Here is a 53,200-nt window from a genome sequence, read left to right as displayed (position 1 = left end):
CCTCCGGAGGCAGAGGTCAGAGGTTCGAATCCTCTCGGGTGCGCTGTATTATTTTTACGGGGTAGTTACAATTCTGACCCGAATAGCTGAGGTTTGTGCGCAGTCCCTGCGGCCTAAAGATGTAATAGGGCGCTTTGGTGGGGAAGAATTTGTGGTGGCGTGGCCGTATACCAGCCCGGGAGATGCGCAAGCCGTAGCGCAAACCAAAGAGGATGACCTTGACGCCCTGATAACACGCGCGGCCGACATGCTTTACAAAGGCAAACGTGACGGCAGGAACCGGGTGGTGATGTAATTACGCTTCCCACGACAGCTCCTGCCGGTTTGTCAGCATTCGATAATGTTAACCGCCAGCCCGCCGCGGGCGGTCTCTTTATATTTGGTCTTCATATCGTTGCCGGTGTCCCACATGGTTTTAATGACCTTATCCAGTGACACCTTATGATCGCCGCTACCGCGCAGGGCTAATCGCGCTGCGTTGATGGCTTTGATCGCGCCCATGGCATTACGCTCAATGCAGGGCACCTGAACCAGCCCGCCAACCGGGTCACAGGTCAGGCCCAGGTTGTGTTCCATGCCAATTTCAGCGGCGTTTTCAACGTTACTGACGCTTCCACCCATTAACTCAGCGAGGGCGCCGGCTGCCATCGAGCAGGCAACGCCCACCTCGCCCTGGCAGCCCACTTCGGCACCGGAGATCGAGGCGTTTTTCTTATACAAAATGCCGATTGCTGCCGAGGTAAGCAGAAACCGCACGACGGTTTCTTCATCCAGCGGTTCAATATATTTGTCGGCGTACTTCATCACCGCCGGAATAATACCTGCTGCGCCGTTAGTGGGCGCGGTGACCACGCGACCGCCAGCGGCATTTTCTTCGTTAACTGCCAGGGCGAACAGATCCACCCAGTCCATCGCCTGCATAGGGTCAGTAGAGCGCTCGTTCTTCAGGCGCTGATAGAGCCCGGGGGCGCGGCGACGCACTTTCAGGCCGCCCGGCAGTATGCCTTCGGTGCGGATCCCGCGGGCAATACACTCGTCCATGGTTTTCCACAAATGCATCAGGCGTTCGCGGATTTCTTCTTCACTGCGGAACACCTTTTCATTGGCCAGCATCAGCGAGCTGATGCGCATGCCATGTTCCGAACAGTGAGTCAACAGGTCGGCAGCGCTGTCAAACGGGTAGGGAATGGGCTTACTGGACTGCTCAATGGCTTCTTCCAGGCTTTCTTCAAAGTCCGCGTCGCGCACGATGAAACCACCACCGATGGAGTAATAAAGATCTTTATAGATTACTTCATCGCCGCTGTAGAGACGCAGTTCCATGGCGTTGGCGTGCCGCGGCTTGGTCTTGCGGCGGTGGAATACGATTGCGCCTTCACGCGGGAAGTCTATTTCGTGCTTGCCCAGTAAGGCGAGCTTCTGGGTGCTGTCGACTTCTTTCAGGAAGTCGTCCACTTTGGTGGTATCGACAGACTCCGGCTTTTCACCTGCCAGGCCAAGAATAACAGCCTTACCGGTGCCATGGCCTTTGCCGGTCTGGCCAAGCGAGCCGAATAGCTCGACTATCAGGCTGTCAGCCTTATCAAGCCCGACTTCTTTCTCTGCGGCTTGCAGAAAATCATAGGCCGCACGCATCGGGCCCACCGTATGTGAGCTGGATGGGCCAATACCTACTTTGTAGAGATCAAAAACGCTAATCATAATTCCTCTTTAGTTTAGTGACCGGAACAGCGGGCGGTGCTCGGGATAGAGATGATCGGCTAATTCACGCAGGATTCCTGCGGTGGCGCCCCAGATGTTGCGGTGCTGGTACGGTATAAAGTATACCTGATCGTACAGAAAACGCTGTAGCCGGTAGACAAAATGTTCGCGCTGCTGCATGACGTGGTGCATCGGCACGGTAAATATCTCGGCAACTTCCCGCTCCTGCGGCACCAGCGGCGTGCTGGGGTTAACCAGCGCTACATAGGGCCGCACCATAAAATTACTTATTACAGGGTAATCCTGTAACTGACCCACCAACTGAACATCGGCCGGATCCAGGCCGATTTCTTCATGGGCTTCGCGCAGTGCTGTTTGGTAAAGGTTTTTATCAGCGGGCTCCTGGCGACCGCCGGGAAAGCTAATCTGATTGGCATGATGGCGGAGCTTCGCCGCGCGCAGCGTAAGAATAACATGGAGTTCGCCATCGCGCTCCCACAGCGCAATCAACACGGCAGCAGGGCGCAGGCGCTTTGGTGCCGGGCGTTTTACCACCGGAGCGTTATGCAGAAAAAAGCGATGTAAAAACTCGTCACGGGTCATGGTTAGTGCTCCGCCAGCACTGGCAAAATCCGGGCTACCTTATCAAGCGTTTCCTGGTATTCGTCCGCGCACTCTGAGTCGGCGACTATGCCGCCACCGGCCCAGCAGTATATTTGATTTTGTGCCGCCACCAGGGTCCGGATGGCTATATTGGTATCTGCCTGCCCGTGCTGAGAAAAGTAACCCAGGCTGCCGCAGTAAAAGCTGCGCCGGTGGGGTTCAAGTTCTTCAATAATCTCCATGGCTCGGATTTTTGGGGCGCCGGTAATAGAACCGCCCGGGAAACAGGCAGCAAGAAGCTCCACAGCCTGATTCGAATCGGCAAGCTGACCGATTACGGTGCTGACTAAATGATGCACGGCGGGGTAGGTCTCCACGGCAAATAATCTGGGTACTTTCACACTGCCGGGCAGACAGAGCCGGCTGAGGTCATTGCGCAGTAAATCAACAATCATGACGTTTTCAGCGCGATCTTTTTCAGAGGTGGCCAGTTCCTGCGCCAGTTGCTGATCGCGCTCGGGATCGTCATGGCGTGGGCGGGTACCCTTAATCGGCTTGGTTTCAACCTTGCCGTGCGGATCCACCGCCAGAAATCGCTCGGGAGAGTGCGACATAATGGCACCATCCTCCAGCCGCATGAAGCCCGAGAAGGGCGCATTGTTGCGTTCACGCAACCGCAGGTAGGCCTGCCAGGGGTCGCCGCTGAACTCAGCGGTAAAGCGCTGCGCCAGATTGATCTGGTAGCAGTCTCCGGCCAGCAAATAATCCTGTATTTTCTGAAACCTGTCAGCGTAATCAGTGGCTGATAAATTGCTTTGCCAGACTGAAGTTAGCAGGAATTCGCCGGCGCTCGAAGCTTCAGCTTCAGCCAACCAGAAGGCCTGTAGTTCATCAATGTGGTGCTGTGGCGCGAGCAACCAGGTGGTCCGGTCTGAGCGACGCTGAATCAGTGCCTGGGTATAAATGCCTACGGCCAGCTCGGGCAGCGGAATATCGGCCCTGGCTAATTCGGGAAGATCTTCCAGTGCCCGCCCGGCATCGTAGCTGAAGGCGCCAGCGAGCCCGCCCTGAAATGGCAGATCGGCCGGACCGTCATAGGCCGGAACCTGCTCCATTGCTCGGGCAAGCTGTTGCGGCCACCGCGCGGTATCTGTGAGCATCGCTACCGGCTGGCGAAAAATAAAATCATATTCACCGGCATGATCATCACAACTATCCAGCAGCAGAGCGCCGGGTTCGGCTGCGCAGCGGGCGAACAAAGTGGCCAGACGCGCAGTTAATGGCAAAACGACAGCGGTTAACGACACGGATAATCCTTTTAGCTATCAAGACCTAAAGCATACCATATCTGGTCAGGGGCGATGCAAAACGGTATCATACGCGCACTTTTTGATTCAGGTTACCCGAGGTTCTCATGGCATTGATCCGGCAGGCGGATTTCATCGACAGTATCGAAGATTCTCTCCAGTACATATCCTATTATCACCCCCTCGATTTTGTGCAGGCGCTGGAACAGGCTTACCACAGAGAGCAAAGCGAAGCGGCCAAAAATGCCATCGCACAGGTGCTGACCAATTCGCGCATGTCTGCTCAGGGACACCGGCCAATCTGCCAGGATACCGGTATTGTCACCTGCTTCGTCAAAGTGGGCATGGGCGTACAGTGGGATAAAACCGATATGACGGTGCAGCAGATGGTTGATGAAGGCACCCGTCGTGCTTATCTGAATCCGGAAAACCCGCTGAGGGCCTCGATCGTTGCCGATCCTGCGGGCTCGCGCAAAAACACGGGTGACAATACCCCGGCGGTTGTTCATATTGATATGGTGCCGGGTGACAACGTTGAAGTCATGATTGCTGCCAAGGGCGGTGGTTCGGAAAATAAATCCAAGATGGTGATGCTGAACCCGAGCGACTCGATTGCCGACTGGGTTGTTGAAACCATGCCAAAACTTGGCGCTGGCTGGTGTCCGCCGGGCATGATTGGCCTGGGCATTGGCGGCACTGCTGAGAAATCAGCGGTACTGGCAAAAGAATCCCTGATGGATCCCGTGGACATCCAGGAACTGCTTGACCGCGGCCCGCAAAATGCGGAAGAAGAGCTACGGCTGGAAATTTACGAGCGGGTGAACAAGCTCGGCATTGGTGCCCAGGGGCTGGGCGGCGTGACCACAGTGATGGACGTGAAGATTAAATCGGTGCCGACCCATGCGGCCTCCAAGCCGGTGACGCTGATCCCGAACTGTGCCGCAACCCGGCATGCGCATTTTGTGCTGGATGGCTCGGGCCCTGCTGATCTGCAGCCGCCAAAACTGGAAGACTGGCCGGATATTACCTTTGAGCTGGGTGATGACGCGCGGCGGGTGAATCTTGATGAAGTCACCCAGGCTGATATCGAAAGCTGGAAAACCGGCGAAACCGTGCTACTGTCAGGAAAATTACTGACCGGCCGTGATGCGGCCCATAAGCGTATTAAAGACATGCTGGATCGCGGTGAGCCATTACCGGTGGATTTCACCAATAAATTTATCTACTACGTGGGCCCGGTTGATCCGGTAGGCGATGAAGTTGTTGGTCCGGCAGGCCCGACTACCGCTACGCGGATGGATAAATTTACCGATATGATGCTGGATAAAACCGGTATTCTGGGCATGATTGGTAAAGCGGAGCGGGGCCCGGCCACGGTCGAAAGCATCAGACAGCATAAAGCGGTGTATCTGATGGCGGTTGGCGGCGCGGCTTACCTGGTTGCTAAAGCAATCAAGAAAGCGCGGGTCGTTGCCTTCGAAGATCTGGGAATGGAAGCTATTTACGAATTTGAAGTGGAAGACATGCCCGTTACCGTTGCGGTAGACAGCACGGGTGAAAACGCTCATGAAACAGGCCCGGCTATCTGGCGCCTGAAACTGGAAACTGCTGATGCTTGAAATTGAACTGTGGCAACTGATAACCGGTGCCGGGCTAATCCTTGGGATTGGCATGCTGCTCGGCTATGTTATTGCCAGCGCGCCGCGCAAGGCATTGCTCAGCCAGACGCAACAGCTGGAGCAGCGGCTACTGCTGACGGAACAGAATTATCAGCAGGTGTTGCAGCAGCGTGGCGAATTGCAGGCCGAATTGCAGGGCTCGCGGGTACGGCTGGAAGAAAGCCTCAAGCACGCTGATGAAAAGCAGAAGTTGCTGGAAGCGAGCGAAGAGCGCCTGAAGAAAGAATTCGAGCGGCTGGCGCAGCATATCTTTGAGCAAAAGTCCCAGCGCCTGCAGGACAGCAGCAAGCAGACGCTGGAAACCACGCTGGCGCCGTTCCGGCAACAGCTGGATGCCTTCAAGAAGCAGGTTGATCAGCAATATACTGAAGAAACCAAACAGCGGGCGTCGTTGAGTACTGAGTTATCCAGCCTTAAAGAACTCAATAAACAGATGGCCGCTGAAGCGGAAGCGCTGACCCGGGCCCTCAAAGGCGACACCAAAACTCAGGGTAACTGGGGTGAAGTTGTACTGGAGCGGATCCTGAAGCAGTCCGGTCTGCGTGAGGGCAATGAGTATGAAACCCAGAGCCATCACCGCGATGAAGAAGGTAAATCGTTTAAGCCCGACGTGATCGTGCACCTGCCCAACGACAAAGACGTGGTCATCGATTCCAAGGTGTCACTGGTGGCTTATGAGCGCTACTTCAACAGTGACGATGATAACGATCGCCACAGCGCCCTGAATGAGCATGTCACATCGCTGCGCAATCATATTAAAGGCCTGGGCAAGAAGAACTATCAGCAGCTCGATAGTGTCCGGACGCTGGACTACGTACTAATGTTTATCCCTATCGAACCGGCCTTCTTGCTGGCGGTTGATCGTGATCCGGAATTAATCCGGCTGGCGCTGGATAACAATATTATGCTGGTGAGCCCGACCAACCTGCTGGTGGCGCTGCGTACCGTGAATAATATCTGGCAGTATGAATATCAGAATCAGAATGCCCAGCGTATCGCCAGTGATGCGACCAAGCTTTATGACAAGTTTGTCAATTTCACTGAAGACTTACAGCGGGTAGGCAATGCCCTTGATACCGCCCGCAAGAACTACGACGGTGCGATGAATAAACTCTCTACCGGCCGCGGCAACCTGGTCGGCCGGGTTGAGAATTTCCGTAAGCTTGGGGTGCAGAGTTCGAAAAAAATCGACCAGCAGTTGTTACAGCAGGCCGATGATGAGGATGACAGCGCGGACTAAGTAAAGCTCTGGCCGGTTAACCGGCCAGCGTACCCCAGAGGTCATATTCATCAGCGTGTTCAATGCGCACTTCAACAAACTGACCAGGCTGCAGGCCGGTTTCACCGTTCAGATAAACCAGACCATCGATTTCCGGTGCATCAGCTGAACTACGGCCAATCGCGCCTTCCTCGTCAACTTCATCGATCAACACCGTCATGGTGCGGCCGATTTTCTGCTGCAGCCGCTCGGCACTGATTTCCTGCTGCAGTTGCATGAAGCGCTCATAGCGTTCCTGCTTGATTTCCTCAGGCACAGGATCAGGTAATTCGTTGGCTTTAGCACCTTCTACATCGGAGTAGGTGAAGCAACCAACGCGATCCAGGCGGGCCTCACGCAAAAACTGTAGCAGTTCTTCAAACTCTTCTTCAGTCTCGCCCGGGAAGCCAACAATAAAGGTGCTGCGGATGGTGAGATCCGGGCAAATCTTCCGCCAGTTCTGGATGCGCTCAAGAGTACGCTCAGCAGAGCCCGGACGTTTCATCAGCTTCAGAATACGCTTATTGGCGTGCTGCAGCGGGATATCCAGATACGGCAGGATCTTACCCGCGGCCATCAGTGGGATGACTTCATCAACTGACGGATACGGATACACATAATGCAAACGAACCCAGACGCCTAATTCGCCCAGTGCCGCGCACAGTTCAAGCATGCGGGTTTTGACCGGCTGGCCGTCCCAGAAACCTGTTTTGTGTTTTACATCAACACCGTAGGCGCTGGTATCCTGTGAGATAACCAACAGCTCTTTGACGCCGGCGTTGGCCAGGCGTTTGGCTTCATCAAGTACGCTACCGACTGGACGGCTGACCAAATCACCACGCATGGACGGGATGATGCAGAAAGTACAGCGGTGATTACAGCCTTCGGATATTTTCAGATAGGCATAATGGCGCGGCGTCAGTTTAACACCGGTGTCGGGTACCAGATTTTCAAACGGGATATGTTGTGGCTGTGGCACATACTTGTGCACGTGCCCCATCACTTCTTCATAGGCGTGAGGGCCGGTAATCGCCAGCACATTCGGGTGCACTTCACGGATCTCGTCATCTTTGGCGCCAAGACAACCCGTCACGATCACTTTGCCGTTTTCATGCAAGGCTTCGCCAATGGCGTCCAGTGACTCCTGCACGGCGCTGTCGATAAAGCCGCAAGTGTTTACGATAACCATATCGGCATTGTCGTAACTGTTGACGATGTCGTAACCTTCGGTTCGCAGCTGGGTTAAGATCCGCTCCGAATCGACCAGGTTTTTTGGGCAACCCAGGCTAACAAATCCAATTCGGCGCTGGTTTGCTGACGGATCCATTGTCGCGGAGGATGGGGCCGCCGGTGCTGCTGGCTGGCCTGGGTTGTATTGATTCACGGTCATGTAAAAAACTTCTCTGCTTAGGAATAACGAAACGGGCGCTATTCTACGCTATTTTTTCAACCCGTGCTGAAGTAGTTGAGCGTTACAGCCAGCCTTTGCGTTTAAACAGCCAATAGGGCGCAAAGCCAGAGGCAACCATCAGCAGCAGCGCCCACGGATAGCCCAGCGACCAGTCGAGCTCAGGCATAAAATCAAAGTTCATACCGTAAATGCTGGCGACCAGAGTCGGGGGTAAAAACACCACCGCAGCGATCGAGAAAGTTTTAATGATCTGGTTCTGCTCAATATTGATAAAGCCCTGGGTGGAATCCATCAGGAAGTTTATCTTGTCGAACAGGAAGGTGGTATGGCTCATCAGGGTGTCCAGATCGCGCATCACTTCGCGCAGAGCCTCGGTTAATTCCGGGCGGTCTTTAAATTGCTTGAGCAAAAAGGATATATCACGCTGAGTGTCCATCAGGCACAGCCGGATTTTACCGTTACTGTCTTCAAGCTTAGCCAGCTTGCTGATGGCATCTTCGAGGTCGGCACACTCATCTTCAAGCACCAAATGGCTGACATCTTCCAGTTGCCGGTGAATATCTTCAAGGGTGTCGGCATGGTTTTCGATTTTCTGATCCAGGATGGTGACCAGCAGGGTATCCGGAGCGTTACAGATAACCTGTTTTTGGCGGGCCCGCATCCGCAACAGGCGGAAATCTGCGATGTCGCTCTCGCGAATGGTGATCAGCCGGTCAGCCTGCAAAATGGTCGCTACAGTAACTGTATGGTGACGTCCTTCGGAGATCGCTAAGAATAGTGAGTGAACATGGATACCGGCCTGGTCGACGAAACAGCGGGCAGAGGCCTCAATTTCCTCTATCTCATCGGATTCCGGTAAATCAATACTAAGCAATGAACTGAGTTGCTCACGCTCCTTGTCGTCGGGCTCCAGAGCGTCGATCCAGTCAGCCGCCTGTAAGGTTTCAAGCGAAAAATTGTGTTCACCTTCAGCCTTACAAATTTCACAGATTTTGCCGTCTTTGATTTCAAATAACCGAATCATTCAGCCTCCCGTAAATGGTCCACATACATTGCGGTCGCGCCACATACCGCAACCGGTATCATCACCAGATTAACGATCGGAACAGACGCGAGCAGCGCAACTATTACGCCAAATGATAAGCTCAGGCCGCGGTTCTGGCGCAGTTGATAACGCATACGGTCAAACGGCACCTTGTGGTTATCAAAAGCATAGTCGGCATACTGTATTGTCATCATCCAACCACCGAATAAGAACCATAGCAGCTGTCCGACGACGGGTACAAATAACAGCAGCAGACCGTAGCCGATAGCGCGCGGAATAAAATAGAGGATTTTCTGAAATTCACGACCGATGGTGCGGGGAATATCTTTAATCATGCCCTTAATACCGCCATCCAGCGGTTTCACGCCGGTCAGCCGGTACTCCACTTTTTCAGCCAGCAGGCTGTTAAAAGGCGAGGCGATAATATTAGCAACACTGGTAAATAGCAGGCCAAATATCAGCAAGACCGCGATAACAATTAGCGGCCAGAGGATAAATTCGAGCCATTCCAGCCAGCCGGGCAACCACTCAATTAAATCGGCGACCCAGATGCCGGTGTAGTGAAAGATGGCATAAATTGCGATGCTGAATAGCATAATATTAATGCTCAAGGGAATGAGTACGTAACGGCGCACGCCTTTCTGAAAGGCCAGTTCGAATCCGCGGGCGACATAGCTGCCGCCAAAATCACCAGGTGTCGCTTGGCTCATGCTGAGTTATCCTTAATTTTTTTTCGGTAAAGCTGGTTCTTACTGTCATTATACAGAGGATTTAGCGATTAAAATTCAGCATTTTGTAAGCATGCATGAATCTGTTCGGATATTACAAAATACATTAATATCTGCTAATGTCGGTCAGGTAACTGCCATCTACGAACCATACAGATAACGATAATAACTCGATGCGGCTCAAGCATATAAAACTGGTCGGTTTCAAATCCTTTGTTGATCCCACCAAGGTCCCTTTTCCCCACCAGATGACCTGCGTAGTGGGGCCGAACGGTTGCGGCAAATCCAATGTGATTGACGCGGTCCGCTGGGTGCTGGGTGAAAGCTCGGCTAAGAACCTGCGTGGCGACGCCATGACGGACGTTATCTTTAACGGATCAACAGCCCGCAAGCCGGTTTCTCAGGCCAGTGTTGAGTTGGTGTTTGATAACACTGATGGGCGCATTCAGGGTGAATACGCCAGCTATGCAGAAATCGCGGTGAAGCGAGTAGTCACCCGCGATGGGCAGTCAAACTATTATCTGAATAACAGTAAATGCCGCCGGCGTGACATTACCGATTTATTTTTGGGCACCGGATTAGGCCCGCGTAGCTATGCCATTATCGAGCAGGGCATGATTTCCCGATTGATTGAATCCAAGCCGCAGGAACTGCGGGTATTTCTGGAGGAAGCGGCGGGGATATCCAAATATAAAGAACGCCGTCGGGAAACGGAAAACCGCATCAAGCATACCCGCGATAACCTCGATCGGCTGACCGATGTTCGTGACGAGCTGGGCGCCCAGTTGGACAAATTACAGCGTCAGGCTGCTGCCGCGCGGCGCTACAAAGAATTAAAGGCCCAGGAGCGCAAAGTTAAGGCCGAATTGCAGGCTTTACGTTGGCTGCAACTTGAAAACCAGGCCGAGCGCATCCGCACGACCATCCAGCAGCAAGAGACTGAACTGGAGCGCTGGCTGGCAGAGCAACGCGGTAGCGAGCGCGGTACCAACGAACTACGCGAGCAGGTGGCGGATGCTAAACAGCAGCTTGATGAAATACAGCAAGCTTATTACCAGTTGGGCAACGAAATTACCCGCACCGAGCACCAGTTGCAGGCCGAGCGTAATCAACTGCAGCAACGTGAGCAACGCCGGCAACAGCTCAGCCACGAGCTGAGTCAGCTGGATGAAACCAGAGAAGATGACCAGCAACAACAGGTAGAGCTGCAGGTACAGCAACAGCAGTTGCAGCCAGAACTGGAGGTCGCAGAACAGGATTATCAGCTGGCCGCTGAGCGTTTTGAGGCTCATGAAGGCGCCTGGATGCAGTGGCAGGATGACTATCAGAACCATCTGGACCGCCAGCAGCGTGAGCGTGAACAGGAACAGCAGATTCGCCTGGCCGGTGAACGGGCCGGACATCAGTTGCAGCGGCTGCAGGATGATCTGGCGGAGCTTGATCAACAACGAACTGAGCTTGAGCGCGAGCTGGCGCAAGCCGCTGACCCGTCAGTAACCGATGAAGTAACTGCCAAAACCACTGTGCGTGATGAACTGGCTGAGGCCATTGCAGAGCAGATGCGCCAGCAACAGCATCTGGAACAGCAGCGGGAATCACTGCAGGCGCAGCGTGAGCAAATTCAGCAGCAGCATCAGCAAGCCCTTGGCCGGCAGAGCTCACTGCAACATTTATTGGCGGCCGCGCAGAGCGATGACTGGCCGGCAGCGGTCGGCGAGTGGCTGCAGCAACAGGGTGTCCCCATGCTAGGGCAGGTGCGCGGCATGCTGGAGGTCAACAGCCAGTGGCAGCTGGCCGCCGAACAGCTGGTGGCGCCCTGGCTCGATGCCTGGGTGGTTGAAACACTGCCGCCGCACTGGCCAACCCAGCTTGGTGTCCGGCTAGTGGTGTTAAGCGAAGAATCAGCCAAAGCGGGTTCGTTGGCAAGCGAGCTTGACGGTGCCTTACAGCGCTGGCCGTGGTTGCAGCAGATCGGTCTGGCGCGGGATGCCGCCGAGGCAGAAGTGCTCCGACAATCCGGTGCCTGGCCTACGGTGCTGAGCCCGACCGGTCAGATCTGGTCCGCTGCGGGATATCAGGCTGCCCGGATTGCGGCCACGGATAGTCAGTTACTGCAGCAGGCTGAGCTTGATGAGCTGGTGCAGCAACTGGACGCATTTACGATGCAGCTGCAGGACGTCAACAGCGAGCTGGAACGCAACAAGCTGGCGCTGACGCAGTTACTGCAACAGTTGCAAACGCAGCGTGAGGCGCACAGCCAGGTGCAGGCCGAAGTAGCCGCGTTGGCCGAGAAGAGTAACTGGCAGCAACAGCAGCAGCGAAGTTTCGCGGAAAAAATAGCGCAGAACAGCGAACGTCAGGAGCTGCTTCGCGAGCAGTTGGAAACGGTCGCGCTGGAACAAGAGGAACTGGCCGCGCAAGCTGAGATTCTGGCTGAGCAAAGCACGGTTACCGATGATGACGGCGACTGGCAGCAGCGCCGCACCCAATTACAGGAACAACGGCAGCAACTGCGCGATGCGATGCAACAACGGCAGCAGCGATTGCAGCAGCTAAGCATGCAGCAGCAGCAGATTGAAACTCAGCTGCAGCATATAAATACCTTATTACAGCGGGTCGGCCAGCAGCGCGAGCAGGCCCAGGAGCAGCTCAGCTTATTGAGTAAGCCCGACGCCAGCCAACATGAAGAACTTGAAGTGCTGGCGCTGCAACTGGAAGAATTACTGCAACAGCGTGAGCAAGCTGACGAAACGCGCCGCCAGCGCGCTAATCAGGTGAGTGAACTTGAAGCACAATTGCGTGAACTCAGTACCGGCGTGCAGGGCGTAGAAAGTCAGATTGAGAAAGCGCGCGCTAAGTTGCAAAGCTCACAACTGGAAATGGCGGCGTTACAGGAGCGCAGCCGCAATGTGCTGGCGGTGCTGCAGGACATGCGGCAACCAATTAAGCCGGTGCTCGAACAATTGCCGGAAGAAGCTGAAGAGAAGGCCTGGCAAACTAAGCTGGAGCGGCTGCAGACGGCAATACAGCGTCTGGGTGCCATTAACCTGGCGGCGATTGAAGAGGCGGAAACCCTGGCAGAACGCAAAAGCTATCTTGACCAGCAACATGAAGACTTAGTGGCGTCGCTGGAAACCCTGGAAACGGCTATCAGAAAGATTGATAAAGAAACCCGGCAACGCTTTAAGGCAACCTTTGACGCGGTCAATCTGGGGCTACAGGAATTATTTCCGAAAGTATTCGGCGGCGGCAGCGCCTATCTGGATTTAACCGATGCCGATTTACTGGAAACGGGTGTTACTATTATGGCCAGGCCGCCGGGCAAGAAAAATAGCACAATTCATCTGCTTTCCGGTGGTGAAAAAGCGCTGACGGCTTTATCATTGGTGTTTGCTATATTTCGGTTAAACCCGGCGCCGTTTTGTTTACTTGACGAAGTTGACGCGCCCCTTGATGATGCCAATGTCGGTCGCTTCTGTCGGCTGGTGGAAGAAATGTCAGCGACAGTCCAGTTTATTTATATCAGCCACAATAAAGTGGCAATGGAAATGGCATCGCATCTGGCTGGAGTGACTATGCAGGAAGCAGGCGTATCACGACTGGTCGCGGTGGATATCGACGAAGCGGTGGCTCTCACCGAAGCGTCCTGAGTAAGAGGATAGTTACAAGACATGACCATGATGCAAATTGTTTTCAGTATAATTGGATTATTGCTGATTATTGCTATTGTCGCCCACGGGATGTGGACTATCCGCCGTAATGAACAGAAACAACGTGAGCGGATGAGCACGATTGAGCAGAAACGGCATCAGGCCGACGCCGATAGTTTCGATGGCGATGGCATCGGGCCGGTGCGGATAGTCTCCAAAAAGGCGCAGGCCGGCGAAGCAAAAGAAGGTGTGCCGCCAGCTGCCAATACGACTAAAATGCGGGCAAACAGCGATGATGCAGAGGTTGAACTGCCATCTGTCAGTGCTGAACCTGATCCTGTTCAGCAACAGCAAAAACCTCCGGCAAAATCAGCAAAAGCCGAACAGCCAAAGCCCGAAAAACCCGAAAAGGCCGAACCCGTCAGCCAGCCAGCCCAACAAAGCATGGACTTACCACTGGAACGCGATGAGGATGAGCCCATTCTGACCGAAGAGCCGGAAGAAGTGATTGCGCTGCACGTGACGGGCGATATTCAGGGCGCGGTGCTACTGCAACAGATGACGGAACTGGGCTTTAAATACGGCGATTTTGATATTTTCCACCGCCATGTCGATACAGCCGGCAACGGCCCCGTACTGTTCAGCCTGGCCAACATGTTTAAGCCCGGCACCTTTGATATCGACAATATTGAGGCCTTTCATACTGAAGGCGTGGCCCTGTTTCTGGCGCTGCCGATTAAAGGTAACTCAACCCAGGCCTTCACCATGATGCATAACGCAGCGGTTAAACTGGCAACTGCAGTTGATAAAGGCCAGGTGCTTGATGAGCAAAGAAATCCTTTAACCCGTCAGGCGTTGCAGCACATTCATCAACGCATTCGGGAATTTGAACGTAAACGCCTGATTCGACATTAATCATTATGACTGACAATAATGCAGCCGAGCGCGCGGCTGAACTGCGCGCGCTGATATCCCGTTATAACCGCGAATACTATGAACTTGATGAGCCATCGGTTCCTGACGCCGAATATGATCGGCTGTTCCGCGAGCTGCAGCAACTCGAAAGTGAACATCCGGCCCTGCGCAGTAGCGAGTCTCCGACCCAGAAAGTAGGCAGTAAGGCGCTTACTGCATTTCAGCAGGTCCAGCATGAAACCCCCATGTTATCGCTGGATAACGCTTTTTCTGAAGATGAGTTCAGCAGCTTTGTTGAGCGGATCAAGGATCGTCTCGATCGCAGCGGCGCAATCGCTTTCTGCTGTGAACCCAAGCTTGATGGCGCGGCGGTGAGCCTGTTGTATGAAAATGGCGTACTGGTGCGCGGCGCGACGCGCGGCGACGGCCAGACCGGGGAAGATATTACCGCCAACGTGCGCACCATCCGCAATCTGACGTTACAGCTTGAGGGCGATTATCCCGAACGGCTGGAAGTGCGCGGTGAAGTCTTTATGCCGGTACAGGCATTCGAGCGCTATAACGAGCAGGCGCTGGCGCGGGATGAAAAGGTTTTTGCTAACCCCCGTAACGCCGCCGCCGGCAGCTTACGCCAGCTGGATTCAGCGATTACTGCCCAGCGGCCATTGCACTTTTATGCTTACTCGGTGGGGGTAGTCAGTAGCGAGATTAAGCTTGCTGATAGCCACTTTGAGCGTTTGCACCAGCTGAAAAACTGGGGTTTGCCCATCAGTGATGAAGTTAAACGCGTACCGGACGGTAGTGCGTGCAAGGCCTACTACGATGACATTCTGAAGCGTCGCAGCGCGTTGCGCTATGAAATTGATGGCGTGGTTATCAAGGTTGATTCGATTCCCCTGCAAAATGACCTGGGCTTTGTATCACGGGCACCGCGCTGGGCTATAGCCTGGAAATTCCCCGCCCAGGAAGAAATCACTACCATTAAGGGCGTCGACTTTCAGGTTGGCCGCACCGGTGCTATAACCCCGGTAGCCCGGCTCGAGCCAGTAGCGGTTGGCGGGGTGACGGTATCTAACGCAACCCTCCATAACGCTGATGAAATTGAGCGGCTGGACATCCGTATTGGTGATGTCGTGACTATCCGGCGCGCCGGCGATGTGATTCCGCAAGTGGTTCAGGTGCTGCATGAACGCCGGCCAGATGAAACCAGCGAAATTATTTTCCCTGATCGCTGTCCTGTCTGTGATTCCCACGTGGAGCGGGCTGAGGGCGAGGCGGTCACCCGTTGTACCGGCGGGCTTATCTGTGGCGCTCAGCGAAAAGAAGCCCTCAAGCATTTTGCCTCGCGTAAAGCAATGGATATTGACGGCCTTGGCGACAAACTGATTGAGCAATTGGTGGAACGCGAATGGCTAAAGTCGCCAGCTGATTTATACCGCTTGAAAGCACGGGAGTTGGCTCACTTACCGAGGATGGGCGAAAAGTCAGCGGAAAAAATTGTAGCCGCTATCGTAGCCAGTAAAGAAACAACCTTAGCGCGGTTTTTATATGCCCTTGGCATTCGCGAGGTGGGCGAAGCAACCGCTGCTAATCTGGCGATGCATTTTGCCGGACTCGAAAGCCTGATGCAGGCTTCGCCAGAGCAACTTGAAGAAGTGTCGGATGTCGGCGGGGTGGTCGCCAGCCATATTTATCAGTTCTTCAGGGAAGAACATAATCAGCAGGTGATCCGTGAGCTACAAGAGCTGGGCGTAAACTGGCCTGCGGTTGAAAAGCTGGCCGCCAGTGAAGCAACTTTGGCCGGCAATACTTATGTACTAACAGGGACGCTCACCCAAATGACCCGCGATGAAGCCAAACAGGCCCTGCAGGCACGGGGTGCCAAAGTTTCCGGCAGTGTATCGGCTAAAACAACGGGCGTTATTGCCGGTGATAATGCAGGGTCTAAATTAACGAAGGCTGAGCAACTGGGAGTGCCAGTGCTCAGCGAAGGTGATTTGCAGGAATTACTACGCTAAACCTCAACTCTGAGAATTGAGTCGGGTCACATCAACCAGTAATTTGAGCTGCTGACCCGGCTGCAGATAGCTCGAGCGGCTAATCTGGTTCCACTTTTCAATATCTGCAATAGTGACACTGAAACGGTTTGCGATGCGTGCCAGTGAATCACCGGAGCGTACTTTATAGCTTACGCTGCGCACCACTCCCGAAGGTTTTTGTTTTTCAGGTAACCAGACCACCAACTGTTTGCCCGGGCGCAGCGGGTCGGTTGGAGCCATACCGTTCCATTTCGCCAGGGCCCGTAAGTTAACACTATAGCGACGACTGATGTCCCACAGGGTGTCGCCACTAACCACCTGATGTTCGATTTTATATTCGCCCCGCTCTTTTGACTGTGTGCTGGCCAGCCTGCTTTCGGCCGACAGGTTATAATCGTTGAGGTCGCGGGTCGCTACTGGGATCAGTAAATAATCACCGGCGCGGATAATATGGCTGCGCAGGTTATTCGCCTGCTGAATGGCCTGCGCTGTGGTGTGGTATTTGCGACCAATTACTAACAGGCTCTCACCGGGTTTAACTTTATGTCGGGTCCAGCGCACCAGTTCTTTGGCATCGGCACTAGCCAACCACTCTTGCAGCAAGCGGGCGTTTTCGAGCGGAAGCAATAACCGGTGCGGGCCGTCTGGATCAGTTGCCCAGCGGTTATAGCCGGAATTAAAATGGTGCAGAGTGTCGAGATCCAGCCCCGCCTGTTCGGCGGCTTTGGCCAGATCGATCTGGCTGCTCGCTTCGACTACCGCCAGATATGGCTCATTAGCGATCGGCACCCAGGTATAGGCATAGGTGTCGTGGTGTTTAAGAATGTCCGCCAGCGCAAGCAATTTAGGCACATATGCTCTGGTTTCGCGGGGTAAGTCCAGCGACCAGAAATCCGTGGGTTTACCGGCGCGCTTATTCTTACGGATAGCATTGGCTACCCGGCCTTCACCTGAATTATAGGCCGCCAGCGCATGGGACCAGTCGCCGTCAAAGCGCTGCTGCAAAGCATCGAGGTAATCAAGGGCGGCGTGGGTTGCTGCCAGCACATCGCGCCGGCCGTCGTACCACCAGTTAATATCCAGTCCGTAATGACGGGCGGTACCAGGGATAAACTGCCAGATACCGGCCGCGCGGCCATGGGAATAAGCAAAGGGATCAAAGGCGCTTTCAACAATCGGCAGCAGTGCCAGCTCAAGGGGCATGCCGCGGCGCTCGATCTCTTCAACGATCAGGTGCATGAAAGGGGCGGCGCGCTTGGCAACGCGCTCCATATAGGCCGGGTTGCGCAAATACCAGTTACGCTGGTTCACCAGCCGCGGAACTTCGGGAGCCTCCATGGTGAGCTGCCGCCGGATCCGGTGCCAGACATCAGCTTCGGCCTGGGGCGGAATTTCAACTTCGGCAATTTCCTGCAGCATGACAGGCGCTAATGCGGGCTCAGATGCCGGCTCAGGCGAAGCGATTGCCTCGGTAGGTGGTTGTTCCGTAACTGTTGCCGATGGTGGATTTTCTGATTCAGGGGACGAAGTGAGCTGACAGCCACCGAGTAAACTCGCACTAAGTGCCAGAAGTAACCATTTATTCATGCAACAGGGTCCTCAAAAACAGTAGCTCAGCTACTGTTCGTTGTTTCAGTTATCAGAGCGCAGTGTACGAGATTAGAAACGGTCTTTCCACTCTCGCAATTCGGCAAATTTGTCCGCGGTTTCAGCCCGCAAAAACGGATTAACCTGCAATTCGAGGTCAATGGTACTGGGTAAGCTGATCTTCCCCTCAGCCCGCCAGTTCAATACCTGCTGCTGATAATCTATGATCTTCTGGTTGCCGGGTTCCGCTGCCCGGGCAAACCGCAGATTAGCGCTGGTATATTCATGGGCACAATAGACGCGTGTATCGCCCGGAAGTTCACTAAATAACTGCAGCGAGTTAAAAAACTGCTGCGCCTTACCCTCGAACATCCGGCCACAGCCAGCCGAGAAGAGCGTGTCGCCGCAGAACAGATAGCCGGGACTGTAAAAACTGATGTGATCCAGGGTATGGCCCGGCGTCGCCAGCACTCTGAATGCCGCATTGAGGCCGTCAGGTGTGACTTTATTGTTATGACCTAAGGGTTCCGTAATACCTTTGATATCCGGATTGGCAGGGCCGTAGACCGGAACATGGTAATCTTCCAGCAGCGGTAACAAGCCGTCGGTATGATCCCAGTGATGATGGGTAATCAGAATAGCCGTAAGACCAATGCCTTGTTGTTTCAGCCAGTCACGTACAGGTTGTGCGTCGCCGGGGTCAACAATGACCGCATCACCATCCGCCTGTGGCTGAATGGCCCAAATGTAGTTATCATCCAGTGCAGGTATCGCAGTAACATGCATAATAGTCGTCTGTTATTTGCTCAGTTTGACCACAGTATACAGGTGTACGCCAATGATGTTAAAACCCGCGTTGGGTGAAAAGTCTGTAAAGGCTCCGCAGAGCTGGCAGCAACTACCCCATGGCCGCTGGCTGCAACAGCAGGTGGAGCAGGTGCTGACGCCGCACTGCGGTAAGCTGTTCGGCTATCATCTGGCGCGCGTGGGGCAGTTGTCAGCACAGCTGGAACTACCCAAATTGCACATCAAGCATCAATTTTCGGTGGCAGCGGGTGGCGAGGTTGACGTTCATGCTGAAGCGGAGTACCTGCCTTTTGCCGAGGCTTCAATTGACGCTGTGTTGATGATTGGCCAGTTAGAATTCGAACGGGATCCGCACCAGGTGTTGCGGGAAGTTGCCCGCAGCCTGATTGCCGACGGCTATCTGCTACTGGCCGGCTTCAACCCCCTGAGCCCGGCCCTGTTAACGGGATTCTGGCCAGGTCAGGCTGATCGTTATCCGTGGCGGGGCCGTTATTTCACCAGAGCACGGGTGCTTGATTGGCTGGCTCTGCTAAACTTTGAAGTTGTAGAAACGGGCTACCTCGCGCCGGGCATGCTAATTGAATCACTGACGCCGCCGGAGCGGGGGTTGGCCACTCTGACGCGAGCAATTCCGCAATTGGGCAGCATGTATTTTATGGTTGCCCGCAAGCGGCAGTTCCCGCTGACCCTGGTGCGCTACCGGAAAAAGCAGCAGCACCGGGTCAACAATGCGTTGCCACTAGCAAACCGAATGGAGTGACATGATGTTATCAGCAAGCGAATTATGTGCGCAGGCGCGCTCTAATGTAAAAGAAATTGATGTCCATGAACTGAACCGGAAAACTGCCGAAGGCGTGCGGGTTATCGATGTGCGTGAACCGGGAGAATATGCAGCGGGGCATATTCACCGTGCCGTTAATATGCCGCGAGGCGTGCTGGAAATGCAGTTGCATCAGCATCCGGATGTTGCCGGCTATGATGACAGCTTAGCGCGACTGGCGGCCGAACCGCTCTATCTGATCTGTCGCAGCGGTGGACGTTCAGCGCTGGCAGCAGAGTCGTTGCAGCGCATGGGTTTTGATAAGGTTATTTCGGTGGCCGGCGGTATGGAAGCCTGGGACCAGGCTAAATACGCCCAGGTGACCGGTCAGGGCGGCGTATAGCCTTCGTCTGGTAACAGATCGCTGGACTCAGCGGCCTTGCGGGCTAATTCATCGCAGCGTTCGTTCTGTGGGTGGCCCGCGTGACCTTTGACCCACTCCCAGGTTACGTCGTGACGTTGCCGGGCTTCATCCAGTGCCATCCATAAATCGGCGTTTTTTACCGGTTTGCGGGCCGCGGTGCGCCAGCCATTGCGCTTCCAGTTGTGGATCCAGGTTTTGATACCCTGTCTCATATAATCGCTATCCGAAGTCAAAACCACCTTACACGGCCGCTTCAAGGCCTCCAGCGCTTTGATGGCGGCTAACATTTCCATGCGGTTATTGGTGGTCAGCTGATAGCCCTGCCACAGCTCTTTATGGTGTTCACCATACTCAATTACGATACCGTAACCACCCGGGCCAGGGTTGCCCAGACACGAGCCGTCAGTGTAGATGTGTACAGTCTTCTGCTGCATAATAACCAATACCAGCCAGTCGCTATTTGATATGCGGTATAGTGACCAGAGCGAATCCAATAGTAAAGAGCTGTTTGAGCAAAGAATAGTGATAAGGATAGTTATGCGGCAGATTGTACTTGATACCGAAACCACTGGCCTTGACCCTGCACAGGGGCATCGCATTATTGAAATCGGGGCGGTGGAACTGATTGGCCGTAAGCCCACTGGCAGTACTTTTCATACCTATATCAATCCGATGCGGATTGTTGAGCAGGGCGCTATTGAAGTGCATGGCATTACCAATGAGTTTCTGCAGGACAAACCGGTATTCGCTGAAATTGCTGACGATTTTCTGAAGTTTATTGATGGCGCTGAACTGGTTATTCATAATGCGGCCTTCGACGTGGGCTTTATGGACCACGAGTTTGCATTACTGAATAAAGGTATCGGCCGCACTACCGATTATTGTCGGATTCTGGATACCCTGAGCCTGGCGCGTGAACGCCGGCCGGGTCAGAAGAATAACCTGGACGCGCTGTGCCGGGCATTTGGCATTGATAACTCAAACCGGACCTTCCACGGAGCATTGCTGGATGCTGAGTTGTTGGCCGACGTCTATCTGATGATGACCGGTGGCCAGACCAAACTGGAACTGGCCACGCAAACGAAATCCCAACAGCAGGCGCAGGGAACGGCTGGCTGGACGCCAGTTACCAATAAGCCGGATCTGAAAGTAATTCAGGCGACAGAAAATGAAATTCAGGCCCACGAAGAACGTTTGAAAGTGATCGCTGATGCGGGTGTGTCGCCCCTCTGGAATGCCTGAAACCGACCAATTTGAATGAAAATCAGACAAACAGTCCGAATTACTGAAAAAAAGGTTGACGGCTGCAGGCAGCGCTCGTAATATTCGCTCCGCATTCAGGGCGTGCCCACCCGGAAACCCCCGAATCAGGAAACGTGGAGCGGTAGTTCAGTTGGTTAGAATACCGGCCTGTCACGCCGGGGGTCGCGGGTTCAAGTCCCGTCCGCTCCGCCACTTTCCTCTTTAGTTTAAACCGCTGCGGAGCGGTAGTTCAGTTGGTTAGAATACCGGCCTGTCACGCCGGGGGTCGCGGGTTCAAGTCCCGTCCGCTCCGCCATTTAAACCTCTTTCACTATATTATCTTTGGAGTGTTGCGCGATGAGTTCGGCTAATGCCTGCTTAACGTGTGGGGCTTGTTGTGGATCCTATCGTGTTTCCTTTTACTGGGGCGAAGCGACCGGTGCGCCTGAAGGCTATGTGCCAAGCGAACTGACCGAAGCTTTTCACCCGCACCTGCTATGCATGCAGGGTACCAACCAGAAGCAGCCGCGCTGTGTCGCCCTTGAAGGCGAAATCGGCCAGAAAGTCAGCTGTTCTATTTATCCCAACCGTCCGTCGCCATGCCGTGAATTTGATATCTCGGTTGATGGCAGCAATGCCTTTTGCGATAAAGCCCGCTTAAAACATGGGCTGCCGCCACTCATTCCCGTTATACACGTCGCCTGATATTGTTGTAAAATCCGCTAAACTGCGGTCTTTGCGCTACGAATAGCTCTTGAGCCTGAGTGTCCAGGCGGGTACATTAGTGGGATCACTACAACAAGGAGAAAGACTATGCGCAAGAGCCTAATCGCTATTGCTATCGGCGCCACGCTATCAGTGGCTGCATGTTCTGATAAAGATGCCACTGAGCAAACGCAACAAGTTGCTGCTCAGACTGAGCAAACCGCTGCCACCGAGTTCAACGAAAGCAACCCGTTTTACGAGGCCAGCACGCTGGATTATCAGGCCCCTGATTTTACCCAAATTAAATTTGAGCACTTCCGTCCGGCATTTGAAGCTGGCATGGCAGAGCATATGGAAGAGATCGTCGCGATTGCCAGTAACACCGAACTGGCGACTTTCGAAAACACTATCGTTGCGATGGAACGTTCAGGTCGTCTGCTGAGCCGGGTATCTTCAGTTTTCTATAACTTGGCTGGCTCAAACAGCAACGACGATATTCGCGATTTGCAAGGCGAATTAGCGCCGAAAATGGCTCGTCACCGCGACAACATCATGCTAAATGCTGATTTGTTCGCTCGCGTGCAAGCGGTTTATGACAACCGCATGATGCTTGAAGGCGAAGACCTGCGTCTGACTGAAGAAACGTATAACAGCTTTGTCCGTGCTGGTGCGAAACTTAACGATGAAGCTCAGGCAGAAATCCGCGAAGTGAACGCCGAGCTGTCGTCACTGACGACAGAATTCCAGCGTAACCTGATGAAGCTGGTTGATGAGAATCTGATTGTCGTTGAGGATAAAGCCGAGCTGGCAGGCCTGAGTGACAGTGAGATCACGCGCCTGGCAGAAACTGCAAAAGCAGAGGGTATGGAAGGCAAGTACGTTATCAAGCTGACCAACACCACCCGTCAGCCTATTCTGCAGTCACTGGAAAATCGCAAACTGCGTCAGCGCATCTGGGAAGCTTCAGCAAACCGTGGTACCGGTAACACTGAAACCGATAACCGTCCACTGGTATCGCGCCTGAGTGAACTGCGTGCGCAAAAAGCAAACCTGCTTGGTTATGATAACTGGGGCCTGTATGTGCTGGACACCAGCATGGCTAAAACCCCGACCGCCGCACAAAACATGCTGCGTGATCTGGTTCCGGCGGTGGTGAGCAACGTTGCTCAGGAGCAAGCTGCGATTCAGGACATGATCGAAGCTGAAGGTGGCGACTTTGAAGTGAAACCGTGGGATTGGGCTTTCTACGCAGAGAAAGTTCGCTCAGACAAGTACGCTATTGATTCTGACGAAGTAAAACAGTACTTCGAGATTAATCGTGTGGTTGAGGATGGCGTGTTCTTCGCGATGAACCAGCTGTTTGGTATTACCTTCCATCAGCGCGATGACATCCCGGTCTATGCCGACGATGTGCTGGTTTATGAAGTAAAAGACGTGGATGGATCGACCCTAGGCTTATTCTACACTGACTGGTATACCCGTGACGGTAAGCGCGGCGGAGCCTGGATGAGTTCCTTCGTGAGCCAGTCACACCTGCTGGGTAATAAGCCGGTCATTCTGAACAACATGAACATCAAAAAAGCTGCGGACGGCGAGCCGACTTTACTGAGCTTTGACGAAGTAAGCACTATGTTCCATGAAGTGGGACACGCTCTGCACGGTCTGTTCTCAGACGTGAAATACCCATCGCTTGCGGGTACTTCTGTATCGCGTGATTACGTAGAGTTCCCGTCGACCTTCCAGGAAGACTGGACCATGCACCCGAAAGTTCTGGCGAATTATGCCCGCCATCATGAAACTGGTGAGCAAATTCCTGACGAACTGCTGGCAAAAGTGTTGGCGGCGAAAAACTTCAATATGGGCTTTGACACCCTTGAATATATCTCGTCTGCATTACTTGATTTTGAGTACCACACCCTGTCAGCTGACGCGGCCAAAATCGATGATGTTCTGGCCTTTGAGGAAGCAGCGCTGGCTCGCAATGGTGTTGATGTAGAAGCAGTACCACCGCGCTACAAATCAACCTACTTTGCGCACGTGTTCGCGGGCGGCTACTCTGCTGGCTACTATGCTTACATGTGGTCTGAAGTACTGGCAGCAGATGCCTTCGCCTACCTTGGTGAGCGCGGCGGTCTGACTATCGAAAATGGCCAGGCATTCCGTGAAGCCATTTTGTCGAAAGGTAACAGTATCGATCCGATGAAACAGTACATTAACTTCCGTGGCCAGGAGCCATCAGTGGAAGCCTTACTGGAACGTCGTGGTCTGACACCACCTAAAATCGACTAATTTTTAAAAAAAGAAAGAATAGGGGGCTGACACCGTTTTGATGGTGTCAGCCCCCTTTTTTGTTGTCCTCAACAGTGTTATATAGGAATGTAAAGATTAAATGGAATTAGGAATCTAACCAATGACAGAGACGTTATTTGCGGCGCAGCCGATATATGACAGCCGACAGCGGGTCGTTGCGCATGAGCTGCTGTATCGCCATGAGAACGGTATAACAGCGTTGGAAGTAGGCGATAGCCAGGCTACCAGCGAAGTGCTCTTTAATTTATGCACTGGCATAGTGGAACACGTAGAGCATTTTAAAAAGCCTGTATTTATTAATGTTGCCAGCGACTTTCTGATGTCCGGTTCGTTTCTGCCTTTAAATCCAAAAGACGTCGTGATTGAACTGGTGGAGCGGATTCGGCCCACGCCTGAAATCGTTGCAGCTATTGAGTCATGGGTCAGCGAAGGCTTTCAGTTTGCACTCGATGATTTTGCTTTTGAACCTGAATGGGAGCCGCTGCTGCATCTGGTTTCGGTAATAAAAGTCGATATCAGCCTGATCAGTATTGATGAAGTCAAAGATCACCTCGAAGATCTGCGTCATATACCGGTGCAGTGGCTGGCAGAGCGTGTCGAGGATGAACAAACCTACAACGCGTATCGGGATTTGGGCTTCGATCTTTTTCAGGGCTTTTATCTGGCGCGACCGATCGTGATCGAGGGGACCAAGGTGCCGTCGGCGGCAAGCCAGTTAACTTTCGTGATCGAACATTTATTCGCTGAGGAACCTGATCTTTATGATCTGGTCTCTGCGCTATCGACGGATCCGCTACTGGTGGTTAACCTGCTGCGTATAGCGAACAGCCCCTATTACGCGGCGCGACGGCGCATCGAATCGCTCAAAGAAGTGGTTATGATGTTAGGCCTTGAACCCCTGCGTAAGTGGGTTCTGCTAATTATTTCGTTGCAGAGTACCACGCCGGTTAAGGCTAAACTGGTACTAACCAGGGCTTATATGTGTAGCGAGCTGATGCAACTGAATATTGCTGATCAGCGCCGCGCCGGGCCAGCCTTTTTGGTTGGCCTGCTGTCCGGTACCGATACCCTGCTCGGCGTGTCGACCAAAGACTTTGTTAGTAAACTTAATATTACCGAGAGCATGCGTGATGCTGTGCTGCATCGTAAAGGCGAGCTCGGCGAGTTGCTGGCTTCGGTGGAAGAATTTGAATATGCATTAGCGATGAAACAGCCGATTGATGCGGACAACCCCTTATTCGGAATTTACCAACAGTGCCACTTCTTAGTGGACGAAATGCTTTCAGCGGCAGGTTTCGAATGAAAACAACCATAGCTCTGATCCTTTTGGGATACCTGATATTCATTAGCGCTGCTAACAGCACCAGCTGGGGCGAAAGCGAGGTTGCGGATCCGTTATTACCCGGGGAAACCTGTAAAGTGCGGGAGCCGATGAGTTACGGCAGCTACATATACCGCTGGGAGTCGAAATATGATCAGGTGTTCTGGCCCCTCATCGATATGGAAGGGATCTGGCACTGCGAAAAATCCGGTTTCATGGCCTTAATCGGTGATTTTGAACTGAATCCGGAGGAAGCATTAAGAATCAAAACCTTTCTGGACACCCATCCGGCTGCCCCGGTTAGCCGCGCCGATAAACTGGTAAGGCTGGACGCCCTTTATGCGCTACGGGATAAAAACGCCGACTATCGGAATATTGTGAGCCGGGTACTGGCACGCCAGTATCAGAGCATGAAGGATTATGAAACGGCGAACCAGTATCGGGCGGAAGCTTTTGCGGCCTTCGAGGGTATCCTGGCACAGCCAGATCTGGATCTGGCAAAGCGAGCCCAGTACTTGTATCTGGGGGTAAACTACGCCCGGCAATTCGGCCAAATGGCACTAAGTGAAGATTATGAGCGCCGCTTGAGTATTGTCATGACTGACGCTCAGGGTACCGAAGCCGAGTACTTTATCGAATATATCAGGGAATTACTGCCTGACAGCCAATACATCACGCCAGACGGCCCACTCGATCCCGAGCTGCCTGAAACCGGACCAGAAACAGGGGGCTGACACCCCCCTGCAACAACCCTGCATCACCCCTGACTAGTGCCTGGCGCTGCTTCGTGCTATAATCTGCACCACTTTTTGAAGCCTCTTATCATTCTGAACTTAAGAATAGGAACAACTATGTCGAACGATGGTTCAAAGATTATATATACTGAAACAGATGAAGCACCTCGCTTAGCGACGTATTCATTACTGCCTGTTATTCAGGCTTTTACCAAAGCGGCAGGGGTTTCTGTGGAAACCCGCGACATCTCGCTGGCTGGCCGGATTATCGCCAACTTCCCTGAGTACCTGAAGGAAGACCAGCGTATCAATGACGCCCTAGCGGAACTTGGTGAAATGGCAAAAACCCCAGAAGCCAATATCATTAAATTGCCGAATATCAGTGCCTCGATTCCACAAATGGTGGCAGCCATTAAAGAGCTGCAAAATCAGGGCTATAATCTTCCTGACTATCCGTTCGACCCTCAGACCGACGAAGAGCGTTATGCCAAGTCGCGTTACGACAAAATTAAAGGCAGTGCGGTGAATCCGGTACTGCGCGAAGGTAACTCTGATCGTCGCGCGCCTGCATCTGTTAAAAACTACGTGAAGAAGCACCCGCACCGTATGGGTGAGTGGAGCAAAGACTCCAAGACCCACGTAGCTAATATGAGCCACGGTGACTTTTATGATAGTGAGCAGTCCACCACGGTAGTGAATAGCGATACGCTTAAAATTGTCCTGAACACCCCAGAAAGTCAGACGGTACTGAAAGATGGCGTTAAAGTACTGGCTGGTGAAGTAATTGACGCGGCCGTAATGAACACCGCCAAACTTCAGGATTTCTTCGTAAAAGAAACCAACCGAGCTAAAGAAGAGGGCGTATTGCTTTCGCTGCACCTGAAAGCCACCATGATGAAAGTTTCTGATCCCATTATGTTCGGCCATGCGGTGAAAGTTTACTTCCGTGATCTTTTCGCTAAGCACGGTGAAACCTTTAAGAAGCTTGGTGTTGATGTAACCAATGGCTTCGGTGATATCGAATCTAAGATCAAAGAATTGCCAAAAGAACATCGTGAAGAAATCGAGAAAGACATCCAGGCTGTGTTCGATGAACAACCAGAACTGGCCATGGTCAATTCTGATAAAGGCATCACCAACTTACATGTGCCGAGTGACGTAATTATTGACGCGTCAATGCCAGCGATGATTCGTGACTCCGGTAAGATGTGGGATCGTGATGGCAAGCGCCAGGACACCAAAGCCATGATCCCGGATCGTTGCTATGCCGGCGTTTATCAGGAAACCATCGACTTCTGTAAAGAGCACGGCGCCTTTGATCCTTCGACTATGGGTACCTGTCCCAACGTGGGTCTGATGGCGCAAAAAGCTGAAGAATATGGTTCACACGATAAGACTTTTGAAATCCCAGCGCACGGTACTGTGAAAGTGCTGAATTCCAAAGATGAAGTCATTTTTGAACATAAAGTTGAGAAAGGCGATATCTGGCGTATGTGTCAGGTTAAAGACGACCCGATTCGCGACTGGGTGAAACTGGCAGTGAACCGCTCACGTTCAAGCGGTATGCCGGCTGTGTTCTGGCTGGACAGCAACCGCGCCCATGACAGCCAGTTGATTGCCAAAGTAAAAACCTATCTGCAGGACCATGACATTGAAGGTCTGGACATTCGTATCCTGTCGCCTGTGGAAGCCACGCGGCACACTCTGCAACGCCTGAAAGAAGGAAAAGACACGATTTCAGTTACCGGTAACGTACTACGTGACTACCTGACTGACTTGTTCCCGATTCTGGAGCTGGGTACCAGCGCCAAGATGCTGTCGATTGTGCCGTTAATGAACGGCGGTGGTCTGTTTGAAACGGGTGCCGGCGGCTCTGCGCCCAAGCACGTACAGCAGTTTGTTGAAGAAAACCATCTGCGTTGGGATTCGCTGGGCGAGTTCCTGGCGCTGGCGGCATCACTTGAGCACATGGCTGAGCGCACCAATAATGAGCGCGCCCAAATTCTGGCCGACACCCTGGATGATGCTACTGCTAAATTCCTGGAAAACGATAAGTCACCGTCGCGTAAAGCCGGTGAATTGGATAATCGTGGCAGCCACTTCTATCTGGCCATGTACTGGGCCGAAGCGCTGGCAGAGCAAAGCAAGGACAGCGCGCTGGCGGAACGCTTCAGTAAACTGGCTAAGCAATTCAATGATAACGCCGATGCGATTATTAACGAGCTTAATGAAGTGCAGGGACAGCCAGTGGACATCGGTGGTTATTACAACCCGAATCCAACGCTGGTTTCTAAAGCGATGCGCCCGTGTGACCAACTGAACGATATTCTGGCAAGCCTGTAAAGCGCTAGCTACAGAATAAAAATAGATCGGAAAAGGCGAAGCTCTGATGCTTCGCCTTTTTTTATGCGCTGTCCGGCACCATAAGCTAGACTGGAAAGATGGCAAGTAATTACCTTAAGTAAGGAGAAGTAAATGTCTGATAAAGAACCGGAACAAAGCCCGTTAACCCAGAAGGTTACGGTTGATGATAAAACTGTTGAGATTGATATTTACCGGGGCGATGAAGGTGGCTGGATTCTGGAAATTGTTGATGAAGGCAACAATTCGACCATGTGGGAGGACGAATTTGAGTCGGACGAGGAAGCCCTGGCCGAAGCAAAAGCAGCGATCCGGGAAGATGGCATCGACGCTTATATCGGCGATCACAACCAGTCGAACAAAGGTGAGTACGGCTACGAACATCGTGATGACACCGAGCCCCGGGTTGAAGAGATTCCACGTATTAAAAAAGGCCCGAAACAAGGCATGGGTAATGGTTAAGGAGGTCACTATGAAATTAACAACGGTGGTTGTTTCTGCTGGTTTGTTGATGTGGAGCAGTGTTGCAGCTGCGAATGCCGAAGTCTGCGAGCTAAAAGCAGACACCCCCGGTAAATATTTTGTGCTTGATAGCGACGGCGATGAAGTCGGCTATATTGAATTGCGAAGTGACGACAGCTGGAAAGCCTGGGTGTATGAGCGGGGCGCCGCTATTGAGACGTTCTGGGCGCCTGAAGATGCGATGGGCCATGTATGCCGAAACCGGGTTATTGAATAACCCGGCTTCGGAACATTACTACTGCTGGATACACTCTGCCAGTGAGCAACCCTGATAGGTTCGCTCGCATTGTTGATAGGCTCGGTGAGCCGCTACAGAACGCACTGGATCACTGGCTTCTGCCGTCATGCCCGAGGCGCTGGTGGAATAACAAAGCCAGTAACCGGTGATATCAGCTGGAGCTGTTTTATCAGCAGTATCACTGGCGGAACCAGCGCAACTGGTCATAAATATGGCAAGGGCGCTTATGAGAACGGTCCGCATCATCATTACCGTTGTACGCATTCTGCTGGTGTGCAGGCCTGGTAATGTTCATTACAACGTTCAAAGGCGGTTGCTTCCGCTTTTTCGCGATCCATATTGGTCGCTTCATAAAGTCTGCCACCACCGACACCGCTTCTGGAAACACAATACCACTCACCGCTCACCATGGGCGATGCGGTAATTTCTGTGTCCGGTTTATCAGTATTGGTGCAACCAAGTAAAACAAGTGTCAGTCCTGCAGCTAAGGTTAAGCGAATCATTGAATTAGCCTCTCTTTGCTTGGAATGTTCATATCAAAGTATAGAAGGTGATACTAAATTTTCCAGCTTCGCCCAACTGCTTGATCGGGCGGTTCAGAACTTGGTTAACCGGAAACGCTGCGTATACATGCCCTGGTGCTCCACCATTTCAGTAAACATTTCAAGTGGGCGCACCCATAGATCGCCGCTGCCGCCCTGGCCATCAAGCGGGCGGTACACGACCATCTCTTCCTCAGTTTCAGAATGACGGGCGACACCGATAACTTCATAATCCTTACCTTTAAAGTGTCGGTAAACGCCCGGGATGATTGTTGGCATATCAGCCTCTCCTTACAGTGCCTGAGGGTTCAGTTGCCAGATCTGGTAACTGAGTGCAGCTGCAAACGTGACCCAGATAAAATAGGGAACCAGCAGCAAGGCAGCGGCCTTACGCTGGCGCCAGAATAATACGATGGTTGCCAGAATAAACGCCCATAAAGCGATTATTTCAATAAAGGCGATTAACCCCAGATAAAAACCAAAAAATAACCAGCTCCAGATGGCATTAAGCCCTAATTGGATTAAAAATATCTGCAGCGCCGGTTTGGCCGTACCCTGATAGCCGTCCTGACGCCATACCAGCCAGGCGGCAACCCCCATCATAGTGTATAGCGCTGTCCAAACAGGACCGAACAGCCATGCCGGCGGTGCCCAGCCCGGTAACGTCAGCTCACGATAAAATACGGGGGCGTTGGCAGACCCGAAGCCGCCAATTGCAGCCGCGAGATAAACCAATATCAGCCAGCCGATGAGGCCTGCCAGTTGCTTACCAATCGACATAATGGATATCCTTCTTTATCTGCCTGAATATGAATTACTAGTGCTAGCTACTATAGCCGCTATTGGCCTGTAAGTGCTAGTCAGAAGGCTAATACTCGGCATGACAATTACCTCGGGCTAAGGCACAATACGACTAACTCATAAAAAGACGAATCAGAAGCTTATGACGTCCCAGGCCGCGACCACACAACCACAGTTTATTCATCTTCGGGTGCACAGCGATTTTTCCATGATCGATGGTCTCAATAAGGTGGGTCCTATCTGTGAAGCGACTGCGACCCGCAATATGCCGGCGCTTGCGATTACCGATCAGATGAACCTGTGTGGCTTGGTACGATTTTATCGCACCACACATAAACTGGGGCTGAAGCCTATTGTCGGCTGCGATTTGTGGGTGCTGGATCCCGATCAGCCAGATGAACCACCCAGCCGGCTTACCGCGCTGGCAATGAACAACGATGGTTACCAGCAGCTTACGCAGCTGATTTCGCGCGGCTATCTGGCTGGCCACCGGCAGGGTAAGCCCTGCGTGGACAGGCCCTGGCTGGCTGACCACAGTAACGGTCTGATTCTGCTTAGCGGTGGCCGCGAGGGCGACATTGGTCGCAAATTATTGCAACATCACGAAGAAGAAGCTGAGACTGCGCTGGCGTTTTATCAGCAGCATTTCCCTGATCGCTTTTACCTTGAACTGGTGCGCACCGGCCGCGCCGGTGAAGACGAATATATTCACGCCGCGGTGCAACTGGCAGCGAAAACCGGCATGCCGGTGGTGGCAACCAACGAAGTGGTTTTCCTGCAGCCCGAGAACTTTCATGCCCATGAAGTGCGGGTCGCAGTGCATGACAGCTTTACCCTCGACGATAAACGCAGGCCGAAGCGATACAGCGATCAGCAGTACCTGAAAAGCCCGGAAGAAATGGCCGAGCTGTTTAAGGATATTCCTGAAGCCCTGGCCAATACCGTTGAAATCGCCAAGCGCTGTAACGTTACTGTTCAGCTCGATACCCCGGTGCTACCAGAGTTTCCCACCGGCGGTATGTCGCCGGGTGACTACCTTATCAAAAAATCCCGTGAAGGCCTTGAAGTACGTTTGCAGAAGCTGTTCCCTGATGCCACAGAGCGGGCCGAAAAGCGTAAAGAGTACGATGAGCGTTTAGCGATTGAACTCGAAGTTATCAATCAGATGGGCTTTCCGGGTTACTTCCTGATCGTGATGGAGTTTATTCAGTGGTCCAAGGATAACGGCATTCCGGTTGGACCCGGCCGTGGTTCGGGGGCCGGCTCGCTGGTTGCCTATGCGCTGAAAATTACTGATCTGGATCCGCTGGAACTCGATCTGCTATTTGAGCGATTCCTGAACCCTGAACGGGTGTCCATGCCGGATTTCGATATCGATTTCTGTATGGATCGCCGCGACGAGGTGATCGACCATGTTGCTGATCTTTATGGTCGTGAAGCGGTCAGCCAGATCATCACCTTCGGTACGATGGCGGCAAAAGCTGCGATTCGCGATGTTGGCCGGGTGCTCGGGCACCCTTACGGTTTTGTCGACAAGATCACCAAGTTGGTGCCGCCAGATCCCGGTATGACCCTGGAAAAAGCCTTTGAAGTTGAATCGCGCCTGGTTGAGATGTACGAACAGGACGAAGACGTCCGCGACCTCATTGATATGGCCCGCATCCTCGAAGGTGTTACCCGTAACGCCGGTAAACATGCGGGCGGCGTGGTTATTGCGCCCACCAAAATCACTGATTATTCGCCGCTATATTGCGACGACGAAGGCAAGCAGCCCGTTACTCAGTTTGATAAAAACGATGTTGAGGCAGCTGGCCTGGTCAAGTTCGACTTCCTCGGACTGCGCACGCTGACCATCATCCAGTGGGCACTGGACATGATTAACGCCAACCGCGCCAAGGAGGGGGCTGACCCCATCTTCATCGAAGATATTCCACTGCAGGATCCGGAATGCTTCAGGCTGCTGAAAACCGGTAAAACCACGGCGGTGTTCCAGCTTGAATCGCGCGGCATGAAAGAGCTGATCAAAAAGCTCAAACCCGATAGCTTCGAAGATATTATCGCGCTGGTGGCCTTGTTCCGGCCGGGCCCACTGCAGTCGGGCATGGTTGATAATTTTATCGATCGAAAGCATGGCCGCGAAGCCATCAGCTACCCGGATAAAGACTATCAGCATGAACTGCTCAAGCCGATCCTGGAGCCCACCTATGGGGTTATCCTGTATCAGGAGCAGGTTATGCAGATTGCTCAGGTGCTGGCGGGCTACTCCCTCGGTGGCGCTGACTTGCTGCGCCGTGCTATGGGTAAGAAAAAGCCCGAAGAGATGGCAAAGCAACGGGCGGTTTTCGAGGAAGGCGCAAAAAATAACGGTATTGACCCGGAACTGGCAGTTAAAATCTTCGATCTGGTAGAAAAATTTGCTGGCTACGGTTTTAATAAGTCGCATTCCGCCGCTTATGCGCTGGTTTCTTACCAGACCCTGTGGATGAAGACCCACTATCCGGCACAGTTCATGGCCGCGGTGATGTCCGCCGATATGGACAACACCGATAAGATCGTCACTTTGGTGGATGAATGCGAGCAAATGGGGCTAAAGCTAATGCCGCCGGATGTGAACAAAGGCCAGTATAAATTTACCGTGGATGCCGACCAGCAGATTATTTACGGTATTGGCGCCATTAAAGGCGTAGGTGAGGCACCAATTGAAGCAATTCTGCAGGCCCGCAATGAGGGTGGGCCTTTTAGCGATTTATTTGATTTTTGCTGTCGGGTGGATCTGAAACGTCTGAACCGGCGGGTGCTGGAAAAGCTCATCAAAGGCGGCGCTATGGACAACCTTGGTCCGCACCGGGCTTCGCTGCTGGCAACCGTCGACAAAGCGATGCGCCAGGCTGAACAGCACGCGCGCGCCGAGGAAATCGGGCAAAGCGACTTATTCGGTGTGCTGACTACCTCGAATGACAATACTGAGATTGAACATGAGTTCGTCAAAGTCACGCCGTGGCCCGAAGCTCAATGGCTGGAAGGCGAACGTGAAACCCTTGGGCTATACTTGACGGGACATCCGATAAATCGCTACCGTGCCGAGTTGCGTAATTATGTTGCCGGCACCCTGGCTGAGGTGAAGCCTACTGGTCGTGATCAAGTCACCACAATAGCCGGTCTGGTGATTGATGTGCGAACGCTGGTCAATAAAAAGGGCCACCGCTGGGCGATCGTCACGCTGGATGATAAAACCGCGCGGCTGGATGTGCGCTTTTTTGCGCAAGATTATGAAAATCACTATGAATTGCTGGTAAAAGACCAGATATTGGTAGTGAAAGGAGAGGTCAGCTTTGATGATTACTCCGGGGGCAATACAATGTCCGCGCGCGAAGTCATGACCATCACCGGAATGCGCGAGCAATACGCCAAGGCGTTGACACTGACGCTGCGCCCGGAACAGCTTGAGGGGGCCGGGCTGAAACAACTGACCCAATTGCTGGCGCCCTACAAGCAGGGCACTTGCCCGCTGCGTCTATGCTATATGCGGGACGATGTAAGTGCGGAATATAAAGCCGCTACTGAATGGCATGTAACGCCGGCTGATGAATTATTGCACGAGTTGGAAGTCCAACTTGGTAAGAAACATGTTTCTTTAGAATTTTAATGGCAAACGGGAGCCATAATGAGTCTGCAATTTTTAGATTTTGAAAAGCCTATTGCTGAGCTACAGGCGCAAATCGAAGAACTAAAGTCTGTTAGTGCGAAAGGTGATTTTGATATCAATGTTGAGGATGAAGTTCGCACGCTGCAACAAAAGCGTGAACAGCTCATCAAAAAGATTTTTGGTGATCTGGGGGCCTGGCAGGTTGCCCAGCTGGCCCGTCATCCGGAGCGTCCATATACGCTGGATTATATCGAGCATATGTTTACCGATTTTGACGAACTTGCTGGCGACCGGACCTTTGCCAATGACCGTGCCATTGTGGGCGGTACCGCGCGGCTGGATGGCCAGCCGGTGATGGTTATTGGTCACCAGAAAGGCCGCGAAACCAAAGAAAAAATCAAACGTAACTTTGGTATGCCAAAGCCTGAAGGCTACCGCAAAGCTCTGCGCCTGATGGAAATGGCAGAGCGCTTTAAGCTGCCGATAGTTACTTTTATCGACACCCCTGGTGCCTATCCCGGTATCGGCGCCGAGGAACGTGGTCAATCAGAAGCAATCGCCCGTAACCTGAAAGTGATGGCGCGGCTGACGGTACCTATCGTTTGTACGGTAATCGGCGAAGGTGGCTCCGGCGGTGCACTGGCTATTGGTGTGGGTGACAAGGTCAATATGCTGCAGTACAGCACCTATTCCGTTATCTCACCCGAGGGTTGTGCTTCGATTCTCTGGAAAAGTGCTGCGAAGGCCGAATTGGCGGCCGAAGCTATGGGCGTAACCGCTGACCGCAGCCTGGAGCTGGGGCTAATTGATGCCATTATCGAAGAGCCGCTGGGCGGCGCGCATCGGGATCATCCCGAGATGGCGAAGCGCCTTAAAAAGCAGATTTTGTCTGACTTAGGTCAGCTTGAGAAGCTTGATAAGAGCAGCCTGTTAGACCAGCGCTATCAGAAACTGATGTCGTTCGGTTATTGCTGATTTTGTTATGACGACTGAGCAGCCTCTGTGCGATCTTTATCCCGTATTCACACAGAGCCTCAGTCGTCTTGACCTGAAACCAGAACAGCAACTGATTGCCTGCCTTGGTGGCGGCGCCGATTCCCAGACTATTCTTGATTTACTGGATCGCTATCGCAGCGAACACCCCCAATATCAATATCTCGCTATTCATCTGGACCATGAGTTCCATCCGGCCTCCGGAGAATGGGCCCAGGGCCTGGTAGCTGACTGTGAACGCCGGCAATTCCCTCTGCATACTGAAGTGCTGGAGATTCCCAGTGGTCGCCGCATCAGTAAAGAAGCCGCAGGGCGCGAAACGCGCTACGCCCGCATGGCCGAGCTGGGCAAGCCCGCCGCGGTTTTTTTACTGGGACAGCATCGTAACGATCAGATTGAAACTTTTTTGCTGCAGCTTAAGCGGGGCAGTGGGCCTAAAGGTCTGTCGGGCATGGCCGCGGTCGCAAAGGGGCTGCATCAGCAGCGTTGGGTGCGCCCTCTGTTACGGGTGAGCAAGCACGAAATTTATCGCTACGCCAGGCATCATGAGCTGTTCTGGATTGAAGATGAAACAAACTTTGATACCAGCATAGATCGAAATTTTTTGCGTCACGAGGTGGTTCCGCAACTGGAGCGGCGCTGGCCGCAGTTCGGTGAAGCGGTACTGCGTAGTGCCTCTTTGTGCGCCGAACAACAACAATTGCTGGATGAGCTGCTTAGCGTTCAGATCAGGCCGTTAATCGATGCTGAGGGTCAGTTACAGAGCAAAACGCTGGAACAGGCCTCCCCGCAATTGCAACGGGCCGCACTGCGCTTCTGGCTGTCTCAGCGCGGCGCTTCCATGCCGTCCTATGCTCAGCTCGAGCAATTGCGCACCCAGATGTTGCTGACCACCAATGATGCTAACCCTTCGGTCAATTGGGGTGGGTATACCGTAACCCGGCGGCGTGACCGCACCCTGATACTGAGCGCCCTGTGATTAATCAGCGCCGGGCAATCATGTATGGCTTACTGGCCGTATTGCTCTGGGCTACGGTCGCCACCGCATTTAAACTTGCACTAATTTATCTCACGCCGCGCCAGTTGTTGTTCATTGCGGCGCTGACCAGCCTGCTGTTCTTTGCCGGGGTTATCAGTGTGCAGGGCAAATGGGCGCAGACGGTGGCGGTGGCGCGCAGCCATACCGGCTTTTACTGCCTGCAGGGCTTTATAAACCCATTCGCTTATTACTGGATCTTGTTTATGGCTTACAACCAGCTGCCGGCGCAGCAGGCACAGGCGATCAACTACACCTGGGCGATTACCATGGCGCTGTTGGCGGTGCCTATTCTTAAGCAGAAGCTATCAGGCCGCGAATTACTGGCGATGCTTATTGCTTATTGCGGGGTCGCCTTAATTGCCACCGGCGGCCGCTGGGATCTGGCGCAGACCAACTGGTCCGGGGTTGGCCTGGCGCTGCTCAGTACATTATTGTGGGCCGGTTACTGGCTGATTAATACCCGTAACCACGACCAGCCGGTCATCGCCTTGTTCTGGTGTTTCTTCTGGGGTGTGGTGTGGCTGCTGGCGGCGGCGATCATCTGGCCGGAACCCTGGATGCCGGCATGGCAGGGGCTGCTGGCCGGTATCTACGTAGGAATTTTTGAAATGGGGCTGACCTTTTTGATCTGGCTGACGGCTATGCGCACCGCCAGCAAAACCAGCCAGGTGTCAGCCCTCATCTTTCTCAGCCCCTTTTTGTCACTGATTCTGATCTACTCTATATTGGGCGAAGTGATTTATATGACTACGCTAATAGGACTGTCGCTGATTTGTGGCGGGCTATACCTGCTGCGTGGTACAACAAAAAAGGATGTTTAAGTGAATAGCGGATTTACTGACGTACTATTGCTGTTGGCCCTTGCGGTTGTCTTAGTGTGGGGATTTCGCCGTTTGCGGCTGCCCGCTATTCTGGCCTACCTGGCCGCCGGCCTGATTGCCGGCCCCTACATTACCGGCTGGATTGCCGACCCCAATGAATACCATTTTGTCGCTGAGCTGGGCGTGGTGTTACTGCTGTTTTCGCTGGGGCTGGAGTTCTCGCTACCGAAAATGATCGCCATGCGCAAGCTGGTATTTGGTCTGGGGGCCGGGCAGGTTGTTATCTGTACCATCTTATTTGCGTTGCTGGCTGTGCTGCTGCTGGATGACTGGAGCGCCGCATTTGTGGTGGGCGGCACTATTGCGTTGTCATCGACGGCAGTCGTGATTAAGCAATTGGCAGAAAGCGCACAGCTGGCCACCAAGAAAGGTCAGGTTACGGTGTCGGTGTTGTTGTTCCAGGATCTCGCCGTAGTCCCCATGTTGATTATCATCCCGCTGCTGGCGGCCAATAACGATGTCAGCATCTGGGAAAGCCTGGGGCTGGCGCTACTTAAAGGTGCCGGGGTAGTGGTGCTGCTGATGGCCATCGGCAAATGGGTACTGCCCCATATATTCAAAGAAATTGCCCGACTGCGCACTGACGAGCTATTTGTGCTGGCGACCTTGCTCGTGGCGTTGGTAGCTGGCGGATTAACCCATCTGTTTGGCCTGTCGATGGCGCTGGGCGCTTTCCTGGCCGGTATGATGCTGGGGGAAAGCAAATATAAGCACCAGTTGGAGGCTGATATCAGGCCATTTCGCGATATCCTGATGGGGCTGTTCTTCATTACCGTTGGCATGCAGCTGAACCTGGATGTGTTCCTGCGCAATATGCACTGGGTGATTCTGGCCATGCTGGTGATTGCGGTGGTGAAATTTCTGGTCATCCGCAGTCTGGCCGGATTAATGGGCGAGCGACGGGAAGATAGCTGGGCCGCTGGGCTGATGCTGTTCCAGATGGGGGAGTTTGGCTTTGTGCTGGTATCGCTCGCGCTGACTTATCAGCTGCTGCCGCCGGATTTTGCTTCACTGCTGGTTGGTATTGGTGTATTTGGCATGGCGCTCACACCGGTTATTATTCAGCGCAATAACGTCATCGTGAAGAATTTACTAAACTGGCGCGGGAAAAGGGCCGAGGATTTACCCAAAGATGCTATTCCACAGCCGGAAAAACCAAGCCGGGTGCTGATTCTCGGCTTTGGCCGGGTTGGTCAGACGGTCGGCCGTTTCCTTAAAGCCGAAGAGATAGACTACCTGGCGATTGATCATGACCCGCGCCGAGTTCAGGAAGCACAGGCGGGTGGCGCCAATGTTTACTTTGGTGATGCCGCCCGGCGCGATATTCTAAAAGCCGTTTACGCGGAGCAGGTAGCGCTGATTATTATCAGTTTTGCGGAAGATAACCGGGCTATAGAAGTTCTTAAGTCCGTCCGTTCGCTGAATGAACGGGCCGAAATTATCGTGCGTAGTCGCGATGACATGAAACTTAGCGTGATGATGGATGAAGGCGCTACCCAGGTGGTCCCCGATACGCTGGAAGCAAGTCTGATGCTGGTCTCGCAGGTGCTAAGGCGCAGTGATATCCCGATCCGGAGGATCCTGTCGCAGCTGGATAAAGCGCGGCGCGAGCATTATGGCGATATGCATGGGTTTTATCCGGGCGAAACGACCGATATGGATCCGGAAAAAATCGAACGGCTCACCTTTCTGCACGCTGTGGCTTTGCCGGAACAAGCCTTTGCCGTGGGCAAAAAGCCGCGTGATCTGGAACTGGATGAGATTAAGGTAAAAATTAAGTCAGTGCGAAGAAACGATGAAGAACTGACAGAAATCGATGAATATTTCACTTTCTCTGAGGACGATGTGGTGCTGCTAGCCGGCTCCCCGCGTGCGGTAGAAGAGGGCGAGAGCTACCTTCTTAACGGCTGAAACAAATAGCAACACAAAGACGCTTAGCTATTGGCGTCTAGTCCCTCATACTATATAGGTCTTTAACCTGTAACGGAATTACTGCTAATGGCTTTTAAAAAACGAGTTTTGTTACCGCCGGCCATCATTCTGATTGCCATTTTACTGGTTGTGGTTCTGGCTAGTCTGCGTCCGGAGCCTCCTAAACGTGAATCAACCCGCCCGGCCGTTCTGGTCGAGGTCAAAGACGCGCAGCCTGAAGATGTCAGTTTTCTGGTGGCGGGACAGGGTAACGTCGAAGCACGTAACAGTACCACGCTGGTTGCTCAGGTTAGCGGGCAGGTAATTGATATGGCAGAAGACTTCGTTGCCGGCGGTTTTTTCAAAAAAGGTGAGGTGCTGCTACGCATCGACCCGTCTGATTACCGGGTCGCGCTCCAAAGCGCTAAGGCAAGCCTTGCCCAGGCCCGTTCAAACCTTGCTGAAGAAAGCGCTCGCGCTAAGGTAGCGAAAGAGGAATGGGAGTCGCTGCAGATGGGCGAGATTCCTGACCTCGGGCTGCGTAAGCCACAAGTTGCCAGTGCCGTTGCTGCGGTACAATCAGCCGAAGCCGCAGTTGCTAAAGCAGAGCGAGATCTGGCTCGTACTGAAATTAAAGCGCCCTTTGATGGCTTGTTGCAAAGTAAAAATGTCGATTTGGGCCAGTTCGTGTCAATGAATTCACAAATCGGACAGCTGATGAGCACCAACATAGCTGAAGTCCGCGTCCCCCTTAGCGACCGGGATATTTCTTACCTGGAACTGCCGGAAATTGGCAATACCCTGTCTTTGGAAGAATTCCCGGAAGTAGAGCTTTATTCGGATGTCGCCGGCCAGCGTCACAGCTGGATGGGCCGCCTGGTCCGTACCGAAGGTGTGCTGGATCCGGCCAGCCGCGTTATCTATGGCGTGGTTGAGGTGAAAGATCCCTACAACCGGGCTGGTCAAACCCATGAAACACCGCTGCGATTTGGCCGTTTTGTGCAATTAAATATTGAAGGCGTGGAAGCTGAGCAAGTGTATAGCCTGCCGCGTTATGCCCTGACCACTACTGGTAAGTTATGGGTGGTCGGTGACGATCGCCGACTGGCGATGCGTGATGTCAGTATCATACGGGCTGAAGCCAACACGATTTATGTTAATGAAGGGCTGCAGCCCGGCGACAAAGTTGTATTAACGCAGCTCGCCAACCCTTTGGTTGGTATGAAAGTGCGGTTGCCAGGCGATCCGTTACCGGAAGAAAATCAAGAGACCCCGGGCAGCGAATCTGACGACAGCAATGCTGTCGGCAGTAACTAATCAGGAGCCGTACCCATGAGTGATTCAACACCAAAAGGGTCTGACCTGCCGACTAACCCGCCGGCACCTGTTCCGCCTGCGCAAAAGGGCCTGATTGCCTGGTGGGCAAATAATAGTGTTGCCGCCAACCTGTTGATGTTTTTGATAATTATTGCCGGATTGTTCCAGGTATCCCAGGTTCGCAAGGAAATGTTCCCTGAAATAGAGCTGAATATGATCAGTATTCAGGTACCGTTTCCTGGCGCGGCGCCTCAGGAGGTAGAGCAGGGTGTGTTGGTACTGATTGAAGACGCTATCGAAGATGTGGATGGCGTTGAGCGTATAGTGTCCACGGCGCGTGAAGGCAGTGGTTCGGTTTCTGTTGAAGTACAGAGTGATTATGACCCGCAAATCGTCATGGACGAAGTGAAGATGCTGGTCGATGCCATACCCAACTTCCCACAGCAGATTGAAAGCCCGAATATTTACCGGGCCCGCCCGCAGCGCCAGGTTATTTGGATAAGTGTCTATGGTGATCTCAGTGAAGTGGCGCAAAAAGAGCTGGCTAAATCTATTCGCGATGATCTGAAAAAGGCCTCAGGTATTACCAAGGTTGATGTGGTAGGCGATCGCGATTACGAAATCTCGATTGAAATTTCAGAAGCGGACCTGCAGCGCTATAACCTGAGTTTCCAGCAAATCGTCAATGCCGTACGCGGCACTTCTATTGATGTCGCCGGCGGTTCTATTCGCACACCAAATGGCGATATTCTGCTGCGTGCCAGTAACCAGGCCTACGTAGGTGCTGAATTCGACAAGATTGTACTAATTAACCGGCCAGACGGAACCCGTCTTACCCTGGGCGATATTGCTCAGGTTAAAGATGGATTTATCGAGCGCCGGCGGTTTACCCGGTTTGATGGCGAGTCAGCTACCTTTGTGCGGGTTAATTCCGTTGGTGACCAGAGCGATCTGGCTGCGGCAGAGACGGTTCGTAACTATATTGAACGTAAGCAGAAAGAGCTGCCACCGAATGTGAATGTAGCGCATTGGGGTGACTCATCTTATTACCTTCAGGGACGCCTTGATCTCATGCTCGGCAACATGGTCAGCGGTGGTTTGCTGGTATTCCTGATGCTGTCGTTGTTCCTGCAATTGCGGCTGGCATTCTGGGTGATGATTGGTATTCCGATCTGTTTCCTGGGCACCATCGCAATGATGCCGGTGATGGGTATTTCTATCAACATGATCTCGTTATTCGGCTTTATTCTGGTGCTGGGGATCGTGGTCGACGATGCCATAGTGATAGGTGAGAGTGCCTACTCCGAAATTGAGAAGAAGGGCAAATCGACAGCCAACGTTGTTATTGGCGCTAAGCGCGTGGCGATTCCCGCTACGTTTGGGGTGTTGACCACCATGGTGGCCTTTATCCCGATGCTGATGGTGGATGGTGGTATGGGCGCCATCTGGGAGTCGATTGCCTTGGTTGTTATTCTGGCGTTGGCGTTTTCACTGATTGAATCCAAGCTTATTTTACCGGCGCACATCGCCAATATGAAGTTTTCGCGGGGTGGTGGTGAGAAACTAAATGCTTTCCAGCGCACCCGTAACAAGATCTCGGACAGCCTGAAAGTCTTTGTCGACCGGCATTACATGCCGTTTCTGAAAAAATGCCTGCATTATCGCTACACCACGCTGGCGACTTTTATCGCTTTGTTTATTCTGATGATTGGCCTTATCAGTGGTGGGGTGGTGCGCTGGGTGTTCTTCCCGAATATTCCCAGTGACTTCATTCAGGCCCGGGTTGAGATGCAGCCAGGATCTTCAGAAGAAGCAACGATTAAGGCGCTACAGACAATCCATGAGTCATTGCTTGAAGTGGATGAAAAAATTGAGCAGGAAGAAGGCGATGGTGTGGTACGTCATACCAATATGTGGATGAGCAGCGCCGGTGGCGGCAGTCTGATGACTGAGCTCAAAAAAGGTGAAGATCGCCAGATCGACGGCTTTGCCATAATAAACCGCTGGCGCGAGAGCGTGCCAGAAATACCCGGTGTCAAAAACCTGAACTTCCAGGGCAGTATCGGTGGCGGTGGCGGCTTTGACGTTGAGTTTCAGCTCACTGGCGAGGATCTCGACCAACTGGCGTCGGCTTCGCGTGAACTCAAACAGGTACTGGCGGGATATGAAGGGGTATTTGATATTGAAGATACCTTCGGAGAAGGCAATGATGAAATCACGCTGAAGCTAAAACCGCTGGCAAATGCCCTGGGAATTACCTTGTCGGAACTCGCCACTCAGGTTCGCTACGCCTTCTATGGTGCTGAAGCACAACGGATTCAGCGCGGTGATGAGGAAGTGCGGGTGATGGTTCGTTATCCGCTGTCAGAACGGCAATCGGTGGGTAACCTGGAGGATATGAAGTTACGCACTCAGGATGGTGGCCTGGTGCCATTCACTGAGCTGGCCGAAATCGATTTCTCGCAAGGTTATAATACTATTACGCGGATTAACCGTGAGCGCTCTGTGAACGTGCGCGCCCGGGTCGATAAAGATCAGGTCGAGCCGTTTGAAATTGTCCGCCAGGTGCAGGCTGGCCCGCTGCAACGAGTTCTCGATAAATATCCTTCAGTTGGCTCAAAACTGGAAGGCGCTTCGCAGGATGAAGCCGAAGCAACCAGCTCGCTGGCTGTCGGCTTCGGACTGGCGCTGTTTGCCATTTACGCTTTGATGGCGATTCCACTGAAGTCATACAGCCAGCCGCTGATCATTATGTCGGTTATTCCTTTCGGGATGATTGGCGCTGTGGTCGGGCACTGGATTCTGGGGCTGCCGATCTCCATTCTGAGTTTGTTTGGTATTATCGCCCTTGCCGGGGTGGTGGTAAACGACTCGCTGGTAATGGTCGATTATGTCAACCAGTCGCGCCGCGCGGGAATTAAATTGCGTAAGGCTGTTGTTGAAGCCGGCGCGGCCCGTTTCCGGGCTATTATCCTGACGTCACTGACGACTTTCTTCGGGCTGTTGCCGATTGTGCTGGAAACCAGCCTGCAAGCGAAAATGGTTATCCCGATGGCGGTATCATTGGCGTTTGGTATCCTGTTTGCCACTGTGATCACTTTGCTGCTGATTCCGTGCCTGTATCTGGTGCTGGATGACTTTAAGCGCGGCAGCCGCACTATGTTTTCCTGGTATGGCCTGGCAGAGCCGCCCGCAGTACTGGAATCAACAGAAACGAAAAGAGAAGATCAAAATTCGGTCACATAATGATAAACTACTGACCTTACACTGATATACCCGGCAGCGACAGCGGCGTCGCTGCCACTTCAGCTGAGGAAGGTAGCATCATGAATATGGCCCTGAACGATCTTATTGCCCTGACGTTCTATCTGGTTATCTGGATCGGCTATACTCAGTTTGCCCGCCTGCGGGCCCGTACTACCCACAGCTTGTCGAATGTTTTGCGGCAGCTTCGGGTAGACTGGATGACCACGCTGTCGCGCAAAGAGCACCAGATTGCCGATGCTGCTTTGCTTGGTAACGTGGAGCGTACGGTAACCTTTTTTGCCTCTTCGACGGTGCTGGTTCTTGCCGGTGTCCTGACGGTATTGTCAGCCGCCGATAAAGTGGTGTTGGTGCTGCACTCACTGCCATTTACTGCTGACACATCCCCTGAAAAAGTACAGTTTAAGCTGGCCGGGCTGGCGCTTATTTTTGTCTTCGCTTTTTTCAAATTTACGTGGGCAATTCGTCAGTTTGGCTTTGTTTCGGTGCTCGTTGGGGTGGCGCCGCAATATCGTAGTACCGAATTTACCGATGAGCAGCGCGATGTGTTCGCGCGCCAGGCGGCTAAGGTGTTTGACCAGGCCGGTCATGAATACAATAACGGGCTACGCGCGTACTATTTTGCGCTGGCGTTTATGTGCTGGTTTCTGCACCCGATGGCCTTTATGGTGGCGACCGCCGTCGTGCTGGGCGTGCTGTATCGGCGCGAGTTCCGCTCGACGGTGCTGCGCGCACTACTGGCTACCAAAGGCCTGGAACCCGGACCGATAAAGCTCGTAAAAAAAGAAGAAGGAGCCTCTGAGTGAAGTTTGATGATCTGGATGTTCTCGACTGGACTACCCAAAAGGTGTCAGCCCCCCCCTCCTGGCCGAAGCCGGGTGACAGCGGCGAGCTGGCTGATGGCACCCGTGTTGAATTCTGGGATTATGGTGTATTTGCGCTGACTCCCGCGCAGCCCGGTCGCAAAGATGTGATCTTATCCTGTGCTATTCATGGCAATGAAACTGCGCCGATTGAGATGGTTCGTGACATGCTGCACGATATCTTTCAGGGCAAACTAAAGCTGCAGCAGCGCACACTGTTTCTGATTGGTAACCCGCAAGCCATTATGATCGGCAAACGTTTTGTCGACTATAATATGAACCGCTTGTTCAGCGGTGCCCACCAACATGGCGATACGCCTGAGCATAAGCGCGCCGCGGACATTGAAAGCTATGTGACGCGGTTTTATAACGAGGCACCGGCAGATACAAACCGACAGCGGCTGCACTATGATTTACACACGGCCATCCGTGACTCGAAATACGAAAAATTCGCGGTCTATCCGTTTACGCACGGCGGGCCCTATAAAAAAGAGCAGCTGACCTTTTTAGCTGAGTGCGGCGTGACCACCATCTTGTTAAACCAGGCACCGACCACGACTTTTTCCTACTACAGTGTGAAAAGTCATGGTGCCGACGCCTTTACGGTGGAACTGGGCAAAGTGCGGCCGTTTGGCGAAAACGACATGAGTCGCTTTGTTGATGCTGATCGTATGTTCAGGCAGCTGATTAGCCTGGATGAACTCGATTTGCCGGAGTTTGACGCGGCGCGGCACAAGATTTTTGACGTATACCGGACAATTAATCGCACCCAGGAAGGCTTCCGCCTGAATTTTCCAGGTGACGTGGCCAATTTTACCGAGTTTGAACAAGGCCATTTGCTGGCTGTTGACGATACCCTGGAATATCACGTCGATCAGCCCGGTGAGCGGATAATCTTTCCCAACGCCGATGTGGCTATCGGTCAGCGGGCATTATTGACCGTGTTGGAACTTCCGTTAGAGCAGCTGAAACTGGTCTGACTTAGGCCTATGAAAGTATTTTTAGCGTGCTGCTTATTTGCATGTCGATTGACGTAAAGGTAAAGTGAGCGCAATTTTACAACCCGAAATTCCCAATGAACTCCGAGAACGAGAAAGCTATGGCGAAGGACAAACAACACCAGCTCGAGATCGTGACGCAACCATCATTTTTAGATGCCAGCGCACTGAAGATCCCGATGCTGCAGATCCTCAAAGAGGACGGCACTGTTCATAAAGGCGCTGACGCACCTGAGATGGACAAAGAATTAGCGCTGAAGATTTTCGATACCATGCAGTTTATCCGTATTCTGGATGAGCGCATGATCGCGGCACAGCGGCAGGGGCGTATCAGCTTCTATCTGTCCTCGCTGGGCGAAGAAGCTGCCAGTATTGGCTCCGCAGCCGCGCTGACCGACGGCGACATGATCATGGGGCAGTACCGCGAGCAGGGCGCTTTAGCCTATCGTGGTTTTACCGTTGAACAGTTTATGGATCAGTTGTTCTCGAATGAGCGAGATTTAGGTAAAGGCCGGCAGATGCCCGTGCATTACGGCTGCGCTGATCTGAACTTTATGACCATTGCCTCGCCACTGGCGACTCAGATTCCCCAGGCCACAGGTTATGCCTACGGCCAGAAAATGGATAAAACCGGTAACTGTACTATCTGTTACTTCGGTGAAGGCGCCGCTTCAGAAGGGGACTTCCACGCTGCCCTGAACATGGCTGCAGTGTATAAAGTTCCGGTGATTTTCTTCTGCCGTAACAACGGCTACGCCATTTCTACGCCATCGCAGGGTGAGCAATATGCCGGTGACGGTATCGCGCCACGCGGTATCGGTTATGGCATGAAGACCATCCGCGTTGACGGTAACGACGTACTGGCGGTTTACAAAGCAACCCAGCTGGCCCGTAAGCTGGCGGTTGAAGAGAACGAGCCGGTGCTGATTGAAGGCATGTCATACCGCATGGCTGGTCATTCGACTTCTGATGATCCAACTGGCTACCGGACCCGCGAAGAAGAAGCGGCCTGGCGTGCTAAAGATCCGGTCGCGCGCTTCCAGACCTGGTTGATCAAGAAGAAATGGTTAACCGAGAAAGACGCAGACGAAATTTTTGCTGAGAAGAAAGCCGCCGTGCTGGCAGCGCTGAAAGAAGCTGAGAAGCACCCGGCACCACATATTGATGAACTCATCACTGACGTGTACGACACCCCGCCGCAACAGCTGCAGAAACAGTTGCAGGAGCTGAAAGAGCACATCCGCAAATATCCGGATGCATATCCGAAAACCGCGTCGCGGCTGGAAGGGGGTAACGACTAATGGCAAAGATGAATTTATTACAAGCCATCAATAACGCACTCGACATCGCGATGGCCAAACACGACAACGTGTACAGCTTTGGTGAAGATACCGGCGCTTTTGGCGGCGTATTCCGTGCCACTTCAGGTTTAACTGAGAAGTATGGCCGCCACCGCAATTTTAATACGCCGCTGGTTGAGCAGGGCATCCTGGGCTTTGCTAACGGCCTGGCTTCTCAGGGCAGCTATGCGGTAGCCGAGATTCAGTTCGGCGATTATATTTTCCCGGCCTTTGACCAGATCGTGAATGAATCGGCGAAGTTCCGCTATCGTTCAGGTAATGAGTTTAATGTTGGCGGCCTGACCATTCGTACGCCATACGGCGGTGGAATTGCTGGCGGTCACTATCACTCGCAATCACCGGAGGCCTATTTTGCCCATACACCCGGCCTGAAGATCGTTATGCCACGCAACCCGTACATGGCAAAAGGCCTGTTGCTGAGCGCGATTTTCGATAAAAACCCGGTGCTATTCATGGAACCCAAGCGCCTGTACCGTGCGTCTACCGGTGAAGTGCCGGAAGAAGAGTACCAGCTGGAGCTGGGCAAAGCCGATGTCGTCAAAGAAGGCAAAGACATCACCGTTTTGGCCTGGGGTGCGCAGGTTGAGATCGCTGAAAAAGCCGCTGAAAAAGCAGCGGAAGACGGCATCGACTGCGAAGTCATCGACCTGGTTAGCATCCTGCCATGGGATATCGACACTGTGGCTAAATCGGTGATGAAGACCGGCCGCCTGGTGGTTACCCAAGAAGCGCCGCTGACCAACGGTTTTGCCAGTGAAATCGCGGCATCTATTCAGGATCGCTGCTTCTTATACCTGGAATCACCGATTGCCCGTGTCTGCGGCCTGGATACCCCGTATCCGCTGTGTCACGAGAAAGAGTACTTTGTTGATCACCTGAAAGTCTACGAAGCCATTAAAGCTTCGATGACTTATTAAGAGGGCCGTTACGCATGAGTAAAGATTTTATTTTACCCGATATCGGCGAAGGCATCGTTGAGTGTGAAATCGTAGAGTGGCTGGTGCAGGAAGGTGACACCATTAAGGAAGACCAGCCAGTCGTTGATGTGATGACCGACAAAGCATTGGTGCAGATCCCGGCCAAAGAAGATGGCGTGGTGACCAAGCTGTATTACAAGCAGGGCGACATTGCCAAGGTGCACGAGCCGCTGTTTGCGGTCGAGCCTGCTGATGGTAGCGGCACTGCCGAAACTGAAACCAAGCAGCAAGCCAAGGCCGAAGACGCAAAAGCCGCCGCCGCTTCTGGTTCTGAGAAGGGGGCTGACACCGGTTCTTCTGACTCTGGCTCTACAGTGACCGATTTCATTCTGCCGGATATCGGCGAAGGTATCGTTGAGTGCGAAATCGTTGAATGGCAGGTACAGGAAGGCGATGTGGTCGAAGAAGATCAGCCTGTGGTTGATGTCATGACCGACAAAGCCCTGGTGCAAATCCCGGCCAAAGACCACGGCGTGGTCGAGAAGCTGTATTACCAGAAAGGCGATATCGCCAAAGTTCACGAACCGCTATTCGCAATCCGCGTCGCCGGCGCTGAAAAGAGTGCCGAGAAGGGGGCTGACACCACCAAACAGGTGTCAGCCCCCTCTTCCTCATCGGTGTCAGCCCCCTCCTCAGCGGTACGGCAGGGCAAGGCGATTGCCAGCCCGGCAGTTCGCCGTCGTGCCCGTGAGCTGGATATTGATATCAGCAAGGTGCAGGGATCAGGCGCGAAAGGGCGCGTGATGAAAGAAGACGTGCAGAAATTCGCTGATGGCGGCGCGCAACAGGCGCCGGCCGGTAAAGCCGACACCGCAGCCCAGACCCGTGGCGAAGCCAAAGGCTTTGTGGCTGGTGGTAAGCGCACTGAAGCGATTCGCGGTGTGAAAGCGGCGATGGCGAAGGCGATGATGAAGTCGGTCAGCACCATTCCGCACTTCACCTATGCTGACGAGTTTGATCTGACTGCTGTCATGGCTCTGCAGAAGCAGTTAAAAGAGCGCTATAAAGATGAAGGCGTGCGCATCACCATGATGCCATTCTTTATCAAGGCGCTGTCACTGGCGATCAAAGAGTTCCCGATCATGAACGCTCAGGTGAATGATGACTGCACTGAGCTGACGTACTTTGATGATCACAATATCGGCATGGCCGTGGATACTAAAATCGGCCTGCTGGTACCTAACATCAAACAGGTACAGAACAAGAGCATTATCGATATTGCCAATGAAGTGACTCGCCTGACCAACGCGGCCCGTGAAGGCCGGGTAGCGCAGGAAGACATGAAAGGCGGTACCATCAGCATCTCGAATATCGGGGTGATTGGCGGCACTGTGGCAACGCCTATTATCAATAAGCCGGAAGCGGCTATTGTGGCACTTGGAAAGGTACAGGAACTACCGCGTTTTGATGCGAACGGCAACGTGGTTGCCCGCAAGATCATGACGGCCAGCTGGTCTGGCGATCACCGTATTATTGATGGCGGCACTATTGCCCGCTTTAATAAGCGGTGGCAGGAATTTCTGGAAGATCCAACGTCAATGCTGGTACATATGGTGTAATCCGCCTCGCGCGGATTACCTTTTTGCCACCATGCGGCGCACCAGACCTGGTGCGAAGCGTTGCAGAAAGGGCGCGAGCTTCGACAGGCCGGAACCGACAACGACTTCAGCTTTACCGTCGGCGATGGCCTTAAGCGAAATGCGCGCACATGCTTCTGGTGAAATACCACCGGCATTGTCCGGGTCTTCATGACCCAGGGCGGTGCCATCTCCCGTCAGCGAGTTGTGCGCAACCTGCGTATTAATAAACCCCGGTAATACCGAAGTTACAATAATTCCCTGATCCGCAGTTTCTGCCCGCAGACAGTCCATAAAACCCAGTACGCCAAATTTGGCCCCTGCGTAGCCGCTACGGAGTTTTGTCCCGACTTTGCCAGCTACACTGGATACCGTCACAATTTGTCCTGAGCGGCGCTCCAGCATGCCTGGCAGCACCAGTTTGGTCAGGGCGACTACCGCAAAGTAATCAATTTCCATTAATTGGCGGTACACTTTCAGGTCAGTATCGATCACGCGACTGCGCTGGGATACGCCAGCGTTGTTGATCAGGATATCAATAACCTGACCGTCAAGCGCCTTGCGGGCTGTTTCAACGGCTTGTTCCGGGTGAGCTAAATCGAGGGGCAGAACACGGTGATCATCACGGTTAGCCAGACTGCGGCGAACCTCTTCCAGCACTTCAGGGCGGCGCGAGGTCAGAATCAACTTAGCGCCGGCCTCGGCGAGCTGGTGGGCAAGCGCCAGGCCAATGCCTGACGATGCCCCGGTTAACCAGACGGTTTTGCCCGCAAACATATTAGCCAGCTGCCGGATACATGTAGTTAGACTGGAAGCCTAACGGAATGCCGATCATCCAGTAGATGATCAGGAAGGCTGACCAGATTACCAGTAAGCTGATCGAGAACGGTAACATCAGCGCGACCAGTGAACCGATACCGGTGTTCTTCACATAGCGCTGGCAGTACAGCACCACTAACGGGAAGTAGGGCAGCAGCGGGGTGATGATGTTACTGATAGAGTCACCGACCCGGTAGGCAGCCTGGGTTAAATCAGGCGAGTAGCCCATCTGCATCAGCATAGGTACGAAGATAGGCGAAATCAGTGCCCACTTGGCTGAGGCTGAACCTACAAACAGGTTAATAAAGGCAACCAGGATAATCATACCAACCATGGTGACACCACCGGACAGTGCCAGTGAACTCAGGAAGCCCGCGCCTTTAATCGACAGCAGGGTACCCAGGTTGGAATCACCGAAGGCTTTAATGAACATCGCACAGAAGAATGCCATGACCATGTAGTAGGCCATGCCTTCCATAGATTTGGTCATAGCCCCGACAACATCCTGTGAGTTGGTAAAGGTACCGGCCACATAGCCGTGCACAATGCCCGGAATAGCAAACAACAGGAAGATCAGCGGTACAATCATCTGCATCAGCGGCGCGCCGAACGAAGCCAGCTCACCAGTCTGTGGATCGGCCAGCGGGGTGTTGTCCTGAATGGTCCAGAAGAACAGTAGCGCCAAGCCAACAACCATAGTCAGTACGGCACTATAAAAGGCCTTACGGTCGCGCGGGGTTACCTCTTCAATCACCGGGATATCGTCTTTATCGCCATCTACCGGCGTGTTTTTAAGGCGCGGCTCAATGATCTTATCGGTCAGATACCAACCCACCAGCACCACGATAATGGATGAAGCTGAAGTGAAGAAATAGTTGTTCAGCGGGTTAAGCTGAATCGCCGGATCCAAAATCTGCGCGGCACTTTGGGTAAAGCCTTGCAGTAACGGGTCGATGGCTGAAGGTACGAAGTTGGCGCTGAAACCACCGGATACACCAGCAAAGGCTGCGGCAATACCCGCCAGCGGATGGCGACCAGCGGCGTAGAAAATCACACCACCGAGAGGGATGACCAGCACGTAACCGGCGTCGACCGCGGTATGACTGACAATGGCCACCAGAATCAGTACCGGCGTGAGCAGTACTTTGGGGGTCACGTTGAGCATCAGCTTAATGGCAACATTGATGAAGCCACTGCGTTCGGCCACACCAACACCCAACATGGCAACCAGTACCACGCCTAATGGCGCGAAGCCCATAAAGGTGTTGACCATACTGGCCAGGAAGGCGGCCATTTCGCTACCGCTGAGCAGGTTATTTACGCCGACGTTTTCGCCAGTGAGCGGATGAACTGCATCAAATTCGATGCCGGAGAGCATGAAACTAAATGCCCAGACGATAAGTAACAAGCCGAAGAACATCACGGCCGGGTCGGGTAGTTTATTACCGACCTTCTCGACTTTGTCGAGTATTCGGTTGAGCATACCGGTAGATTCGGACATAACTTAGCCTTTTTCTATTGTTATTATGGTTACGACGAAAGTATCATACCCAATAACTGGACAACAACAAGAGCCAATATGATTTGTGGAACAGATGAAGCGGGCTGTGGCCCGCTTGCCGGCCCGGTTGTAGCGGCTGCGGTTATACTGAACCCCGATCGGCCGATCGACGGGATCACCGACTCGAAAAAGCTTACGGCCCGGCACCGGGAAGAACTCAGTGAGCTGATTAAAGAGCACGCACTGTACTGGGCGATTGCCCAGTGCGACCCGGCGGAAATAGACGAAATTAATATTATGCAGGCGGCATTGCTGGCCATGCGCCGGGCGGTCGAAGCCTTGCCGGTGCCGCCGGCGATGGTGCTGGTGGACGGCAACCGGATGCCGAAACTCACTGTGCCGGCCCGCACTATAGTGGGCGGCGATAGCCTGGAAGCCTGTATCGGCGCAGCGTCAATTCTGGCCAAGGTGGAGCGGGACCGGCAGATGGTTGAGTGGCATGAACATTACCCGCAGTACGATTTTGCGCGGCACAAAGCTTATGCCACGCCTGCGCATCTGGCTCTACTTGAGCAATACGGGCCGTCGCCTATTCATCGCATGAGTTTCAGCCCGGTGGCCCGGGCTGCTGAACGCATGATGAAGATAAAAGTCAGTTAATCACATACAGACGCGCTGGATCATCTGGCGCAGTTGCTTTAATGCCGGGTCGACTTCTTTCAGACGGATAAATTCATCGGGCTGGTGCGCCTGCTCAATGGAACCCGGCCCCATTACGATGGTTTCGCAGCCTAACTCCTGAATAAAACCCGCTTCAGTACAGTAATTCACCGGCGTTGCCTGGTTGCCGGTAATTTCTTGTGCCAGTGCGACAATAGAGGCGTTGGGATCACAGCGGAAGCCGGTTATCGGCTCGTGCAAATGGTTCAGGCACACGGCGCCGGGATACTTCTGGTTTACTTGATCCAGGCGCTTATCAATCAGCCCGTACAGATCATCCATCGACATGCCCGGCAGCGGTCGCAAATCAATGTGCAGCTCGCAGCAGGCGCAGATGCGGTTGGCCGCGTCACCACCCTGGATCGAGCCAAAATTGAGGGTCGGGTAAGGGATCTTAAATTCGTCGTTGGTATATCGGGTTTTGAAGTCTTCTTTAAGATCACGCAAGCCACTGATCACATCGTGCATCACTTCGATGGCATTCACGCCAGCGGACGGGTCGGAGCTATGGCCGCTTTTACCCGTTACCCGGATGGCTTCGCTCAGATGGCCCTTATGCATAATGACCGGCGTCATCGAAGTCGGCTCGCCAATGATGGCGTAGTCGGGCTTCAGGTTTTCAAAACGCCCCAACTCGCGGGCT

At 53.2% G+C, this 53,200-nt stretch carries 45 protein-coding genes and 2 tRNA genes; 31 read left to right on the top strand and 16 right to left on the bottom strand.

Features of this window, described 5'->3' with window-relative positions:
• A partial coding sequence (locus R3196_RS07185) for a diguanylate cyclase domain-containing protein (RefSeq protein ID WP_318936094.1) occupies window positions 1–295 on the top strand: 295 nt, incomplete at its 5' end.
• A 32-nt stretch (window positions 296–327) separates the two neighbouring features.
• Here the strand turns inward: R3196_RS07185 and R3196_RS07180 are convergent.
• The 3 genes from R3196_RS07180 to pabB are packed head-to-tail and all read right to left on the bottom strand — an operon-like array spanning window position 328 to window position 3,611.
• Complete coding sequence (locus R3196_RS07180; protein ID WP_318936093.1) at window positions 328–1,701, bottom strand: L-serine ammonia-lyase; 1,374 nt, start codon at window positions 1,699–1,701, stop codon at window positions 328–330.
• A gap of 9 nt (window positions 1,702–1,710) precedes the next feature.
• Window positions 1,711–2,304 carry a CoA pyrophosphatase gene (locus R3196_RS07175; protein WP_318936092.1) on the bottom strand — a complete coding sequence of 198 codons (594 nt, stop codon included), beginning with the start codon at window positions 2,302–2,304 and terminating at the stop codon, window positions 1,711–1,713.
• A 2-nt stretch (window positions 2,305–2,306) separates the two neighbouring features.
• Window positions 2,307–3,611, bottom strand: a complete 1,305-nt coding sequence (gene pabB, locus R3196_RS07170) for an aminodeoxychorismate synthase component I (RefSeq protein ID WP_318936091.1) — start codon at window positions 3,609–3,611, stop codon at window positions 2,307–2,309.
• A gap of 107 nt (window positions 3,612–3,718) precedes the next feature.
• Between pabB and R3196_RS07165 the strand changes: the two genes are divergently transcribed.
• Window positions 3,719–5,230 (top strand): fumarate hydratase, encoded by a 1,512-nt coding sequence (locus R3196_RS07165; RefSeq protein ID WP_318936090.1) that lies wholly within the window; start codon window positions 3,719–3,721, stop codon window positions 5,228–5,230.
• Window positions 5,223–6,530 carry a DNA recombination protein RmuC gene (gene rmuC, locus R3196_RS07160; RefSeq protein WP_318936089.1) on the top strand — a complete coding sequence of 436 codons (1,308 nt, stop codon included), beginning with the start codon at window positions 5,223–5,225 and terminating at the stop codon, window positions 6,528–6,530. Before R3196_RS07165 ends, rmuC begins: the two co-directional genes overlap by 8 nt.
• Window positions 6,531–6,546: 16 nt before the next feature.
• On the opposite strand, the gene rimO is transcribed toward rmuC, so the two are convergent.
• The 3 genes from rimO to cysZ form a co-directional block, all read right to left on the bottom strand.
• Window positions 6,547–7,938: a 30S ribosomal protein S12 methylthiotransferase RimO gene (gene rimO, locus R3196_RS07155; RefSeq protein WP_318936088.1), complete on the bottom strand. Its 1,392-nt coding sequence runs from the start codon at window positions 7,936–7,938 to the stop codon at window positions 6,547–6,549.
• Window positions 7,939–8,020: 82 nt separating this feature from the next.
• Window positions 8,021–8,983, bottom strand: a complete 963-nt coding sequence (gene corA / locus R3196_RS07150; RefSeq protein WP_318936087.1) for a magnesium/cobalt transporter CorA — start codon at window positions 8,981–8,983, stop codon at window positions 8,021–8,023.
• Window positions 8,980–9,714, bottom strand: coding sequence for a sulfate transporter CysZ (gene cysZ, locus R3196_RS07145; RefSeq protein WP_318936086.1), 735 nt, complete (start codon window positions 9,712–9,714; stop codon window positions 8,980–8,982). The genes corA and cysZ overlap by 4 nt, the downstream gene beginning before the upstream one ends.
• 191 nt (window positions 9,715–9,905) lie before the next feature.
• Between cysZ and smc the strand changes: the two genes are divergently transcribed.
• From smc to ligA, 3 genes are read left to right on the top strand one after another with little or no spacing between them, the layout of a single operon-like run.
• Window positions 9,906–13,382 (top strand): chromosome segregation protein SMC, encoded by a 3,477-nt coding sequence (gene smc, locus R3196_RS07140; RefSeq protein ID WP_318936085.1) that lies wholly within the window; start codon window positions 9,906–9,908, stop codon window positions 13,380–13,382.
• Between the two features lie 21 nt (window positions 13,383–13,403).
• Window positions 13,404–14,297 (top strand): cell division protein ZipA, encoded by an 894-nt coding sequence (gene zipA, locus R3196_RS07135; protein WP_318936084.1) that lies wholly within the window; start codon window positions 13,404–13,406, stop codon window positions 14,295–14,297.
• 5 nt (window positions 14,298–14,302) lie between these two features.
• On the top strand, window positions 14,303–16,315 hold the full coding sequence (ligA, locus tag R3196_RS07130) for an NAD-dependent DNA ligase LigA (protein ID WP_318936083.1): 2,013 nt from the start codon (window positions 14,303–14,305) through the stop codon (window positions 16,313–16,315).
• A 3-nt stretch (window positions 16,316–16,318) separates the two neighbouring features.
• On the opposite strand, the gene R3196_RS07125 is transcribed toward ligA, so the two are convergent.
• On the bottom strand, window positions 16,319–17,923 hold the full coding sequence (locus R3196_RS07125) for a LysM peptidoglycan-binding domain-containing protein (protein ID WP_318936082.1): 1,605 nt from the start codon (window positions 17,921–17,923) through the stop codon (window positions 16,319–16,321).
• Window positions 17,924–17,995: 72 nt separating this feature from the next.
• On the bottom strand, window positions 17,996–18,709 hold the full coding sequence (gene gloB, locus R3196_RS07120; RefSeq protein ID WP_318936081.1) for a hydroxyacylglutathione hydrolase: 714 nt from the start codon (window positions 18,707–18,709) through the stop codon (window positions 17,996–17,998).
• Between the two features lie 52 nt (window positions 18,710–18,761).
• On the opposite strand from gloB, the gene R3196_RS07115 reads away from it, so the two are divergent.
• Entirely contained in the window at window positions 18,762–19,490 is a 729-nt protein-coding gene (locus R3196_RS07115; protein ID WP_318936080.1) for a class I SAM-dependent methyltransferase, read from the top strand.
• 4 nt (window positions 19,491–19,494) lie between these two features.
• On the top strand, window positions 19,495–19,893 hold the full coding sequence (locus R3196_RS07110) for a rhodanese-like domain-containing protein (RefSeq protein ID WP_318936096.1): 399 nt from the start codon (window positions 19,495–19,497) through the stop codon (window positions 19,891–19,893).
• Here R3196_RS07110 and rnhA read toward each other — a convergent pair.
• Complete coding sequence (rnhA, locus tag R3196_RS07105; RefSeq protein ID WP_318936095.1) at window positions 19,878–20,351, bottom strand: ribonuclease HI; 474 nt, start codon at window positions 20,349–20,351, stop codon at window positions 19,878–19,880. The two genes, R3196_RS07110 and rnhA, sit on opposite strands and share 16 nt — an antisense overlap.
• Before the next feature lie 100 nt (window positions 20,352–20,451).
• Between rnhA and dnaQ the strand changes: the two genes are divergently transcribed.
• From dnaQ to R3196_RS07055, 10 genes are all read left to right on the top strand, one after another.
• Window positions 20,452–21,156 (top strand): DNA polymerase III subunit epsilon, encoded by a 705-nt coding sequence (gene dnaQ / locus R3196_RS07100; protein WP_318936079.1) that lies wholly within the window; start codon window positions 20,452–20,454, stop codon window positions 21,154–21,156.
• Window positions 21,157–21,292: 136 nt separating this feature from the next.
• Window positions 21,293–21,369: transfer RNA gene (locus R3196_RS07095), tRNA-Asp, on the top strand.
• A 26-nt stretch (window positions 21,370–21,395) separates the two neighbouring features.
• Window positions 21,396–21,472: transfer RNA gene (locus R3196_RS07090), tRNA-Asp, on the top strand.
• A 41-nt stretch (window positions 21,473–21,513) separates the two neighbouring features.
• Window positions 21,514–21,861, top strand: a complete 348-nt coding sequence (locus tag R3196_RS07085; protein ID WP_318936078.1) for a YkgJ family cysteine cluster protein — start codon at window positions 21,514–21,516, stop codon at window positions 21,859–21,861.
• A gap of 108 nt (window positions 21,862–21,969) precedes the next feature.
• On the top strand, window positions 21,970–24,150 hold the full coding sequence (locus R3196_RS07080; RefSeq protein WP_318936077.1) for a M3 family metallopeptidase: 2,181 nt from the start codon (window positions 21,970–21,972) through the stop codon (window positions 24,148–24,150).
• Between the two features lie 121 nt (window positions 24,151–24,271).
• A complete protein-coding gene (locus R3196_RS07075) occupies window positions 24,272–25,474 on the top strand; it encodes an EAL and HDOD domain-containing protein (protein ID WP_318936076.1) in 1,203 nt (400 codons plus the stop codon).
• The gene (locus R3196_RS07070) at window positions 25,471–26,226 is read left to right on the top strand and encodes a hypothetical protein (protein WP_318936075.1); all 756 of its coding nucleotides are present in this window, start codon (window positions 25,471–25,473) and stop codon (window positions 26,224–26,226) included. The genes R3196_RS07075 and R3196_RS07070 overlap by 4 nt, the downstream gene beginning before the upstream one ends.
• A 117-nt stretch (window positions 26,227–26,343) precedes the next feature.
• Window positions 26,344–28,569 (top strand): NADP-dependent isocitrate dehydrogenase, encoded by a 2,226-nt coding sequence (locus R3196_RS07065; RefSeq protein ID WP_318936074.1) that lies wholly within the window; start codon window positions 26,344–26,346, stop codon window positions 28,567–28,569.
• A 132-nt stretch (window positions 28,570–28,701) separates the two neighbouring features.
• The gene (locus tag R3196_RS07060; protein WP_318936073.1) at window positions 28,702–29,049 is read left to right on the top strand and encodes a hypothetical protein; all 348 of its coding nucleotides are present in this window, start codon (window positions 28,702–28,704) and stop codon (window positions 29,047–29,049) included.
• 10 nt (window positions 29,050–29,059) lie between these two features.
• Window positions 29,060–29,326, top strand: a complete 267-nt coding sequence (locus tag R3196_RS07055; RefSeq protein ID WP_318936072.1) for a hypothetical protein — start codon at window positions 29,060–29,062, stop codon at window positions 29,324–29,326.
• 18 nt (window positions 29,327–29,344) lie between these two features.
• On the opposite strand, the gene R3196_RS07050 is transcribed toward R3196_RS07055, so the two are convergent.
• The 4 genes from R3196_RS07050 to R3196_RS07035 form a co-directional block, all read right to left on the bottom strand.
• Window positions 29,345–29,611: a hypothetical protein gene (locus R3196_RS07050; protein ID WP_318936071.1), complete on the bottom strand. Its 267-nt coding sequence runs from the start codon at window positions 29,609–29,611 to the stop codon at window positions 29,345–29,347.
• Window positions 29,596–29,850 (bottom strand): hypothetical protein, encoded by a 255-nt coding sequence (locus R3196_RS07045; RefSeq protein ID WP_318936070.1) that lies wholly within the window; start codon window positions 29,848–29,850, stop codon window positions 29,596–29,598. The genes R3196_RS07050 and R3196_RS07045 overlap by 16 nt, the downstream gene beginning before the upstream one ends.
• Window positions 29,851–29,943: 93 nt before the next feature.
• On the bottom strand, window positions 29,944–30,168 hold the full coding sequence (locus tag R3196_RS07040; RefSeq protein ID WP_318936069.1) for a DUF1653 domain-containing protein: 225 nt from the start codon (window positions 30,166–30,168) through the stop codon (window positions 29,944–29,946).
• A gap of 12 nt (window positions 30,169–30,180) precedes the next feature.
• Entirely contained in the window at window positions 30,181–30,669 is a 489-nt protein-coding gene (locus R3196_RS07035; protein WP_318936068.1) for a TspO/MBR family protein, read from the bottom strand.
• Between the two features lie 163 nt (window positions 30,670–30,832).
• On the opposite strand from R3196_RS07035, the gene dnaE reads away from it, so the two are divergent.
• From dnaE to R3196_RS06975, 12 genes are all read left to right on the top strand, one after another.
• Window positions 30,833–34,336: a DNA polymerase III subunit alpha gene (dnaE, locus tag R3196_RS07030; RefSeq protein WP_318936067.1), complete on the top strand. Its 3,504-nt coding sequence runs from the start codon at window positions 30,833–30,835 to the stop codon at window positions 34,334–34,336.
• Between the two features lie 18 nt (window positions 34,337–34,354).
• A complete protein-coding gene (accA, locus tag R3196_RS07025) occupies window positions 34,355–35,311 on the top strand; it encodes an acetyl-CoA carboxylase carboxyl transferase subunit alpha (protein ID WP_318936066.1) in 957 nt (318 codons plus the stop codon).
• A 7-nt stretch (window positions 35,312–35,318) separates the two neighbouring features.
• Window positions 35,319–36,308 carry a tRNA lysidine(34) synthetase TilS gene (gene tilS / locus R3196_RS07020; protein ID WP_318936065.1) on the top strand — a complete coding sequence of 330 codons (990 nt, stop codon included), beginning with the start codon at window positions 35,319–35,321 and terminating at the stop codon, window positions 36,306–36,308.
• On the top strand, window positions 36,305–37,189 hold the full coding sequence (locus R3196_RS07015; protein WP_318936064.1) for a DMT family transporter: 885 nt from the start codon (window positions 36,305–36,307) through the stop codon (window positions 37,187–37,189). Before tilS ends, R3196_RS07015 begins: the two co-directional genes overlap by 4 nt.
• A complete protein-coding gene (locus R3196_RS07010) occupies window positions 37,190–39,160 on the top strand; it encodes a monovalent cation:proton antiporter-2 (CPA2) family protein (RefSeq protein WP_318936063.1) in 1,971 nt (656 codons plus the stop codon).
• An 87-nt stretch (window positions 39,161–39,247) separates the two neighbouring features.
• On the top strand, window positions 39,248–40,477 hold the full coding sequence (locus tag R3196_RS07005; RefSeq protein ID WP_318936062.1) for an efflux RND transporter periplasmic adaptor subunit: 1,230 nt from the start codon (window positions 39,248–39,250) through the stop codon (window positions 40,475–40,477).
• A 15-nt stretch (window positions 40,478–40,492) separates the two neighbouring features.
• Window positions 40,493–43,723, top strand: a complete 3,231-nt coding sequence (locus R3196_RS07000; protein ID WP_318936061.1) for an efflux RND transporter permease subunit — start codon at window positions 40,493–40,495, stop codon at window positions 43,721–43,723.
• Window positions 43,724–43,803: 80 nt separating this feature from the next.
• On the top strand, window positions 43,804–44,547 hold the full coding sequence (locus R3196_RS06995; protein ID WP_318936060.1) for a DUF599 domain-containing protein: 744 nt from the start codon (window positions 43,804–43,806) through the stop codon (window positions 44,545–44,547).
• Window positions 44,544–45,584, top strand: coding sequence for a succinylglutamate desuccinylase (gene astE / locus R3196_RS06990; protein WP_318936059.1), 1,041 nt, complete (start codon window positions 44,544–44,546; stop codon window positions 45,582–45,584). The genes R3196_RS06995 and astE overlap by 4 nt, the downstream gene beginning before the upstream one ends.
• 119 nt (window positions 45,585–45,703) lie before the next feature.
• Entirely contained in the window at window positions 45,704–46,903 is a 1,200-nt protein-coding gene (locus tag R3196_RS06985; RefSeq protein WP_318936058.1) for a thiamine pyrophosphate-dependent dehydrogenase E1 component subunit alpha, read from the top strand.
• Window positions 46,903–47,880 (top strand): alpha-ketoacid dehydrogenase subunit beta, encoded by a 978-nt coding sequence (locus tag R3196_RS06980; RefSeq protein WP_318936057.1) that lies wholly within the window; start codon window positions 46,903–46,905, stop codon window positions 47,878–47,880. The genes R3196_RS06985 and R3196_RS06980 overlap by 1 nt, the downstream gene beginning before the upstream one ends.
• 14 nt (window positions 47,881–47,894) lie before the next feature.
• Entirely contained in the window at window positions 47,895–49,499 is a 1,605-nt protein-coding gene (locus tag R3196_RS06975; protein ID WP_318936056.1) for a dihydrolipoyllysine-residue acetyltransferase, read from the top strand.
• A gap of 15 nt (window positions 49,500–49,514) precedes the next feature.
• On the opposite strand, the gene R3196_RS06970 is transcribed toward R3196_RS06975, so the two are convergent.
• On the bottom strand, window positions 49,515–50,294 hold the full coding sequence (locus tag R3196_RS06970; RefSeq protein WP_318936055.1) for an SDR family oxidoreductase: 780 nt from the start codon (window positions 50,292–50,294) through the stop codon (window positions 49,515–49,517).
• A 1-nt stretch (window position 50,295) separates the two neighbouring features.
• Window positions 50,296–51,837, bottom strand: coding sequence for an AbgT family transporter (locus R3196_RS06965; RefSeq protein ID WP_318936054.1), 1,542 nt, complete (start codon window positions 51,835–51,837; stop codon window positions 50,296–50,298).
• Window positions 51,838–51,915: 78 nt separating this feature from the next.
• Between R3196_RS06965 and rnhB the strand changes: the two genes are divergently transcribed.
• On the top strand, window positions 51,916–52,497 hold the full coding sequence (gene rnhB / locus R3196_RS06960; RefSeq protein WP_318936053.1) for a ribonuclease HII: 582 nt from the start codon (window positions 51,916–51,918) through the stop codon (window positions 52,495–52,497).
• Here the strand turns inward: rnhB and R3196_RS06955 are convergent.
• Window positions 52,498–53,200, bottom strand: a 703-nt coding sequence (locus R3196_RS06955; protein ID WP_318936052.1) for a M20/M25/M40 family metallo-hydrolase, incomplete at its 5' end; no start/stop codon positions are given.

Source organism: Pseudidiomarina sp., from assembly GCF_033722695.1.
In the GTDB taxonomy this organism is placed as follows: Bacteria; Pseudomonadota; Gammaproteobacteria; order Enterobacterales; family Alteromonadaceae; genus Pseudidiomarina.
The sequence above is the reverse complement of the archived record's forward strand: the minus strand, read 5'-3'. Positions and strand labels throughout refer to the sequence as shown.

Bases quoted from the DNA above. Each gene is read 5' to 3' on its own strand.
- R3196_RS07180 (WP_318936093.1), bottom strand. From the start codon at position 1,701: ATGATTAGCGTTTTTGATCTCTACAAAGTAGGTATTGGCCCATCCAGC.
- R3196_RS07175 (WP_318936092.1), bottom strand. From the start codon at position 2,304: ATGACCCGTGACGAGTTTTTACATCGCTTTTTTCTGCATAACGCTCCG.
- R3196_RS07165 (WP_318936090.1), top strand. From the start codon at position 3,719: ATGGCATTGATCCGGCAGGCGGATTTCATCGACAGTATCGAAGATTCT.
- rmuC (WP_318936089.1), top strand. From the start codon at position 5,223: ATGCTTGAAATTGAACTGTGGCAACTGATAACCGGTGCCGGGCTAATC.
- rimO (WP_318936088.1), bottom strand. From the start codon at position 7,938: ATGACCGTGAATCAATACAACCCAGGCCAGCCAGCAGCACCGGCGGCC.
- corA (WP_318936087.1), bottom strand. From the start codon at position 8,983: ATGATTCGGTTATTTGAAATCAAAGACGGCAAAATCTGTGAAATTTGT.
- cysZ (WP_318936086.1), bottom strand. From the start codon at position 9,714: ATGAGCCAAGCGACACCTGGTGATTTTGGCGGCAGCTATGTCGCCCGC.
- smc (WP_318936085.1), top strand. From the start codon at position 9,906: ATGCGGCTCAAGCATATAAAACTGGTCGGTTTCAAATCCTTTGTTGAT.
- zipA (WP_318936084.1), top strand. From the start codon at position 13,404: ATGACCATGATGCAAATTGTTTTCAGTATAATTGGATTATTGCTGATT.
- ligA (WP_318936083.1), top strand. From the start codon at position 14,303: ATGACTGACAATAATGCAGCCGAGCGCGCGGCTGAACTGCGCGCGCTG.
- R3196_RS07125 (WP_318936082.1), bottom strand. From the start codon at position 17,923: ATGAATAAATGGTTACTTCTGGCACTTAGTGCGAGTTTACTCGGTGGC.
- gloB (WP_318936081.1), bottom strand. From the start codon at position 18,709: ATGCATGTTACTGCGATACCTGCACTGGATGATAACTACATTTGGGCC.
- R3196_RS07115 (WP_318936080.1), top strand. From the start codon at position 18,762: ATGATGTTAAAACCCGCGTTGGGTGAAAAGTCTGTAAAGGCTCCGCAG.
- R3196_RS07110 (WP_318936096.1), top strand. From the start codon at position 19,495: ATGTTATCAGCAAGCGAATTATGTGCGCAGGCGCGCTCTAATGTAAAA.
- dnaQ (WP_318936079.1), top strand. From the start codon at position 20,452: ATGCGGCAGATTGTACTTGATACCGAAACCACTGGCCTTGACCCTGCA.
- R3196_RS07085 (WP_318936078.1), top strand. From the start codon at position 21,514: ATGAGTTCGGCTAATGCCTGCTTAACGTGTGGGGCTTGTTGTGGATCC.
- R3196_RS07080 (WP_318936077.1), top strand. From the start codon at position 21,970: ATGCGCAAGAGCCTAATCGCTATTGCTATCGGCGCCACGCTATCAGTG.
- R3196_RS07075 (WP_318936076.1), top strand. From the start codon at position 24,272: ATGACAGAGACGTTATTTGCGGCGCAGCCGATATATGACAGCCGACAG.
- R3196_RS07070 (WP_318936075.1), top strand. From the start codon at position 25,471: ATGAAAACAACCATAGCTCTGATCCTTTTGGGATACCTGATATTCATT.
- R3196_RS07065 (WP_318936074.1), top strand. From the start codon at position 26,344: ATGTCGAACGATGGTTCAAAGATTATATATACTGAAACAGATGAAGCA.
- R3196_RS07060 (WP_318936073.1), top strand. From the start codon at position 28,702: ATGTCTGATAAAGAACCGGAACAAAGCCCGTTAACCCAGAAGGTTACG.
- R3196_RS07055 (WP_318936072.1), top strand. From the start codon at position 29,060: ATGAAATTAACAACGGTGGTTGTTTCTGCTGGTTTGTTGATGTGGAGC.
- R3196_RS07050 (WP_318936071.1), bottom strand. From the start codon at position 29,611: ATGCGTACAACGGTAATGATGATGCGGACCGTTCTCATAAGCGCCCTT.
- R3196_RS07045 (WP_318936070.1), bottom strand. From the start codon at position 29,850: ATGATTCGCTTAACCTTAGCTGCAGGACTGACACTTGTTTTACTTGGT.
- R3196_RS07040 (WP_318936069.1), bottom strand. From the start codon at position 30,168: ATGCCAACAATCATCCCGGGCGTTTACCGACACTTTAAAGGTAAGGAT.
- R3196_RS07035 (WP_318936068.1), bottom strand. From the start codon at position 30,669: ATGTCGATTGGTAAGCAACTGGCAGGCCTCATCGGCTGGCTGATATTG.
- dnaE (WP_318936067.1), top strand. From the start codon at position 30,833: ATGACGTCCCAGGCCGCGACCACACAACCACAGTTTATTCATCTTCGG.
- accA (WP_318936066.1), top strand. From the start codon at position 34,355: ATGAGTCTGCAATTTTTAGATTTTGAAAAGCCTATTGCTGAGCTACAG.
- tilS (WP_318936065.1), top strand. From the start codon at position 35,319: ATGACGACTGAGCAGCCTCTGTGCGATCTTTATCCCGTATTCACACAG.
- R3196_RS07005 (WP_318936062.1), top strand. From the start codon at position 39,248: ATGGCTTTTAAAAAACGAGTTTTGTTACCGCCGGCCATCATTCTGATT.
- R3196_RS07000 (WP_318936061.1), top strand. From the start codon at position 40,493: ATGAGTGATTCAACACCAAAAGGGTCTGACCTGCCGACTAACCCGCCG.
- R3196_RS06995 (WP_318936060.1), top strand. From the start codon at position 43,804: ATGAATATGGCCCTGAACGATCTTATTGCCCTGACGTTCTATCTGGTT.
- R3196_RS06985 (WP_318936058.1), top strand. From the start codon at position 45,704: ATGGCGAAGGACAAACAACACCAGCTCGAGATCGTGACGCAACCATCA.
- R3196_RS06980 (WP_318936057.1), top strand. From the start codon at position 46,903: ATGGCAAAGATGAATTTATTACAAGCCATCAATAACGCACTCGACATC.
- R3196_RS06975 (WP_318936056.1), top strand. From the start codon at position 47,895: ATGAGTAAAGATTTTATTTTACCCGATATCGGCGAAGGCATCGTTGAG.
- R3196_RS06970 (WP_318936055.1), bottom strand. From the start codon at position 50,294: ATGTTTGCGGGCAAAACCGTCTGGTTAACCGGGGCATCGTCAGGCATT.
- R3196_RS06965 (WP_318936054.1), bottom strand. From the start codon at position 51,837: ATGTCCGAATCTACCGGTATGCTCAACCGAATACTCGACAAAGTCGAG.
- rnhB (WP_318936053.1), top strand. From the start codon at position 51,916: ATGATTTGTGGAACAGATGAAGCGGGCTGTGGCCCGCTTGCCGGCCCG.